The 57671-nt window shown below is 47.2% G+C and carries 51 protein-coding genes and 2 pseudogenes (1 of these 53 running past the window's edge); 18 read left to right on the plus strand and 35 right to left on the minus strand.

All coding sequences use genetic code 11. The features are described 5' to 3' along the window. Window positions 1-245: pseudogene (locus AC6R0L_RS02605) on the plus strand (DUF2987 domain-containing protein); the annotation flags it as partial. Window positions 246-320: 75 nt separating this feature from the next. Here the strand turns inward: AC6R0L_RS02605 and ttcA are convergent. From ttcA to ccoN, 11 genes are all read right to left on the minus strand, one after another. Continuing rightward, window positions 321-1253: a tRNA 2-thiocytidine(32) synthetase TtcA gene (ttcA, locus tag AC6R0L_RS02610; RefSeq protein WP_500628126.1), complete on the minus strand. Its 933-nt coding sequence runs from the start codon at window positions 1251-1253 to the stop codon at window positions 321-323. A gap of 191 nt (window positions 1254-1444) precedes the next feature. Continuing rightward, window positions 1445-2392 carry a universal stress protein UspE gene (gene uspE / locus AC6R0L_RS02615; RefSeq protein ID WP_334555353.1) on the minus strand — a complete coding sequence of 316 codons (948 nt, stop codon included), beginning with the start codon at window positions 2390-2392 and terminating at the stop codon, window positions 1445-1447. Window positions 2393-2522: 130 nt separating this feature from the next. Then, complete coding sequence (fnr, locus tag AC6R0L_RS02620; RefSeq protein ID WP_334555354.1) at window positions 2523-3272, minus strand: fumarate/nitrate reduction transcriptional regulator Fnr; 750 nt, start codon at window positions 3270-3272, stop codon at window positions 2523-2525. A gap of 88 nt (window positions 3273-3360) precedes the next feature. Beyond that, entirely contained in the window at window positions 3361-4035 is a 675-nt protein-coding gene (locus AC6R0L_RS02625) for a sulfite exporter TauE/SafE family protein (RefSeq protein WP_500628127.1), read from the minus strand. Beyond that, the gene (gene ccoS / locus AC6R0L_RS02630) at window positions 4032-4199 is read right to left on the minus strand and encodes a cbb3-type cytochrome oxidase assembly protein CcoS (protein ID WP_500628128.1); all 168 of its coding nucleotides are present in this window, start codon (window positions 4197-4199) and stop codon (window positions 4032-4034) included. Before ccoS ends, AC6R0L_RS02625 begins: the two co-directional genes overlap by 4 nt. After that, a complete protein-coding gene (locus AC6R0L_RS02635; RefSeq protein ID WP_500628129.1) occupies window positions 4200-6572 on the minus strand; it encodes a heavy metal translocating P-type ATPase in 2373 nt (790 codons plus the stop codon). 17 nt (window positions 6573-6589) lie between these two features. Then, window positions 6590-7069, minus strand: a complete 480-nt coding sequence (locus AC6R0L_RS02640) for a FixH family protein (protein ID WP_500628130.1) — start codon at window positions 7067-7069, stop codon at window positions 6590-6592. A 104-nt stretch (window positions 7070-7173) separates the two neighbouring features. After that, complete coding sequence (ccoP, locus tag AC6R0L_RS02645; protein ID WP_334555359.1) at window positions 7174-8151, minus strand: cytochrome-c oxidase, cbb3-type subunit III; 978 nt, start codon at window positions 8149-8151, stop codon at window positions 7174-7176. Beyond that, entirely contained in the window at window positions 8148-8324 is a 177-nt protein-coding gene (locus AC6R0L_RS02650) for a cbb3-type cytochrome oxidase subunit 3 (RefSeq protein WP_334555360.1), read from the minus strand. The genes ccoP and AC6R0L_RS02650 overlap by 4 nt, the downstream gene beginning before the upstream one ends. Window positions 8325-8339: 15 nt before the next feature. Beyond that, window positions 8340-8960, minus strand: coding sequence for a cytochrome-c oxidase, cbb3-type subunit II (ccoO, locus tag AC6R0L_RS02655; protein WP_334555361.1), 621 nt, complete (start codon window positions 8958-8960; stop codon window positions 8340-8342). Window positions 8961-8972: 12 nt separating this feature from the next. Further along, entirely contained in the window at window positions 8973-10400 is a 1428-nt protein-coding gene (gene ccoN, locus AC6R0L_RS02660) for a cytochrome-c oxidase, cbb3-type subunit I (RefSeq protein WP_334555362.1), read from the minus strand. Window positions 10401-10706: 306 nt separating this feature from the next. Between ccoN and AC6R0L_RS02665 the strand changes: the two genes are divergently transcribed. Next, window positions 10707-11021 carry a hypothetical protein gene (locus tag AC6R0L_RS02665; RefSeq protein WP_500628131.1) on the plus strand — a complete coding sequence of 105 codons (315 nt, stop codon included), beginning with the start codon at window positions 10707-10709 and terminating at the stop codon, window positions 11019-11021. Window positions 11022-11352: 331 nt separating this feature from the next. Here the strand turns inward: AC6R0L_RS02665 and AC6R0L_RS02670 are convergent. From AC6R0L_RS02670 to matP, 5 genes and pseudogenes are all read right to left on the minus strand, one after another. Further along, a pseudogene (locus AC6R0L_RS02670) lies at window positions 11353-11648 on the minus strand (single-stranded DNA-binding protein). A gap of 11 nt (window positions 11649-11659) precedes the next feature. Further along, window positions 11660-11887: a phage/plasmid replication domain-containing protein gene (locus tag AC6R0L_RS02675; protein ID WP_500628132.1), complete on the minus strand. Its 228-nt coding sequence runs from the start codon at window positions 11885-11887 to the stop codon at window positions 11660-11662. 290 nt (window positions 11888-12177) lie between these two features. Then, the gene (locus AC6R0L_RS02680) at window positions 12178-12492 is read right to left on the minus strand and encodes a hypothetical protein (protein WP_500628133.1); all 315 of its coding nucleotides are present in this window, start codon (window positions 12490-12492) and stop codon (window positions 12178-12180) included. A 102-nt stretch (window positions 12493-12594) separates the two neighbouring features. Next, window positions 12595-12906, minus strand: coding sequence for a DUF3634 family protein (locus tag AC6R0L_RS02685; protein ID WP_487901990.1), 312 nt, complete (start codon window positions 12904-12906; stop codon window positions 12595-12597). Between the two features lie 9 nt (window positions 12907-12915). After that, entirely contained in the window at window positions 12916-13362 is a 447-nt protein-coding gene (gene matP / locus AC6R0L_RS02690) for a macrodomain Ter protein MatP (RefSeq protein ID WP_334555372.1), read from the minus strand. A gap of 228 nt (window positions 13363-13590) precedes the next feature. Between matP and AC6R0L_RS02695 the strand changes: the two genes are divergently transcribed. Both AC6R0L_RS02695 and fabA read left to right on the plus strand, forming a co-directional pair. Then, window positions 13591-15237: a S16 family serine protease gene (locus AC6R0L_RS02695; protein WP_500628134.1), complete on the plus strand. Its 1647-nt coding sequence runs from the start codon at window positions 13591-13593 to the stop codon at window positions 15235-15237. Window positions 15238-15329: 92 nt separating this feature from the next. Further along, the gene (gene fabA / locus AC6R0L_RS02700; RefSeq protein WP_004743352.1) at window positions 15330-15848 is read left to right on the plus strand and encodes a bifunctional 3-hydroxydecanoyl-ACP dehydratase/trans-2-decenoyl-ACP isomerase; all 519 of its coding nucleotides are present in this window, start codon (window positions 15330-15332) and stop codon (window positions 15846-15848) included. A 132-nt stretch (window positions 15849-15980) separates the two neighbouring features. On the opposite strand, the gene rmf is transcribed toward fabA, so the two are convergent. From rmf to AC6R0L_RS02770, 14 genes are all read right to left on the minus strand, one after another. Continuing rightward, complete coding sequence (gene rmf, locus AC6R0L_RS02705) at window positions 15981-16154, minus strand: ribosome modulation factor (protein ID WP_334555374.1); 174 nt, start codon at window positions 16152-16154, stop codon at window positions 15981-15983. Between the two features lie 164 nt (window positions 16155-16318). Next, window positions 16319-17899, minus strand: a complete 1581-nt coding sequence (locus AC6R0L_RS02710; protein ID WP_500628135.1) for a DUF3466 family protein — start codon at window positions 17897-17899, stop codon at window positions 16319-16321. A gap of 8 nt (window positions 17900-17907) precedes the next feature. Further along, on the minus strand, window positions 17908-19824 hold the full coding sequence (locus tag AC6R0L_RS02715) for an ABC transporter ATP-binding protein (RefSeq protein WP_500628136.1): 1917 nt from the start codon (window positions 19822-19824) through the stop codon (window positions 17908-17910). Next, the gene (locus tag AC6R0L_RS02720; protein ID WP_334555377.1) at window positions 19802-20044 is read right to left on the minus strand and encodes a glutaredoxin family protein; all 243 of its coding nucleotides are present in this window, start codon (window positions 20042-20044) and stop codon (window positions 19802-19804) included. The genes AC6R0L_RS02715 and AC6R0L_RS02720 overlap by 23 nt, the downstream gene beginning before the upstream one ends. Window positions 20045-20076: 32 nt before the next feature. Further along, window positions 20077-22212, minus strand: a complete 2136-nt coding sequence (gene rlmKL / locus AC6R0L_RS02725; RefSeq protein WP_500628137.1) for a bifunctional 23S rRNA (guanine(2069)-N(7))-methyltransferase RlmK/23S rRNA (guanine(2445)-N(2))-methyltransferase RlmL — start codon at window positions 22210-22212, stop codon at window positions 20077-20079. 515 nt (window positions 22213-22727) lie between these two features. Further along, window positions 22728-23273 carry a cell division protein ZapC gene (locus tag AC6R0L_RS02730; protein WP_500626311.1) on the minus strand — a complete coding sequence of 182 codons (546 nt, stop codon included), beginning with the start codon at window positions 23271-23273 and terminating at the stop codon, window positions 22728-22730. 190 nt (window positions 23274-23463) lie between these two features. After that, entirely contained in the window at window positions 23464-24474 is a 1011-nt protein-coding gene (pyrD, locus tag AC6R0L_RS02735) for a quinone-dependent dihydroorotate dehydrogenase (protein WP_500626312.1), read from the minus strand. 86 nt (window positions 24475-24560) lie between these two features. Next, entirely contained in the window at window positions 24561-29402 is a 4842-nt protein-coding gene (locus AC6R0L_RS02740) for an NAD-glutamate dehydrogenase (RefSeq protein WP_500628138.1), read from the minus strand. A 206-nt stretch (window positions 29403-29608) separates the two neighbouring features. Then, window positions 29609-29827 (minus strand): DUF2835 domain-containing protein, encoded by a 219-nt coding sequence (locus AC6R0L_RS02745; protein ID WP_500628139.1) that lies wholly within the window; start codon window positions 29825-29827, stop codon window positions 29609-29611. A 69-nt stretch (window positions 29828-29896) separates the two neighbouring features. Next, on the minus strand, window positions 29897-32506 hold the full coding sequence (pepN, locus tag AC6R0L_RS02750) for an aminopeptidase N (protein WP_500628140.1): 2610 nt from the start codon (window positions 32504-32506) through the stop codon (window positions 29897-29899). 180 nt (window positions 32507-32686) lie between these two features. Continuing rightward, on the minus strand, window positions 32687-33361 hold the full coding sequence (locus AC6R0L_RS02755; RefSeq protein WP_487902002.1) for a hypothetical protein: 675 nt from the start codon (window positions 33359-33361) through the stop codon (window positions 32687-32689). Window positions 33362-33522: 161 nt separating this feature from the next. After that, entirely contained in the window at window positions 33523-35523 is a 2001-nt protein-coding gene (gene prc, locus AC6R0L_RS02760; protein ID WP_500628141.1) for a carboxy terminal-processing peptidase, read from the minus strand. A 17-nt stretch (window positions 35524-35540) separates the two neighbouring features. Beyond that, the gene (gene proQ / locus AC6R0L_RS02765; protein WP_334555385.1) at window positions 35541-36170 is read right to left on the minus strand and encodes an RNA chaperone ProQ; all 630 of its coding nucleotides are present in this window, start codon (window positions 36168-36170) and stop codon (window positions 35541-35543) included. Between the two features lie 98 nt (window positions 36171-36268). Continuing rightward, window positions 36269-36742: a free L-methionine (R)-S-oxide reductase MsrC gene (locus AC6R0L_RS02770; protein WP_334555386.1), complete on the minus strand. Its 474-nt coding sequence runs from the start codon at window positions 36740-36742 to the stop codon at window positions 36269-36271. 88 nt (window positions 36743-36830) lie between these two features. On the opposite strand from AC6R0L_RS02770, the gene AC6R0L_RS02775 reads away from it, so the two are divergent. The 4 genes from AC6R0L_RS02775 to rsmF all read left to right on the plus strand — a co-directional run bounded on the left by AC6R0L_RS02775 (window position 36831) and on the right by rsmF (window position 44108). Next, window positions 36831-38627, plus strand: a complete 1797-nt coding sequence (locus AC6R0L_RS02775; RefSeq protein WP_500628142.1) for an ABC transporter ATP-binding protein — start codon at window positions 36831-36833, stop codon at window positions 38625-38627. Between the two features lie 42 nt (window positions 38628-38669). After that, window positions 38670-39929, plus strand: a complete 1260-nt coding sequence (locus AC6R0L_RS02780; protein WP_500628143.1) for a PqiA/YebS family transporter subunit — start codon at window positions 38670-38672, stop codon at window positions 39927-39929. Then, window positions 39922-42570 (plus strand): MlaD family protein, encoded by a 2649-nt coding sequence (locus tag AC6R0L_RS02785; RefSeq protein WP_500628144.1) that lies wholly within the window; start codon window positions 39922-39924, stop codon window positions 42568-42570. Before AC6R0L_RS02780 ends, AC6R0L_RS02785 begins: the two co-directional genes overlap by 8 nt. 119 nt (window positions 42571-42689) lie before the next feature. Further along, window positions 42690-44108, plus strand: coding sequence for a 16S rRNA (cytosine(1407)-C(5))-methyltransferase RsmF (gene rsmF / locus AC6R0L_RS02790; RefSeq protein WP_500628145.1), 1419 nt, complete (start codon window positions 42690-42692; stop codon window positions 44106-44108). A 174-nt stretch (window positions 44109-44282) separates the two neighbouring features. Here the strand turns inward: rsmF and AC6R0L_RS02795 are convergent, their stop codons facing one another. After that, window positions 44283-45119, minus strand: coding sequence for a CvfB family protein (locus AC6R0L_RS02795; protein WP_500628146.1), 837 nt, complete (start codon window positions 45117-45119; stop codon window positions 44283-44285). Window positions 45120-45206: 87 nt separating this feature from the next. Between AC6R0L_RS02795 and AC6R0L_RS02800 the strand changes: the two genes are divergently transcribed. Further along, window positions 45207-46592: a hypothetical protein gene (locus AC6R0L_RS02800; protein WP_500628156.1), complete on the plus strand. Its 1386-nt coding sequence runs from the start codon at window positions 45207-45209 to the stop codon at window positions 46590-46592. On the opposite strand, the gene AC6R0L_RS02805 is transcribed toward AC6R0L_RS02800, so the two are convergent. After that, window positions 46561-47040, minus strand: a complete 480-nt coding sequence (locus tag AC6R0L_RS02805; protein WP_500628147.1) for a PaaI family thioesterase — start codon at window positions 47038-47040, stop codon at window positions 46561-46563. The two genes, AC6R0L_RS02800 and AC6R0L_RS02805, sit on opposite strands and share 32 nt — an antisense overlap. A 113-nt stretch (window positions 47041-47153) precedes the next feature. After that, window positions 47154-48041, minus strand: a complete 888-nt coding sequence (locus AC6R0L_RS02810; protein ID WP_500628148.1) for a putative PEP-binding protein — start codon at window positions 48039-48041, stop codon at window positions 47154-47156. Between the two features lie 211 nt (window positions 48042-48252). Between AC6R0L_RS02810 and AC6R0L_RS02815 the strand changes: the two genes are divergently transcribed. Next, window positions 48253-49305: a 3-deoxy-7-phosphoheptulonate synthase gene (locus AC6R0L_RS02815; RefSeq protein ID WP_500628149.1), complete on the plus strand. Its 1053-nt coding sequence runs from the start codon at window positions 48253-48255 to the stop codon at window positions 49303-49305. Between the two features lie 24 nt (window positions 49306-49329). Continuing rightward, window positions 49330-49815 carry a YajQ family cyclic di-GMP-binding protein gene (locus tag AC6R0L_RS02820; protein WP_500628150.1) on the plus strand — a complete coding sequence of 162 codons (486 nt, stop codon included), beginning with the start codon at window positions 49330-49332 and terminating at the stop codon, window positions 49813-49815. A 96-nt stretch (window positions 49816-49911) separates the two neighbouring features. Here the strand turns inward: AC6R0L_RS02820 and AC6R0L_RS02825 are convergent, their stop codons facing one another. Further along, complete coding sequence (locus AC6R0L_RS02825; RefSeq protein WP_500628151.1) at window positions 49912-50859, minus strand: precorrin-2 dehydrogenase/sirohydrochlorin ferrochelatase family protein; 948 nt, start codon at window positions 50857-50859, stop codon at window positions 49912-49914. A 455-nt stretch (window positions 50860-51314) separates the two neighbouring features. Here AC6R0L_RS02825 and AC6R0L_RS02830 point away from each other — a divergent pair, with 455 nt between their 5' ends. The 6 genes from AC6R0L_RS02830 to AC6R0L_RS02855 all read left to right on the plus strand — a co-directional run bounded on the left by AC6R0L_RS02830 (window position 51315) and on the right by AC6R0L_RS02855 (window position 56821). Next, a complete protein-coding gene (locus AC6R0L_RS02830; protein WP_334555398.1) occupies window positions 51315-52343 on the plus strand; it encodes an amino acid ABC transporter substrate-binding protein in 1029 nt (342 codons plus the stop codon). 78 nt (window positions 52344-52421) lie between these two features. Next, window positions 52422-53627, plus strand: coding sequence for an amino acid ABC transporter permease (locus tag AC6R0L_RS02835; protein WP_500628152.1), 1206 nt, complete (start codon window positions 52422-52424; stop codon window positions 53625-53627). A gap of 1 nt (window position 53628) precedes the next feature. Further along, a complete protein-coding gene (locus AC6R0L_RS02840) occupies window positions 53629-54726 on the plus strand; it encodes an amino acid ABC transporter permease (protein WP_334555400.1) in 1098 nt (365 codons plus the stop codon). A 22-nt stretch (window positions 54727-54748) separates the two neighbouring features. After that, entirely contained in the window at window positions 54749-55498 is a 750-nt protein-coding gene (locus tag AC6R0L_RS02845) for an amino acid ABC transporter ATP-binding protein (RefSeq protein WP_500626443.1), read from the plus strand. Between the two features lie 188 nt (window positions 55499-55686). Then, the gene (locus tag AC6R0L_RS02850; protein ID WP_334555402.1) at window positions 55687-56349 is read left to right on the plus strand and encodes a Bax inhibitor-1/YccA family protein; all 663 of its coding nucleotides are present in this window, start codon (window positions 55687-55689) and stop codon (window positions 56347-56349) included. A 142-nt stretch (window positions 56350-56491) separates the two neighbouring features. Continuing rightward, entirely contained in the window at window positions 56492-56821 is a 330-nt protein-coding gene (locus tag AC6R0L_RS02855) for a TusE/DsrC/DsvC family sulfur relay protein (RefSeq protein WP_500628153.1), read from the plus strand. A 31-nt stretch (window positions 56822-56852) separates the two neighbouring features. On the opposite strand, the gene yccX is transcribed toward AC6R0L_RS02855, so the two are convergent. Then, window positions 56853-57125, minus strand: coding sequence for an acylphosphatase (gene yccX / locus AC6R0L_RS02860; protein WP_500628154.1), 273 nt, complete (start codon window positions 57123-57125; stop codon window positions 56853-56855). A gap of 168 nt (window positions 57126-57293) precedes the next feature. Here yccX and AC6R0L_RS02865 point away from each other — a divergent pair, with 168 nt between their 5' ends. Next, window positions 57294-57671, plus strand: the beginning of a protein-coding gene (locus AC6R0L_RS02865) for a class I SAM-dependent methyltransferase (RefSeq protein WP_500628155.1). Its footprint extends 816 nt past the window's final position; the window shows 378 of its 1194 coding nt (coding positions 1-378); the start codon lies at window positions 57294-57296; its stop codon lies beyond the right edge, outside the window.

Below are 57671 nucleotides of genomic sequence, written 5' to 3' on the forward strand. Positions count from 1 at the left end.
AAATGCATGCCATGCTTGTCGATCTCGGAGGGATGTTCGCTAGCTGGTTCACGCCAGATGTCGAAGGTGTCACGTTGGAGTTTCCCAACGATCTCAATGGTGTGATTCAGTTCTCCAACGGCTCAGAGAAAGCGATTGTGGATGGCAAAGTGCAAGTGGCGTTAAGTGAGATTGGTGAGGGTGGCAAGATGACTCTCCCAACCCAAACTGCGCGAGTGTTGCCATACTTACCCAAGGCAAAATAGCCATCTACTTGTCTTTACCTAAACGTAATAAGGGCCGCAGATGCGGCCCTTATTCTTTATGACGACTAAACCTGACTACAAGTTGGTCACATTGAGCTGAAGGCTAGGATCGAACTCTTGTACACGATCGTCTTCATCAAGCTCTGGAGTCGGGATCTCTTCTTTATCGAAGCCAATATCTCCACCGTTGATGACACCAGAGTCTTTATCAACGGATTTAAAATCGAACAGTTCAAAGTCAGCCAAGTGGCTAGGTACCACATTTTGCATAGCGCGGAACATGCTTTCGATTCGACCAGGGAAGCGTTTGTCCCACTCATTAAGCATCTGTTTGATGTTCTGGCGCTGCAAGTTTGGCTGTGAACCGCACAAGTTACACGGGATAATTGGATAGCCGCGCAAATCTGCATACTTGATGATGTCTTTTTCACGGCAGTACGCCAGCGGACGAATCACCACGTGCTCACCGTTATCCGACACCAATTTAGGTGGCATGCCTTTCATTTTTCCGCCGTGGAACATATTCAAAAAGAGTGTTTCGAGAATGTCATCACGGTGGTGGCCAAGGGCAATCTTGGTTGCGCCCAACTCTTTTGCAGTGCGATACAAGATACCACGACGCAAACGTGAACAGAGTGAACAGGTCGTCTTGCCTTCAGGGATCTTATCTTGAACGATAGAGTATGTATCCTCTTCGACAATTTTGTATTCGACACCAAGTGACTCTAAATACTCTGGCAGGATGTGTGCAGGGAAGCCAGGCTGTTTTTGATCAAGGTTGACCGCAATCAATTGGAAATTGATTGGCGCACTCTTTTGTAAACTCATCAAAATATCAAGCATAGTAAAGCTGTCTTTGCCGCCGGATAAGCAAACCATAATGCGATCACCGTCTTCAATCATATTGAAGTCTTGGATGGCTTGGCCGGTGTTGCGGCGGATACGCTTTTGCAGCTTATTAAAGTTGTATTGTTGAGCTTTAGTTAGCTCTTGAGTTTGCTCAGTCATCAGCTTGCAGTCTTAATCAATCATGAATCCAAATGAAGTGCGTATGATACGGATAAATCACTCAGATGCCAGCGTTAGCGCAGAAAATAATTTATCGGCTTGAGGTCCAAACCGCGCGGATGTGAGAGTCTTTTGAGAGGATAGAAAATAGCCCCACCAAAGGGTGAGGCTATTGAAGGAGAGTATGTCGATCAGATTGCTGTTTTAGGATCGAGTGGGCTGATATAGCCAGCGGGTTTCAGGGCGAGTACATCGCAATTGATCTTATCAATCACATGTTCAGCGGTATTACCGATAAACACGGCGGAAAGTCCGGTGCGTCCAGTGGTACCGATAATCACCATAGCGGCATTCTCTTTGATAGCGGCATCTGGGATAACGTCCTCTGGCAAACCTTGCTCCACAATGGTTTGCTCTTCATCAAAACCATGTTTTTGTCTCAGTGCTTTCATCGCTGTTAAGTGGTGACCACGAACGGCATCGGTATAGGTGGTCGGGTCAAACTCTGGCAGTTCAATAGTAATGTTCGCGGGTGTGACAGGATAGGCATTAACAAGCAGCGGACGTGCGCCTAATCGCTCAGACAAACTTTTTAGCTGCTCAACCATTTCATCGTTTAACCCAATGTGTGTGTCATTTTCTGAACCCACGTGCACGGAGGCGAGAATACTTGCGTCCTCTGGCCACGTTTCGTTTTTAACCAGCAACACAGGAGAAGGGCATTTACGCAGCAAATGCCAATCGGTTGGGGTGAAAATCACAGACTCTAAGACATCATGTTTGCGTGTGCCTTTAATTACGATGTCGTGCTCACCGGAAAAGACTTCGGCGATAATCGCTTCATAAGGACGGTTGTGCCACACCACTTTGACTTCAAACTCCACGTTGTCATTCAAATAGGGCTGCGCGACTTTTTGCATCCATTGCTCGCGTTGACCAATCACCCCTCGGCGCATTGCATCTCTTTCATCGGAAGAGAGCATTGAGGTCATGTCATAAGAGAAGTCATAGATTGAGAGAAAGAACGTCACACGACTCGGTGAACGGCTCTGCGCGGCAAGCTGCATCGCTCTGGAAAGGGCGGGTTGTTCTTCTTTATTGATATCGGCAACCACTAAAATCTTATTGTAAATGCTCATAATTACTCCTTGGAGTAGAGTTGGGCTATAAGATTAATGTAGCTTACTTTTGAGGAGAGTATTAGGAAAACAATGCGGAAAGTAAAAGAAGTATGATGTAGCTCAGAATAGAGCTACATCATTGAACTGATTACGATTCTTTTGAAACGCCCGCCAGATCCATCAGAGCATCGTGGTCGATGATGGTGATGTATTTCCCTTTCACGCTGAGAATTTCAGACTTTTGGAAACGGCCTAGCAAACGCGAGATTGTCTCTACCGTCAAGCCCAGGTAGTTACCAATATCACCACGAGTCATGGTTAAACGGAACTCACGAGGGCTAAAGCCGCGCTGCGAAAAACGAGTTGAAAGGTTGTATAGGAAAGCAGCGAGACGCTCTTCTGCGTTCTTCTTTGAGAGCAGGAGAATCATGTCTTGGTCGCCTTTGATTTCATTACTCATCAGGCGCATGATTTGCTGACGCAACTTAGGCATTTTACCTGAAAGGTCGTCCAAGATTTCGTAAGGGATCTCACACACCATCGACGTCTCAAGCGCTTGAGCGAAACTTGGGTGACAATCACCAGTAATCGCATCAAAGCCTACAAGGTCACCGGCGAGGTGAAAGGCTGTAATTTGTTCATCGCCTTGCTCGGTAATGGTGTAGCTCTTAATGGTTCCTGAACGAATTGCGTAAAGAGATTTAAGCTCATCACCCGCTTTAAATAGCTCTTGGCCTTTCTGGATAGGCTTCTTTCGTTCGATAATTTGGTCAAGCTGGTCAAGTTCGGACTCGTTCAAAGTGAACGGAATACAAAGCTGACTGATACTACAGTCCTGACAGTGAATCGCACAACCACCGGACTGAATTCGCTTTGTTGCAGGCTTTTCAGAAATCATAACAACCTTTCACTATTTGATATACATCAATATTTTAGCACCCATTAGCGGCAAAAGGTAGCGGAAAAAAATGTATAAAAACAGGTATCTATAAACTAATTAATAAAATTGATATTGCATCATATCCGGTAAAAATGCCGTAGATTAACAGCATAAACGCAACAATTTGACGAAATACTGAAGAATTTTGAATCCGCTTAAGCGCCTCAGCCCCCATGCCAACCGCCAGCATCGCGGGTAGGGTTCCCAGCCCAAACATCAACATAACTAAGGCGCCGTTTAGCGCGCTGCCAGACACCGCAGACCAAGTCAATGTGGAGTAGACAAGTCCGCAGGGTAGCCATCCCCAGACCATGCCAAACGGAAGGGCGTGCAGGGGGGATTGTAAAGGCAGTAGGGATTTACCCGCTGGAGAGATAAAACGCCAAAGCTGCTGACCCAGCTTTTCAAAATGCAGCAGTCCGTGCCACCATTTTCCGATGTAACACGCGAGCAAAATCATGAAAAGTGCCGCCAGCAAACGAAGCCATATCAAGACACTGTTTATTTGGCTCAGTTTGCTCAACGACGCCACGGCGCCGCCGACGATGGCACCAAGCAGTGCGTAACTGATTAATCGACCAAGATTGTAATAAACGGACGTCCAACGTGAAGGCGAGGTTTGCCCGATGGTGAGCATTGAGGCGATACCACCACACATCCCCATACAATGCCCAGCTCCGACAAGACCGATGACAAACGCGCCGAACCAATCAATCATCATGGCTCACGTTTCTTTTGCTCAGACTCATCTTCGTCAAACAGAATGTTGTGACCTTGACGCTCGAGATCTTCAAACTGCTCGTTTTTCACTGCCCACAAAAACACCGCTACGGCAACACAAACCAGTACGATGGCAATAGGGATTAAGATATACAAGCTTTCCATTTACTTACCCTGTTCTTTGAGCAAACGCAGAGAGTTTGATACTACAATAATTGAGCTTGCAGACATACCAACCACAGCAAAATAAGGCGCGACCAAGCCGGCAACAGCGAGTGGCAAAATCAGTACATTATAGCCCAGTGACCAAGCGAGGTTTTCTCGGATGATTTTTCGAGTTTGCAGCGCAAGTTTGCGCGCATCGAGGATTCGCTCCAAGTGATCACCAAGCAACACCATGTCCGCTGAGGCTTTGGCAACATCGGCACCACCACCCATGGCGACAGACAGATGCGCGCCGGCGAGAGTAGGGGCATCGTTAATGCCATCCCCAATCATCATGGTGACGTCATTCGCATCAACGTGGTTTAAGAATTCGAGCTTGTCTTGAGGCTTGGCTCCTGCGACTACATCCTCAATCCCAATTTGCTCGGCGACCAATGTCGCGTTGGTGTGGGAATCACCCGTTAGCAGCGTCACTTTGATGCCCGCTTGCTGAAACTGCTCAATAAACGGCTTGGCGTCCTTACGAATCGGGTCGTGATATTCAAAGGTGGCCACTAGCTCGTTATTCAGTGATAAGTAAATGCAGTTAGGTGAGGGACTCGCCCCTTCACCAATCACAAACGAGGCACTGCCTATTTTCGCAATCGCACCATCAATCGAACCTGTTACACCAGAACCAATTACGTTCTCGATGTCTTGAATCTCCAGGCTCTGAACCGCATAAGGCTTAAACGCACGGGCCAGAGGATGATTGGCGTGGGACTCCAATGCTGCGGCCATAGAGAGCGCTTCTTCACGAGTGATATCTCCATGGAGCGTCACGTGACGAATTTCAATGTCACCATGCGTTAAGGTCCCGGTTTTATCGATGATCAAATGGTTCACTTTACACAGCGTTTCGAACACGTGGCTTTTGCGCAGAAGTATGCCGAAATTGCCCATGCGAGATGTCGCGCAGGTCAACGCCGTTGGTGTCGCGAGAGAGAGGGCGCAAGGACAGGTCGCGACCAATACTGACAACATGATCCAGAATGCATCGTCTGGGTTTGCTTGGTGCCAAAAGAACCAGGTAACCGCAGCAATCACCAAAATAATCGCGACAAAATAGCGCGCAACGACGTCGGCTATCTCGGCGATTTTGGGTTTCGCAAGCTGTGCTTCATCTTGCAGGCGTACAATTTTCGAGATCATCGAGTCCGCTTTGCTGGATGTCACCTCAAGTTCAAACGCTTCCTCGCCGTTGAGGGTACCGGCGTACACATAGTCCTCGACATTTTTCACGACAGGAACGGATTCGCCCGTTAACATCGACTCATCGATGTGGACTCGGCCTTTGATGATCTTGCCATCGGCAGGAATGTGCTCACCGGGTAACACGCGGATTTGATCGCCAAGTTTTAGGCTTCTGACGGCAATTTGGTCACCTTGAACCGTGGTGGCCATTGCAGGTATTAATTTAAGCAAGTTTCCACTTGCAGCGGCGGCTTTGCGTCTTGCGCGCATTTCAAGAAAGCGGCCAACCAAAAGGAAAAACGCAAACATCGAAATGGATTCAAAGAAAACTTCACCTTGCTCTGTAATGGTCGCCACCAAACTGGCAAAGTAGGCAAAAATCATCGCCAAAGAGACGGGGACATCCATGCCGAGAGTTTTACTGCGTAAGCTACGCCATGCATTTAGGTAAAAGGGCAGCGCCGAGTAGAGCATAACCGGTGTGGCAAAAATAAGGCTTACCCAGCGAAAGTAGTGTTTAAACTCTGGTTCTAGATCGCCAAACACTTCAAGGTAGAGCGCCACTGCCAACATCATGACTTGCATGGTCGCAAGGCCAGCTATACCTAACCGATAGAGGTACTGCTTCATTTGCTGATGGTAAGCCGCTTCTTGCTGGTCAGCTTCAAATGGCGCAGCTTTGTAACCCAATTGGTGAATCGACGAGAGAAGATCGCTGAGTCGAGTTTTGCTTTTATCCCACGCGAGTATCGCACGATTGGTCGTGGTGTTGACACGAATAGACAAAACGCCAGATTGGGTAGAAACTTGTTTCTCAATCAGCCAAGCACAAGCAGCACAAGAGACACCATCTAGTGACAATGTCACTTCTGCATGATCTTCATTGGTTCTGACAAACTCCGATTGAACCTCTTCGTTGTCATAGTGAATGAGTGCCTTGAGCTGCTCGGGAACCAGTTCGACTTTTTCTGCAGGCGCTGTTCGGTATTGATAGTAGGACACAAGCCCGCTATCAATAATCGTTTGGGCGACGGTTTCACACCCTGGGCAACACATATCGCGAGATTCGCCGAGGATCTCCACCTTATAATCCGTGTTGTCTGGTACTTCTTCACCACAGTGGTAACACGATTTACACATAGCTACGCTTACATCAATTAGTTGGAAAGAGGGATGGCCATCTCAGAAGGGAATGTCACGCGGCCTTGAATTAACCATTGTGCATCATGAGGGGTCAGTTCGATAAACCAGGGGCCTTGCAGCACCTCGTCGAGCTCAAAGCGATATTGACCTTTGGCGTCAGACGTCAGTAATCGGCTAAAATCGCGATCAGCCAGTGTGCGATGGGCAAACATCGCGGTGATTGCGGGGAAGTGTTCGAGAGTGCCTTTATCAAGCGAGATGACGATAGCGTTTTCGTCAGAGACGACTTGAGCGCTGAGTCCTAACTCTTTTGCAACGTTAATCTTTGAAATATCAACGTTGATCCCTTTTCCTTTTTTATAGTAATCCTCAGTAACCAGGTCGACCGAGTTCTGAGTGAAAATAACGACCGTTATAATAGTCCACACCACCACGATCGATGGAAGGATGATTAGAAACCACGGCCAAAACTGCTTATACCAAGGCTTTTCCATAAAAAAGTTCTCAATTTATAAAATGAAATCAGGGCTTTAACTGTAAAGGAAAGACAGCCCCATTACCATCTGTTGACAGCATGGGGCTGGAATTGAAATGTAACTTATTGTTCTGAGTTGCTTAGGCTCCATACATAGGCAGCGACAAGTTGCACTTTGTCTTCACCTAGTATGTCTTTCCAAGCTGGCATTACGCCTGAGCGGCCGTTCATGACCGTCTCTGTCACTTCAGCACGCGAGCCACCGAACAACCAATCTTGGTCAGTCAGATCCGGTGCACCCACAGCTGGGTTACCTTTACCGTCCGTACCATGACAAGCCGCACAAACCGCAAAACGTACTTTACCCGCTTCTGCTTCGCGCGCGTTCACGCTACGACCTGACAAGCTCAGCGTATAGCTCACGACTTCTTTCACGCCTTCTTCGCCAAGCGCATCTTTCCACGCAGGCATTTGACCGATTCGGCCTTGCATGATGGTGGTCACGATAGCTTCTGGCTCGCCACCGTATAGCCATGCGTCGTCAGTCAAATTAGGGAATCCTTTTTGACCGCGAGCGTCAGAGCCGTGACACTGCGAACAGTTTTGTAAGAACAGGCGCTGCCCCACTTTTACTGCTTCATCATCCGCTGCAATCGCAGGGATAGGGCGCAGATCAGAGGAGCCATCAACATACGCAAGTCGCTTGAATGCTTCACCAAAGTAGGCATCTGCATCATCAAGCTCTTTGGCGTATTGTACTAGCTGCTTGTTCTCTTGAGAGGCGGCAATCGACGCTTTTGACTCTTCAACCGAACGAACGGTTTGATCCGAGCTCTGCCAACCCAAGACACCTTTAAAGCTGCCAAGACCTGGATAAAGCGTTAAATAGATCGCTGCAAACACGAACGTACCTATGAAAAGGTAGGTCCACCATTTAGGTAGAGGATTGTTAAGCTCACGAATACCATCGTATTCATGGCCCATATCAGCGCCTTCCTCTACGCCCATTTTGTCTTTAAGACACCAGATAAGTAGTGCAGCACAGCCGACCAGTGTTCCGACCGTGATGATTATTATCCAAAGACTCCAAAACGTCGTCATTGCTTAGTCACTCCCTGTTCTTTTTTGGGCTGTTCAATCTCGTCAGCAAAGACAAGGTTGGCATCTTCTTCGAAGCGAGCTTTACGGTTTTTGCCGTAAGCCCACCACACAACGCCAATAAAGCTCACGAACAGAACGATGGTCCAAATACTGTGAATAGTACCGATATCCATTACGTCACCCCTTATTTACTTCATTGCGTGACCAAGAGACTGAAGATAAGCAATGATGGCATCCATCTCTGTTTTACCTTCTACATCTTTAGACGCGTTTGCGATTTGTTCATCTGTGTATGGCACACCGAATAGGTCGCGGAAAATACGCAATTTCTTCTCAGTGTCCTTACCATCCAGTTCATTGTCAGCCAGCCATGGGAAACCAGGCATGTTTGACTCAGGAACCAACTCGCGTGGGTCAATCAAGTGAACGCGGTGCCACTCGTCAGAGTAACGGCCACCAACGCGCGCAAGATCTGGACCTGTACGCTTAGATCCCCATAAGAACGGATGCTCCCAAACGCTTTCGCCCGCGACGGAGTAGTGACCGTAGCGCTCTGTCTCCGAACGGAAAGGACGAATCATCTGGCTGTGGCACACGTTACAACCTTCGCGAATGTAAATATCACGACCTTCGAGTTCCAACGCAGAATAGGGACGCAAGTTTTCAACCGGCTCCGTTGTCTGTTTTTGGAAAATCAGTGGCGTGATTTCTACCAGCGCACCCAAACTGATGGCAAACACAATCAGGATCGCAAGCAAACCGACATTACGTTCTACTAGTTCGTGGCGATTGTTAGAATTTGAACTCATTCTTTAATCTCCTTAAGCCGGTTGCGGGATAGCTTTTAGGCTATCTTTTGGCGCGGTAACGGTTTTGTACGTGTTGTATGCCATGAGGAACATACCTGCTAGGAAGATAAAGCCACCTAGGAAACGAACAAAATAGAACGGGTAAGACGCTTGTACAGACTCTACAAAACTATACGTTAATGTGCCGTCTGAGTTCACTGCACGCCACATTAGGCCCTGCATAACGCCCGAAATCCACATCGCGACGATGTAAAGAACAGTACCGATAGTGGCTAGCCAGAAGTGGGCGTTGATCATGCCAACAGAGTACATACGCTGCTGACCGAATAGACGCGGAACCAAGTGGTAAACCGAACCAATCGAAACCATAGCAACCCAACCTAACGCCCCTGAGTGCACGTGACCGATTGTCCAGTCAGTGTAGTGGGAAAGGGCGTTGACGGTCTTAATCGACATCATCGGACCTTCAAACGTTGACATGCCATAGAACGACAGGGAGACGATGAGGAAACGCAAAATTGGGTCATAACGAAGTTTGTGCCATGCGCCAGATAGCGTCATGATACCGTTGATCATGCCACCCCAAGAAGGTGCGAACAGTACAAGAGACATCACCATACCGAGAGACTGAGTCCAGTCAGGCAGAGCCGTGTAGTGAAGGTGGTGTGGGCCTGCCCAGATGTATAGCGAGACCAATGCCCAGAAGTGAACAATCGACAAACGGTATGAATAAACGGGACGTTCAGCTTGCTTAGGAACAAAGTAGTACATCATGCCAAGGAAGCCAGCGGTCAGTAGGAAACCTACCGCGTTGTGTCCGTACCACCATTGTACCATTGCATCAACGGCACCGGAGTAGACAGAGTAAGACTTACCCATAGAGACCGGAATCGCCATGCTGTTAACAATATGCAATACAGCGACAGTGATGATGAACGCACCAAAGAACCAGTTTGCCACGTAGATGTGTGATGTTTTACGCGTAATCAGTGTGCCGAAGAACACCACTGCGTAAGCCACCCAGACAACAGCGATCGCAATATCGATCGGCCATTCTAGTTCCGCGTACTCTTTACCCGAGGTAAAACCGAGTGGGAGAGTGATCGCGGCTGCGAGGATAATTGCCTGCCAACCCCAGAAGGTGAAGGCGACGAGAGGGCCACCAAATAGACGTGTTTGACAAGTTCTCTGTACAACGTAATAAGACGTTGCGAATAGGGCACTTGTACCAAACGCAAAAATAACCGCATTAGTATGCAGAGGACGTAAGCGACTGTACGTCAACCACGGCGTATCAAAGTTTAGCTGTGGCCAAACTAATTGAGCGGCAATCAAAACACCAACAGCCATGCCGACGATACCCCAGAGAATAGTCACTAAGGTAAACTGACGGACGACTGTATAGTTGTAGTTTTGTTCTAGCTGCTTTTCTTGGCTCATTTGCATGCTTCCAATTTCTAATTAACTACACTTTACTTCCAACACGACACATGTCGTAATGCCACCCAAAACCTCAAGAAAATGTCGCCAATCTCAGTTGGTTAAATAATCTTGCCAGTTTTTAAAAAAAGTGGCACTTTCAGCCGCCAACTATACTTCATTTAACAATTCAATGACAGCATAGTAACCTTACACTTGGTCAGGTTTTGGCCTTTTATTTTAAAAGTTTGAAGTTTGTTACACGGAGAACCCAACAGAATGGCAGCCCAAAAACTAACAAGAGGTCGTTTTGCTCAAATAATCATCATGTTAACCCTGCTTCTGACGGCGTTTTTCTGGCGTACTATCACGCACAAAGATGCGATAGAAGTGGTGTGCGAACTCAAACCCGCGTGCACATTTGTTGTCGAAAACGACCGCTTCACCGCAAAATTTGAGGCAAACAAGATTATCATCACCAAGCCCAATACAAACTGGCTGCTAAAACCGTTAGAATCACCGCAAACAATTACGGAAAGTGACACCGACTGGAGACTCGAGGCTCCCGTCAATGAAGCGTTAAGCCTAAGCTTGCAAGACCTCAACAAGACCAAAGAAGCGACAATCAAGTTTCGAATGTAACTGCGCACAAATTTGGGATAATTGACGTCTTACAATCCATTTTGATAGCGAATAGCTCGACCAATGAGATGTTAAATTTGACGCGAACGAACGAGAAAACTTGCGACTTCTTTGTCGAAATCACAAATTATGAGCATGGCTCAGCACTAATAATCAGCTTTGGAAATCTTTGATTAACAAACTGATTATTAGGTATTTTATGGTAAATTCAGTTATGTTTAATGGAACAGATCGTTGGATGGGTAGATTGGATAGGGAGTGGTACTCCCTGTGTTTGCTTATCGATTATTTAACATAATATACATAATACGCACTAATGTTATGTGGTCGATTAGGCTGTCATTTCACGTTTAACGTCTTTCTGGTTAACGTCGATTGCGTCTAATATCATCCCAAAGCGCTTCAACTCTAAGCCTCCGAAGTTATTTACAACGTAGCTTGTATTGCGTGGCGTGTAGATTCCTCTTGGTCTTTCTCTAGCGTCAGCTTCATTTCTACTGGGAACTTACCGCCTAAATGTGCGTAAGCGATTTGCTCGTAAATAGTTCGACCTGGGCGACCTTCTTTGCCTGCTGTGCTGCGAGTTTCTACGGGAACGTTTTCTGAGAAGATTTCTATTTTAATCATGGTTAATTTCCTTAAGCGATTGCCTTGAACGGCATGATGTTAGATTTCTCGACTATTTGTAATTGATACCAGTCTGGGATACTAAGTGATTGAACTTCTATGACTTCTGAACGTTTAAGCGTTGGACAGATTCTCGTTACATCGAACGGCAAAGCGATATCGATACCGATGCTTTTTAATCGCGGTCTGTGTACGTAATACTGACTGTTTCTCTCGATTTTTTGTCCAAGTTGCCACACTGACGCTAATTCCCATGAGTGACCAAGACATTAATCGCTTTTAAGTACGATACCGCCTTCATCAAATCCATGGCAGACAACCTTAAAAAATTCGACGTTTATCGAGTCAGCTAAGTCAATATAGCACCTTTTCTTTGGCACATTTCTCCCGGGGCGATCCTAGTAACCGACGTTATCCCGCTCCTTTTGTTGGTTCAACTGCGAAGATTTGAGTTTAGATTTTTCGCGCAAGTCTGCTTATTAGGCTAATTGGTGGTTTGTATTTACCTCAAGCGAATTAGTTATAGTGCCTAATATCTACTGACATGGATATGAATGATGGCGTGTGGTATTGAGGATTTGTAACGCTTTCCTTTGGGGATCACATTCTTTGACTGGTCACATACCTGATGATCACCAGATGAGTTAACTCGGATAACTTTCAGATACTTATCGTCAAATTTAGTGTGTACGTACACGTCACAAAAACCTTGAACACCAGATTTATTTAACTGCTTAAGAACGTGTTTCTTGATCTTTTTTGCTACAGGGTAACGCTCTGCGTCGTCAGCAAAAGCTGAGAATGCGTGAAAGAAACAAAAGAGAAAGATTAGTAAAGATTTCATGTGGTCACCTCCTCTACCACCTTACTTATTGCAAGGTGGCGTGGTGAGACTAGATGACCGTTTTACGACGAGGCACTTTAATTATCATGCGAAAGCAATACGTTAATGGGCTTTCTTTCCGGATTTCGATTTAAACCCTTGGTGTGGAAATACATTTCTAATGCGTTGCTGGACCTTTTTAGGGACTTGCTTAGAGAACACAAGTTTAGTCCCGGTACGCTGTTGATACACTTTCAACTCACCATCAAAAGGCGTTCTTTCCGCAATCTCTAAGACATTGTGGCGAAAGCTTGGTGGGAAATGGCCTTTCTCGCTTTCTAATTTACCGTTTACGAACTTCGCTTTTAAAATCGGTCTATCGACGGCGACCAACCAAAAGATAACGACCGCCGCAATGACAATCACATACAACATACAAACCCCTTAATCTAACAGCTTACTTAAATCTTCTTTCAAGCTACTCACCGTCTTACTCGCTTTTTCGCTGCGTGATGCTTCGGTGAGTAAGTATTCGATAGCATCTGACAAAGTACACCCCAACTCATTGGCGCGATAAGACAGTTTCTCCCACACACGATAATCAAGATCGATGGACTTCTTCTTGGTGTGGATTTGTTCTGCATTGAAGTGACGCTTTCTTTTGGCTCGGATTGCTTGCTTTAACTTGATGTCCAACTCGGGCGACATGTGCTTGTCTATCCATTCGAGAACTTTTACTGGCTCGTGCTGGATTTGCTGAAGAGACTTAACAGCGGTCTCGGCTTCACTTCGATCAACATAGCGTGTAATCGACGCACCGGCCTTCCACTTGTTGATGAGATAAGTCCACTTCCATCCGCATTCTAAGTTTTCCAATTGTTGATATTTCATGTCAGCCGTTCCCTAGTCGTTCTTCCCCTAACCGTTTGAGTGACAGCGTAACTCACGACGCGCTGAGTTGAAAGTGATTTGTGAGCAAATTAAGAGCAAGATCAATGACACAATACGTTATTGCCCGTTATGCCCCCCGATATGTAACTTATACATGATCCCCCTATATAAGCCAGGCAGTTTTCTATATAATTCCACTCCATTTTTTAATAAAACAATTGGATTTCAATGAAGCAAGAAAGCTGGCGCACCGTGACCCCACACTATGATCATTTTGACGCAGTGTTGGCTCAATTCTCGACTCTACCGCAAGTGAGTTTTCTCGATATTCAAACGCGCCTTAAGCAGACATTGAACACGTTTTGCAAACTGGAACACTATCGTTGCCTAGTGCTTAATGCACCGGATAATGCACACTACCGAAGCCTGCTGAAGCAATCCCTTCACAAGATTGATGAGTCCAAACAGGTTCTATGCTCTGAGTCCATTGACGCATCCTCACTTTTGGGTCACTACAGTTGCAATGAATCTGGTGACGTTGTCACCAAAATAACGGGTCAACTTCAACAAGCGACTGACGACGGAATCGTCATTATCTCTGCCAACTTGCTACTTGCTCACCCTGTTCATTGGCCAGCAATCAAGTCCGCGATAATGGGAGAGTCCTACCCGCTGATCAATAGCAACCCCGCGCGCCCTGCAAATCAAGCCCCTACGGCAGTAACCCAAGCGAAACTCATCGTATTGGGCGATCAACACCAACTCGCTGAGCTCGAATACCTAGAACCTGATCTTTTTAGCCGTCTGTCGATGTACAGCGAGGTGGAACTAGATGTTGCTCTCAACGAAGCGTCGATTGAACGTTACTTGGGTTATCTCTCTTGGTTATCGACACAGTATCAACTTCCAAGCTTGGAGGTTGATGCGGTTAAGCGCGTCATGGTTGCCGGTGCAAGGCACACCGAAGACCAAAGCTTTATGCCACTTGATGTGAGTTGGTATCAATCGATTATTAAAGAGGCACTGCTATTTTCTAACAGCGATGTCATCACTGCCAACGACATAGAAAGTGCGATTGATGCTAAGTACCAGCGTGAGTCATATCTTTGCGAGCGCGCCCTGTCGGACATCACCGAAGGACAAGTCGTGATTGAAACGCAAGGTGAGTGTGTTGGCCAAGTGAACGGACTCACTGTGATTGATGTCCCAGGACACCCGCTCTCATATGGTGAGCCGGCGCGTATCTCTTGCGTGATTCATTTTGGTGATGGCGACATCTCTGATGTAGAGCGAAAGGCCGAGCTAGGCGGCAATTTACACGCGAAAGGCATGATGATCATGCAAGCGTTCGTCAGCAGCGCACTCAATCTCGATGAACCACTGCCCTATTCCGCGTCTGTCGTGTTTGAGCAGTCGTACAGCGAAGTGGATGGTGACAGTGCGACTCTCGCTGAGCTCTGCTCTTTTGTCAGTGCCCTTTCCGAGTACCCTATTAATCAGCAAATTGCCGTAACGGGTGCGGTCGATCAGTTTGGCCGTGTGCAGGCTGTCGGTGGATTAAACGAGAAAATCGAAGGTTTTTATCACGTCTGTAAGCACCAGGGATTCACCGGGCATCAAGGCGTCATTTTACCTAAGACGAACTTAAAACACTTAGCGCTTCACAAAGACGTCATAGAAAGTATCAAAAATAACGAGTTCCATATTTGGTCGGTGTCTACAGTTGATGAGGCCATCCCGTTGATCATGGGTAAGCCCTTCCGAGGAGACGACGAATCGAGCGTTATTAGCAAAATCGCTGAGCGTATAGAGAGCTTTGAGCGTCATGACCAACCCTTAAGCTTAATGGACAAGATCAAGAGTTGGCTTAGCTAAAGCTTTCTTTTCGTCACATTTTTACTGATCGGAGTTGTTTAGCGTACACGTGTTCACTAACATGCTGCTATCAAAATTTGGAGTAATTGATAATGCAAAACAAACGAGATTCTTATAACCGCGAAGATTTACTGGCATCAAGTCAAGGTGAGCTGTTCGGACCAGGCTACCCTCAGCTTCCTGCACCGAACATGCTAATGATGGATCGCGTCACTAAGATGTCTGAAACAGAAGGTGATTTTGGTAAAGGTTTGATTCTGGCAGAGCTTGATATTACTCCTGACCTTTGGTTCTTTGATTGCCACTTCCCTGGTGACCCAGTGATGCCAGGCTGTCTTGGTCTTGATGCGATGTGGCAATTGGTTGGTTTCTTCCTCGGCTGGGTTGGCGGTAAAGGCAAAGGCCGTGCACTTGGCGTGGGTGAAGTGAAATTCACCGGTCAAATTCTCCCAACAGCGAAGAAAGTGACGTACGAAATTCACATGAAGCGCGTTGTTAACCGTAAGCTTGTTATGGGTCTAGCGGATGGTCGCGTACTTGTCGACGGTAAAGAAATTTACGTAGCGAAAGATCTTAAAGTGGGTCTTTTCCAAGATACGTCTGCTTTCTAAGATTATAAATCTTTTCTCTAGCGACTCACTCGAGTCGCTTTTTTGCACTCAAGCTGGCTAGTTATAGTGCATTACATATTTAAGATAAAGCCCCTTTCGGGGCTTAGTTCCTTGCAGTATGTGGGTTAAGAGTTATTTGTAGAGACCTGACTGCTTGTCGTCCCTGGCATCACGCCAACCACCGAGCCAATACGACCGAGCATCCATCTGCTGATACGGGCAGGCTTCCATAGAGCGGCCATTCAGCCCCGCTTTGTACCCTTGAGATTGAGCTCGCTCTAAGCGGTCACGCTTTTGTCTCTTCATAGTGTCGTCCTCATACATACGGTGTTTCTTAACGTACTACTATTAACTTTTCATGGAGTTTTTGTGACTCCACAATTAAGAATCGTCGATCATCGACACTTTCACAAGATATAAAAAAGCACAGCGTCAAAATTGTGAGGCTGTGCTCTAGTTTAAAATTTAACCTACTTTCTACGGAACCCTAGGAATGAAAGTAGCATCAAAGCAAAGAAACCTAGTGAACCGCCCTGTCTGTCAACGGTGTCAGTAGTCGCGGCGGGACGTGACTCAATCGTTTGACTAGACGAGTTTGGAATAAGTTTAACTGCGACGACTTCACTACCGCTGTCGCAAGATGATTCAATTGAATACGTAGAGAATCCACCAGCACAATAATAAGCCGTGCCGGAAATGACACCTGCATCATTGATGTCGGTCGCATCAATAATACGATACTCATTATTTGTATCTGGTGAACTAGCAGAATAGGTGAGGTCATCTAGATAATGACTCGTTTTAATAGGTGTACTATTGCTGCTATCCAGCGTAGTAATGAACGCTCTCTGAGCTCGCGGTTTACCGTTGTACTCGCGGTGCGTTTCAAAATCAACAGCACCAACAACTAAATCATCATTGTTGATACCACCAGCTTTACCGTTGGCACCGTAGAAAAGCACGTCATCGTTAAACAAAGTTGCAGTGGGAGAAGTGACATCACTGACGTAAAACAGGCCATTTGAATATGAACCATTTACGACAATGTCACGCAGTTTATAGGTTCCTATCGCCTTACCGTTGTCATTGACAGCGGATACAACAGAATTCAGGTAGTTACTAATACTCCTATCGCCAGAGTCGAAACCGGAGACGAAGGTACTTGACCAACTATTTGCTCCCGTTCTGGTAAATACAGCAGCCCTTAGGTATTCATCACTGTCGCTATTATACCCGACTGCGTACATCGTACCATCTATAGAAGCAATATCTCTAGCTGCACCTTGAGGTTGAATACGATCGTTGGACGCTGCTCCAATCCACCCGATTTGCGTTGCTGTACCATCTTCCCAAATGGTTGCTTTGGATGTGTAGTCAGAAGAATTATTAGTGGCTGATATTGACACACTTCCCGCAACATATTTAATACCATCAGATTGAACATACTTCCATGCACGAGAAGTTTCTCCAGATTCTAACGTTGAATTACCAACGAAAGCGGTGTTTCTTCGAGTGGACGTTTGGTAGTTACCTACCGCTTCGCTACTTGATGAAATACTATTAACAACGACATTGCCAAAACTACTTTGAACAGGTTCTGTTACAGTCTCCACAAACGAAGCAGTACCATCAAAATTGTTACTCTCTTCGTTCAAGTAGCCATAAGTATACTGGTTGGTAGCCCAGTTCTCGCACAAAGTATCCGCATATCCAAGATAGTTGTAGCAGTAATTTCTGAAATTCGACCAAACATCATCATCTGAGTCAATATAATCGAAACCAAAACGCGTCAAGAATGGGGACTCATGGCGGTATTCAAAGCCTTCATTATAGTTCTTGCCTTCAAATGCAATCTTATGATCTGTTGCATGATTAGAACTACAATCTGTGTTCCAGCAATTTACTGAAGACGGCTGAATCGCGACACCATAATGTTTGTCGTATCCAGAGTTGTCATACCTCTCTACAACTTTATACAACGCCGCATTAGCACTAAATGCCGCCGATACCGTGGCGGCAATCATGGATATTTTGAAGATCTTACTACTCATCGTATTGTTTAACTTTCCTGTTGCATTGCCTCGAGCTCTTCCCAACGCTCGAAAGCAACGTCTAACTCTTGCTCTGTCTGAGCGAGCTTATCTAAAATCGTTTGTGTTTGCTCAGTCGGTTTGGCGAAGAAATCTGGGTCATTCACCTGCCCTTGTAGCGCTTCAATTTGCGCCTCGAGCTCTTCCAACTTAGCGGGTAAGGCTTCTAATTCTCGCTGCAGTTTATAAGATAACTTCTTCGGCTTTGCCTTAGTGACTGCAGATTTGGGAGTTTCCTCAACTTGTTTGACTGTTTTTGCTGAATTTTCCACCACGCGGGCTTGATGCGCTTGTGCTCTTTGTTGCTGAGCATCGTGGTAGCCACCAACAAACTCTTCAATCACACCATTACCTTCAAAGATCCAACTGGTCGTCACTGTGTTATCCACAAACTGACGATCGTGGCTCACTAAAAGCAACGTACCCTGATAGTTGGCAAGCAAATCTTCTAAAAGTTCCAGAGTTTCGATATCCAAATCGTTGGTGGGTTCATCCAGCACCAATAAATTGTTCGGTCTGAGGAAGATACGCGCTAGAAGTAGTCGGTTTTTTTCACCGCCAGAGAGCGCTTTTACCGGTGTACGCGCGCGTTTTGGTGCAAACAAGAAATCTTGTAGGTAGCTCAGTGCATGCCTTGGCTTTCCGCCGACCATCACCTCTTGTTTACCATCAGCAAGGTTGTCGATCACCGTCTTTTCCGGATCTAGTATTTCTCGATACTGGTCAAAGTAAGCGACTTCCAGTTTAGTTCCGCAGTGGAGTTTACCGCTATCAGGCTGTAAAGAACCAAGTAACAGCTTGAGAAGCGTACTCTTACCGCATCCGTTCGGCCCAACCAATGCAATCCGATCGCCGCGCATGATATTGAAAGAGAAATCGCGCACAATTGCGTTACCCTCAATCGAGTAATTGATGTTCTGCGCTTCGAAAACAATTTTTCCTGAACGCGCGGCGTCATCAATCTGGATATTCGCTTTACCCTGCACTTCTCGCCTGTCGAGACGTTCCTCGCGTAACTTTTTCAGCGCACGAACACGTCCTTCGTTACGCGTGCGGCGGGCTTTGATGCCCTGACGAATCCAAACCTCTTCTTGCGCCAGTTTCTTATCAAACTCTGCGTTTTGCATCTCCTCAACGCGCAACATCTCTTCTTTTTCGACGAGATAGTTGTCGTAGTCACCGGGAAACGAGGCAAGCTGACCGCGATCGAGATCGACGATGCGTGTCGCCATAGATTTGATAAAAGCGCGGTCGTGAGAGATAAAGATGATGGAACCACGAAAATCTTTCAGGAAGGTTTCTAGCCACTCAATCGTGGTCACATCGAGATGGTTGGTCGGCTCATCAAGCAGCAATACATCGGGATCACGCACTAAAGCGCGCGCCAACGCGGCTTTGCGCTGCCATCCTCCCGACAAGTCGGTCAATTTAGTGTGGCCATCAAGTTTAAGCGCAGCCAAAACGTTTTTAATCCTGTCTTCGAAGCGCCACGCACCTGTGTGTTCAAGTTGCTCCTGAATACGGGCCAACTTATTGATGTTTTGCTCAGATGGATCAACCGCTAGTAGATCGAGCTGATCTTGGTAGATCTTAATTTGCTCACCAATTTCAGCCAGTCCACCCGCGACATAATCAAACACGGTGCCTTCTTGATTTCGTGGCGGATCTTGCTCAAGACGCGATACCACCACATCTTGCGTGACGGTCAGTTTACCGTCGTCAAGCAGCACTTCGCCCGCGAGCACTTTCATGAGAGTCGATTTACCAGCGCCATTTCGCCCAACCAAACAGACACGCTCATTGTCTTGTAATGCGAAGTCTGCGTGGTCAAGTAAAGGGTGATCACCGTAAGCGAGTAATCCGTTATTGATGGTAAGTAATGCCATTATTCTCTAACCATTGAATCAGTTGTTGTTTGTCAAAGGGCCAATTGAGCTCACTCTCGTTTGCGCGAAGCACTGGAATAGTGACACCGTAACGAGAGAAGAGCTCATCGTCGAACGCGATATCGACGTGCTCAACGAGACGGTCAATGCCGACACTTTGACAGAGCGAAAACGCCATCTCACAGAGATGGCATCCTTCAGTGCTGTATAAGGTAATCATCGATGCTATCTATCCTTGTTCATACACCGAGTTTACTGGCGATGCGTGATCAACCAGCAGTTATGAATCTGTTTATTACGTGCGAAGTCCATCGGCAAGGTTTGGTGTGAGATATTCTTTGCCTCTAAACCAAGCTCGGACAACGCATCATTGTCCATCTTAAAGTGACGCTTGTTATTGGAGAACACAATCGTACCGTCAGTGCGCAATAGGCGTTTCAGCTGGCTCATCAGTTGAATGTGATCTCTTTGCACATCGAACGACTGCTCCATCCGCTTTGAGTTCGAAAACGTCGGGGGATCAATGAAGATGAGATCAAACTGAGCCGTCGATTTCTCAAGCCATTGCAAACAATCGGCTTGCTCGAAACGGTGTTGACGCCCCACTTGACCATTCAACGCCATGTTCTCTTTCGCCCAATCTAAATAGGTTTTGGACATGTCGACGGTGGTGGTCGACTTTGCACCACCACACGCGGCATGGACGGTCGCAGAACCTGTGTACGCAAACAAGTTCAGGAAGTCCTTACCCTTTGCCATCTCACCCAGTCTGCGACGTGTGATTTTATGATCTAAAAACAGGCCGGTATCGAGATAATCATGCAGGTTCACAAACAGCTTCACGCCGTACTCGGAAACCTCCATTTTTCGCGACTCTTGCGACAACTTCTGATATTGAGCGCGCCCTTTCTGCTTCTCACGGACTTTGAGCACGACTTTATTCGCATCGGTCCCCGTCACTTCAATCGTCGCTCGAATAATGTCGGTTAGACGTCTCTTTGCCGTCTCCTCTGGAATGCTTTTAGGCGCAGCATACTCTTGAATCACCAGGTGATCACAGTACACGTCAATCGCCACGTTGTAATCGGGCAGATCTGCATCGTAGACGCGATAGCAATCAAGCTCTTCTTTACGCGCCCACTTACCAATTTTCGCGAGATTCTTTTTGAGTCGATTTGAAAAGTCAGGTGCAATACTGCTTTGACGTGTCTCACCCGACTCTGCATCTTTACGTGACTCTGCTGAGCGAGCTGAAATCGAGTAGTTCTTTTGGTGACAGGGTAACGCACCATTACTTAACTTAAACTGTTTCTCTGCACGCATGCGTAAACAGCTAAGCAACTCATCAGAGCTTGAGAATATTGACGCGTGACAGCCACCAAATTCCGCCTTCAACTGGGCGCCGAACGCCGTATAAAGCGCAATTAAGCCAGGATGCGTACCTAGACGTTCACCGTAAGGTGGGTTACAGATAACGACTCCAGAATCGAAATCCGCTGGGCGTGTCACTTTTGCTGCGTCACCCACCTCAAAGTGGATCAATCCATCAACACCCGCGCGACGGGCATTATCTTTGGCAATCTGAATCACGCGGCTATCGTTATCAAATCCGTAAAACTTAGAGTCAACTTTCTTGACACCACGACGAGCTTGAACCGCCGCTTCAGATTTAATTTCCGCCCACACCTCAGGTTCGAAATCTTCTAAGGATTCAAAGCCCCACTTTGCGCGTTTGACGCCTGGCGCCATGTTGGCTGCCATCATCGCAGCTTCTATCAGCAAGGTGCCAGAGCCACACATAGGATCTAGCAAGTTACTACCTGTTTGCCAACCACTGCGTCCGATAATGGCGGCAGCGAGTGTCTCACGCAATGGCGCTCGGCCAGATTCGCTACGGTAACCCCGTTGGTGTAAGCCGCCACCGACCATATCAATACCTAACAAGGCTTTATCTTTGTGTAAGCGGACATGGATACGAAGATCACTATGATCTTTACTGATCGACGGTCTCGGTAAGTTTTTCTTTTCAAAGCAATCGACAACCGCATCTTTGACCTTCATCGCACCATACTGGCTGTTACGAATCTCGCGGTTTGTGCCGTTAAAATCCACGACAAACTTCTTTGAGCTGTGGAAATGGTTGACCCAGTTGACCGAAGAGGCAGCAAGGTAAAGATCCATATCATCATTACAGGTGAACTCTGAAAGCACGCGAACAAAACGTGAGGCCAAACGGCTCCATAGACACACACGATACACTTGCTCATTCGTGGCTTTAAAGCGAACCCCTGCCTGAACAGGTTTCGCGTTCTCTATTCCCAAGTTCGTCAGCTCTTCAACTAACAGGTTCTCCATACCATTGGATGTAACCGCAAGATATTGATGCATAGTGATGTTTATTTCTTTAAAAAATGACCCGGCATTATAACCGACATTCGTTCATTGCGTTACTCCCTGCGCACTTTATCTCACTCAATTACTACGTTAATCGATGATTCATTCACCACTCATCCTGTTTATGGTGCTCCGAACGGCATACCCATGATTTGTCGTACCTAATCCAACTTCACTTTTTGTAAGCAACGACGCTACGTACCTTTAAAGCGAAGTGAATACTTATTTACACTCAGATTGGTATATACCAGATGGTATTTTCAATGTAAATTTATTTCAGAAATGCCTCAATAGAGGAATTTTTCGTTGAATTTGATGATTGTAAGGGTTCAGAGCGCGTGGTTTAACTGGTCGTTTGTTGAGCAAAACTGGCAACCAACTCACACTTGTGAGACAGATAAACGCTCAAAATTAAGACAAAAAAAAATCGGCGCTTGGCCGATGGAAATGAAAAATGAATCAAAGGAATGAATACAACAAGGAAGTTCTTATCGTTAATTCGCTAACAGCTACCCCACCAGCGCCATAGGCTGCGTTTGAAACTGTTGGTTGGCCACACGCATGCGATCATGCATCACCTTAATGGCTTGGCCAAACTGGAGTGATTTAGAAGGGTTGAGGTGAAATGCTTCGAGACTAACCTGGGCACACAGGCTGGCGCTATCCCCAACTTCCAAAACAATAAAATAACCTTGGCTAAGCTGATTCGACAGATAAACAAAATCGCCCTCTTCAAGGGGTTGTTCACCGTCAGAAATATTGTCGAAAAACCAGCTTTTCGGTTGAACCGGCTTGTGAAAACGCTTAGCCGCTACACAGTAGAGTGCGAGCTCAGCTTGACGCGGTTCACTAAGACCAAGGAGAGAGATTTGCTCTTTGTACGTTTGAAATGCAGACGCATCATCAACGCTAAATTCGTTAACGCCAACGGCACAGTCTACGATAAGTTTGCGGGAAAGGTTGGTTTTGAAGACCATGTTGTCACCGAGATCGAGCATAAGGTGCCCTTCGGTGTCATCATAGTACCAAGTCCATTTGTCACTGGGTTTAAGCATCGTTCCGTCTCTTCGCCTGATGGGTTTAGGTAAAACGCTTAATTACCTTTCCAAGTCTTAAGGCTGATTTTATGCACTCATTGGCAAAAAAAAAGAGGAAATGAATTCTCATTTCCTCTTAGATTGCTCGATTTATAGTGACATATTTATCAGGTGACGGTGTCACTCTATCCAGAAATACAGGGACAGATTATAGATTTTTGACAATATCTTTCACTAAGCCAGGGCCGTGGTAGATAAAACCAGAATAAACTTGTACTAGCTTTGCCCCTGCCATCAGTTTTTCTTTGGCGGCGACATATGAGTCGATACCACCCACACCAATCACAGGGATCGCATCCCCCAACTCTTCATGTAAACGTCGAACGACTTCGGTGCTGCGAGATTGCACTGGACGACCACTTAGGCCCCCTGCTTCGTTGGCGTGTTTCATTCCTTCCACAATCGATCGGTCTAGAGTCGTGTTAGTCGCAATAACACCATCGATGTTGTTCTTAAGGAGCGACTGACAGATCTGGCTGATCTCATCATCGCTCAGATCAGGAGCGATCTTAAGTGCTAGTGGCACGTACTTACTGTATTTTTCAGCAAGCTCCGCTTGTTTGGCTTTGAGTTCACTCAATAATTCATCGAGCGCTTCACCATATTGCAACGAACGTAGTCCCGGAGTGTTTGGTGAGGAGATGTTGACGGCAATATAACCCGCATATTGGTAAACCTTCTCCATACAGATTAGGTAGTCATCGGCACCTTTTTCTATCGGTGTGTCTTTGTTCTTACCGATATTGATACCAAGTACGCAGTCATACTTGGCTTTTTTAACATTCTCGACAAGATTATCGACGCCGAGGTTGTTGAAACCCATGCGGTTGATGATCCCTTGTGCTTCAACAAGACGGAACAAACGCGGCTTGTCGTTACCCGGTTGCGGACGTGGTGTGACCGTCCCTACTTCGACAAAACCAAAACCCATGGCATCAAAGGCTTCAATACATTCGCCATTTTTGTCCAGACCCGCCGCAAGGCCTACTGGGTTGCGGAAAGTCAGCCCCATGCACTCGACTGGGCGATGCGGGAGTTGCTGTCTGTAGAAAAGATCCAATGGTGTGCCGGTAAAACGTTTGAAGTTTTCAATGGCGAGATCGTGTGCCTTCTCGGCATCAAGTTGGAAAAAGCCAGCTCTGGCAAGACGGTAAAGCATTGTGCCTCCGAAAGAAAAAAGCCCCGTATAAACGGGGCAGTATTATTCAACGTTTTACCGAATAATTCAACGATTAACGCAAACGGTTACTCATTGGCAGAGCAGTTTAGGTTGAGGAGCATCAATTCACGCAATGCGACTGAGAACTTAGCGAATTCATGCACTGCCCCCACTTTAAACTCGTTGAGAATATTTTCCCACCGATGGAGCGACACTTCGTTTTTCTCAATCCAGTCATCGAGTGCTTTCATTACATCAAGATCTTTAGGATCGCAGTTGCAACTCAACACTTGCCCAGTTAACTGACGTTGCTGCCAATCAAGATCTTCTCTAAATGCTGCGCGAGCCAAGGCTTGCCAATGGTTGTCCACGGCTTGTGTATTGATTTGTTTCAAGAACCAGTGGAGAGACAAACGATCGCCTAAGTTGTAGTAGAGTTTTGCACTTTGCTCAACCGATTTGCCTTTTTCACGAGCCACTGTGGATATATCCAGTACTGAGTATAGACTCGACAAACGCGAAACATAACTCGCCAACGCTTCGGATACGCCCTGCTCAATCCAACGGTTTGCCATCTGGTTGTGCTCTTCCACTTCCGCCGGAACCAACATGGTATCAAGTTGCTGTTTGATGGTTGCTACATCTGCTTTATAGAGATCAATCATGGCTTTGACACATTGGCGACCAGTACGATTACGGATCAACCAACGTGACAGACGGCGCAGCGTACGTCGGACATAAAACATCATGTCATACTGAGCGTCGGTCGAAGCATGGTTATCAAGAGCACGAAGTTGAGTGAACACCTCACCCAAACCGAAGATCTCACGCGCGGCGACATACGCATTGGTAATATCGACGACATGCGCCCCCGTCTCCTCACGGAGTCGAGTCACAAAGTTGCACCCCATCTCATTCACCATTTGATTGGCGAGCATGGTTGCTATGATTTCGGCTTTCAGTGGATGGTTGTCCATCTGCTGAGCATAGTTACGGCGTAACTCTGTTGGGAAGTATTGGATCAGTTGCTGCGCATGCACCTGGTCATTGGCAATGTCGTCATGCACCAATTCTTCTTTCAGAACCATCTTGCCATAAGCCACCAGCACAGAGAGCTCAGGACGAGTCAGCGCTTTACCCTGCTTTTCTCGCTCTAATAAGGTTTCATCGTCAGGAATGTACTCTAACGCACGATCCAGTTGACCCGCTTTTTCCAACGTGTGGATGAAGCGAATTTGTTCCTTAACTAGTGATGTGCCTTGGTGTTCGGTGACAGAGATCGATTCAGATTGGCAATACGCATCTTCAAGAACAATCTCACCGACCTCATCTTCCATCGACTCTAGGATTTGATTGCGCTGTTTAACCGTTAAGTCACCATTCGCCACCAATCCGTTGAGGAAGATCTTAATGTTGACCTCATTGTCCGAGCAATCAACACCGCCGACGTTATCAACAAAGTCAGTATTGACGCGGCCACCTTTCAATGCGTACTCCACTCGACCGAGTTGAGTCATGCCCAAGTTGCCACCTTCACCGACCACTTTAGCGCGTAGATCGCGTCCATCAATACGCAATACATCGTTCGCACGGTCACCAACATCCGAATGCGTCTCCTTAGACGATTTCACGTAAGTACCGATACCGCCGTTCCACAACAAATCGACTTTCATTTGCAGGATCAGTTTGATCAGTTCATTCGGTGCAGCGGACGCTTTCTTCACCCCTAGCATTTTTTGGATCTCAGGGGAAAGTGGAATAGACTTCGACTTGCGAGAGAACACACCGCCGCCTTTGGAGATCAATTCCGGATTGTAATCTTCCCAACTTGAACGCGGTAGATTAAACAAACGTTGGCGCTCTTCCCAACTGCTCGCAGAATCAGGAGCAGGGTCGATGAAAATATGCAAATGGTTAAAGGCAGCCTGCAAGCGGATATGCTTCGATAGCAGCATGCCATTACCAAAGACATCCCCCGCCATATCACCCACACCAATCGCGGTAAAATCGGTCGTTTGACAGTTGATGCCCATTTCACGGAAATGTCGTTTGACCGACTCCCAACCACCCTTGGCCGTAATGCCCATTGCTTTGTGGTCGTAACCGTTCGAGCCCCCAGAGGCAAACGCATCTCCTAACCAGAAATTGTATTCTGCGGAGACTGAGTTCGCCAAATCCGAGAACGTCGCGGTGCCTTTATCCGCTGCAACAACAAGATACGGGTCATCCTCATCATGACGCACGACATGACTTGGCGCGATGACTTCCCCTTCAATGATGTTGTCAGACACATCAAGCAGTGCACGAATAAAACGTTTGTAACAGCGCTGACCTTCAGCAAAAATTTCGTCACGACCGCTCAATGTGTGCTGACGTTTACAAACAAAACCGCCTTTCGCGCCCACCGGCACAATCACGGTGTTTTTCACTTGCTGCGCTTTCACCAGACCTAAAATCTCGGTACGGAAATCTTCTTGACGATCAGACCAACGTAACCCACCTCGCGCGACTTTTCCGCCACGCAAGTGAACACCTTCAATGTCCGGCGCATAAACGAAAATTTCAAAAGCCGGAACCGGCTGAGGAATATCCGGGATCTTGCGTGGCTGAAGTTTTAACGAGAGCCAAGGTTTAGGCTGGTTTTGGTCGTCCACTTGATAGTAGTTGGTGCGAACCGTCGCGGTGATCATTTCCATGTAACGACGAATGATGCGGTCATCATCCAAGCTTTCAACGTGATCAAGCTGCTCAGTCATTTTCTCGACTAAGTCCGCTTGTCCTTTTTTGCTGCCTTTGAATTTAGGATCAAAGCGCTTAGCGAACAGCGTGACTAGGCCTTTGGCAAGATCAGGGTAATGGCTCAGTGTTTCTTCAATGTACTGTTGGCTAAATGGGAAGCCGACTTGACGCATGTATCGAGCGTAAGCACGGAGAATCGAGACTTCCCGGCCAGTTAGCGAAGCGCCAAGGACCAATCGGTTAAAGCCGTCGCTCTCTAAGTCTCCGGCCCAGATTGACGCAAAGGCTTGTTGGAAACGATCGCGTGCGACGCGAAGATCAACGGTTTTCTCACTCTTATGCAGCATCGAGAAATCGAGGATCCAATAAACTTGTCCGTTAGCTTTGTGTACTTCGTACGGAGATTCACCAATGACGCGCAGCCCCAAGTTTTCCAACATCGGCATCACATCCGAAAGATGAATCGGCTCATCACGGTGGTAAAGTTTGAGTCTCACCGATTTCGAATCTTTGGCCAGCTCTTGCGGGCGATAGAACAACATACCCAGTTTGTTGTCGTCACTGAGCGCTTCGAGGCGCTCAATATCGGCGACGGCCGAGCCTGGCATCACATCTTCTTTATAGGATCGTGGGAAAGCGCGGTTGTACTCTTTCGACAACGGCAACCCTTTACTCTCACCAAAGTTCGCAACGATCGCATCAGAGAGACGATCATCCCAAGTCGACGATGCTTCCATTAAATTTTGCTCTATTGTTTTCACATCAATGTCCATGTTGTTATTGTCAACACGAACGATGTAGTGGGTTCTTGCCAGTGGGCTTTCAGAGAAGTAAGTGGTGAACTCCACTTCTTGCTCACAACCAAAATACTGTTTCAAGATGCGTTGAGTTTGACGACGCAACTCGGTGTTGTAACGATCTTTTGTCACGTAGACCATGCAGCTAAAGAAACGACCGAACGGGTCTTTGCGCACAAACAGACGCAGCAAGTCACGGTCTTGCATCTGCACCACGCCCATACCGACTTCAAGCAACTCTTCTTCCTTTGCTTGCAGCAGTTCATCACGCGGATAGTTTTCTAGGATATTGTGTAGCGCTTTGTATGAGTAGGAACCTTCGCGATACCCGCTGGCTTTGAGGATTCGTTCAACCTTTTCACGAATCAGTGGAATGCTCGCCACACTTTGGTTGTACACCGCAGAAGTGTAAAGCCCAGTGAAACGATGCTCACCAATCACTTTGCCATTCTCATCAAATTTTTTGATCCCAATGTAATCGGTATACGCAGGACGATGAATACGAGAAGCGACGTTTCCTTTGGTCACAATCAATAAAAAGGGTTTCTTCGCTTCGAGGCGCGCAGAATCAGGGAAGTCAGACAGTTTCACGCTGCGTACACGATCGGGATTAGCAAACAAACCCAGACCTTGTTCTTTGGTCGGGCGCAGTTCTGTATCGCCGTCTGTAGAGACGAGGTCATACTCTTTATAACCCATGAAGGTGAAGTTGTGATCGCCAAGCCAACGCAAAAAGTTCAGTGTATCTTCATAGCGATCCCCTTCGACGGGAATACGCTCTTTTTGTGCTTCCAGCTGGTTGGTCACTAATTCAAGTTTCTCAACCATTTGACGCCAATCTTTGACCACCATACCGGTATCGGTGAGAATTTTGATCAGCTCATCTTTGAGTGACGTCATCGCCGATTTGTCACTGAGTCTATCCACTTCGATATGAAACAGCGATTGCAACGCGCCCTCACCCTCATTAATCGATTTAATCACCCCTTTGGCACCGCGTTCGATTTGCGTTGGACCATGCAACATCAGATGTGACGCCATGTCTAAACGGCTCAGCGCCATTTTGATTGAGTCGACAAGAAATGGACTGTCCGGGACAACAATTTCAACGATAGTGTGCGTCGATTGCCAACCTTGACGGCTTACCGTCGGGTTAAAGACGCGAACCGATATCTCATCGGGTTTCTTTTCATTGATGTGATGCCACAAACTGACGACCGCACCGTAGAGATCCGATTCGTTTCGTTCAATCAGGTCGTCTTGAGCAATATTACTGAACAGGTGTTGAGCAAGTTGAGTGACTAAAGGTTGATGAGCAAGCTCGAGTTTGTCTTGAATCAGCTTGTAGACTTTTTCAAGCAGAACCGGCATTAGGGTTTCACGCGCGGTCATATTCACACTCCACTATTAGAATTTTTTTAAGTAGGGGGATGTCGTAAGCATCGTTCTTTAGTTGTAAGAATAGTGCTTTACACGGGTAATGCCGCTTTATTGTAAAAGCTTTATTGATAAATGGTTAATTCTTTTAGGAGTGGTAGGAGGTGAAATGTTTGAGAATGTGATTAAGGTTCTATTTAAACTTCTATGAAATCAATCTCTCACAGAACTTCTAACTTAATAAACTTGTTATTTTGGTCAGTTGTTAATCTGAATCGTCCTTTCAAGCCGATTTGACTGACAAATGGTCGAAAACGCATCGCTGGCAGTTGCAAAAGAAGTCCATTGTCCGTGGTCACCAATATCTGGCTCGCCGCACCATTGTAGTGGTTGAGAAACGATTGATAAGAGATATTGAGCGAGAAATAGTAGTGGTTCATGAGTTATTAATGCATTACTGTATAAATAAACAGTAGCACGAATCCGTGCTACTGTTGGCTAGTGGATGCTTAGGCTTCTAGCGCCTTGCTGACTTTTTCGAACAAGTCTTTGGCCAAGTTATCCATAGATTTCAGCGCTTCTAACTCTTTGCGAATCAGGGCTTGTCTCTGCTCATCGTATTTACCTAGCTTGAGCAGAGGATCAATCAAACGCGACGCCACCTGAGGGTTCGAGCTGTTGAGCTCTCTTAAGATTTCGCCCGCGAACTCATAACCTTTACCAGATTTGTCATGGAAAGCGACAGGGTTCATGTTCAAGAAAGAACCAATCAAACTGCGCGTACGGTTAGGGTTTTTCAAGCTAAACGCACTGTGATTCATGGTCGACCTGATCACATCAAGTGCGTTGCCCGCTGGGTTGGTCCCTTGCAATATGAACCACTTGTCCATCACCAATCCATCATGTTTCCATTGCTCGCTGTAGTCACTCATTAAACGCTCGCGACACGGTAACTGCGCGCTATTTGCTGCGGTCATGGCCGCCATGGTGTCCGTCATGTTGTTGGCCTGATCATATTGCGCTTCAACGAGACGATTTCCCTGCTCTGTATACGCTAAATACGCCAGCGCCGTGTTTCTAAGTGTACGTTGGCCAATCGCTTGATGGTCAACTCGATAGTCACTTTGCACTAGAGCATGGTACAGCGCACTGAACTCATCCTCTAACTGCTGTGCAAGTTGAACTTTAATACCTTTAAGTACCGCAGCTATGGCATCCACATCAACCTGTTTGTACCAACCTGACACTTCATTGTGACTTGGCAGCGCTAACATCTCTGCAATAAACGCAGGTTCAAGAACATCAGACAAGAGCACGCCGCGGAACGCATCAATCAGCGCATCCGGTAGCGTGACATCGAGATTACCTTGCTGAATACGTTCAACATTACTGCGAATGTATTTTGCTAATAACATTTGGCCTGCATCCCAACGCGCGAAGTCATTGCGAGCATGAACCATAAGGAAGGTTAATTCATCGTCACTGTAATCGTACTCCAACTTCACTGGCGCGGAGAACTCTCTCAATAACGATGGGATCGGACGCTCAGTGACGTCTTCGAATACAAAACTCTGCTCACTTTGAGTGACATCGAGAACGTGATGAATCGGCTTTCCGTTACAGCGTAACTCAATAGCTTCTCCCGTTGGGGCGTACAACTCGACATCAAATGGAATGTGCAACGCTTGTTTGTCTTGCTGATCCTGCGTCGGCTCAGTCGATTGCTTGACATGCAAGGTAAACGTCTTGGCATCACTGTCGTAATCACTGGTCACACTGACCGTCGGCGTTCCTGACTGGCTGTACCAGAGACGGAATTGCTTGAGATCGACACCCGATGCATCTTCCATGGCGGAAACAAAATCTTCGCAAGTCGCCGCCGTGCCGTCGTGGCGTTCAAAGTAGAGCTTCATCCCTTTTTGGAAGCCCTCTTCACCCAATAACGTGTGCATCATTCGAATAACTTCGCTGCCTTTTTCGTACACGGTTAAAGTGTAGAAGTTATTCATCTCGATCACTTTGTCAGGACGAATTGGGTGAGACATCGGGCTGGCATCTTCGGCAAACTGCGGTCCACGAATAATGCGCACGTTGTTGATACGATTGACAGCGCGCGAACCAAGATCAGAAGAAAACTCTTGATCGCGGAACACGGTCAACCCTTCTTTGAGACTGAGTTGGAACCAGTCACGACAGGTCACGCGGTTACCCGTCCAGTTGTGGAAGTACTCATGGCCAATGACCGCTTCAATACCAAGATAATCGCTATCTGTAGCGGTGTTCTCATTGGCCAACACATACTTGGAATTAAAGATGTTGAGTCCTTTATTCTCCATCGCGCCCATATTGAAGAAGTCGACTGCGACAATCATGTAAATATCAAGGTCATACTCAAGGCCGAAACGCTCTTCGTCCCACTTCATTGAGTTGATTAAGGATGTCATCGCGTGAGGCGCTCTGTCCAAGTTGCCTTTGTCGACAAAAATCTCTAAATCTACAGGGCGGCCAGAGCGAGTCACGAAGGTATCGCGCAGAACATCAAAATCCCCAGCGACCAAAGCAAACAGGTACGCCGGCTTAGGGTGTGGGTCTTGCCACTGAACCCAATGACGGCCATGATCTAAATCGCCAGCGGCCACTCGGTTCCCGTTACTCAATAAATACGGGTATTGCGCCTTGTCTGCAATCACTTTAGTGGTGTACTTGGCCAACACATCAGGTCTGTCCAAGTAATAGGTGATTCGACGAAAACCTTCCGCTTCACATTGGGTGCAAAACGCACCGCCTGATTTATACAAGCCTTCAAGCGCGGTATTGGCTTCAGGATCAATGTGCGTCACTATGGTCAGTGTAAACTCGCGCGGCAACTGGTTGATGGTCAGCGTGCTCTCCGTTTGCTGATAATCGCTCCAAACCTCACCATTCACTTGCAGCGAAACCAAAGTTAAGTTCTCACCATCGAGCTGTAAGGTACTGCTCTCTTTGCATTGCTGAACCTGAGAGATAGCCGTAACCACCGTTTGGTTATCATGCAAATCAAAGGTGAGGTCTATAGTAGAAATCGTATGAGAAGGCGATTGATAATCTTTGCGATATTTGGCTTTTGGAGTCTGAGCCATGTCTGAATCCTTTTGACTGAATATGGGATGAGCCAACACGGGCATCAAGCACTCGTGGGCAAACGTAATTAGCTTACCTCTAGCCAATCAAAAAAACGAGGTATTGACGACAATAACCTCGCTTTTTATTCATCTAGACCACGTTTTGTCTATATATCACCCATCGATTCGCCGATATCACTAGCGAACGCGATCGAGCACCGCATAAAGTGCCCCTTCTTCCATTTCTAGTGTCAAGGTATCACTGTCGAGTACGTAACGTGTTTCGTGCTCGCCATTTTCGTAGAGAAGTACAAGGTGTTCACCTTCTGTGTAATAGACACCGCGGTGCACCGCTTCATCCCCTTCATCGTTGCTGACACGGAACATAAACACAAAGTCGGGTTGCAGCACTAAATCCATCTTATCGACATCACTGGCTGAGACATCGTGTCCACCTAAACTCTGACTCGACCAAATGCCAGCCAGTGAATTGGAGAGCGCCTTAGTAAATGTCACACCGTTGAGATTAAGCAAATGGTGATTACCCGAATAGCGGTACGCTTGTGGCTCAGAAGAGTTGAGTCCGAGTATTAGGGTATCATCGTTGGCTGTGTAGAGACCTTGCCAATGATCCACCGAGTAGTCTCGCTTCTGAATGTCGATTTGAAACTGATAGTTGGAGCTTAACGAAAGCTTGATGGCGAGAAAGTTTTCTGCTGATTCATCAGGACTCGGATTAACGAGATACCAGTCCCCCAACAAGAAAGGGTGATCAAATTGAGTAAGATCACTGTTGTCGTGTACTTCGGGCGAGAGCCTTTCTGCACTGACCCACGCGCTACCCATCAAAAGAATTAGTCCGATCCATTTCATCACGCATCCCTCACTCTTTTCTTAAAGCTTAGGCATGGTTTTACGAATACGCGAAAAATTAGATCCAAATCACATTAATTGTCTACACAAAAAAAGCGAGCACATAGGCTCGCTCGGTGTTATTTGTGGATTACAAGACAGGTAACAGGAAAGATGCCGACTTACTGCAACTTCAACATGTCCACCATGATCGCCACCGACTCATCCAAATAAGCGTCAGGCGCTTCGTAGTCTTTGGGTAAGTCGTCAAGATCGGTGTACGGCTCCTCACCCAATGCTTTTTGACGTAAATTGATGCGAGCCAGGCGTTCTTTATCTGCCTGTTCACTCTCCGCTTTACGCACTTTTTCATTGAGAGACAAAGCGTTGTCATCTTTTTCAGCACGATACTTTTCAATATCTTGCGCGATAAAACCGAACTCTAAATCGTTGGCAATACGCGCTTTGTGCTTGTTGTCTAATGCAGAAATCAAGGTATCGTTACGTGCTAACACGGTGTAATTGGCGCGATCAATACTATCCCAAGGTAGAGCGTTATCTTCGACACTCTCCCCGGTTTCATCCGCGTCTACAGCGGTTGGGAAAGGAATGTCAGGTGCTACACCTTTGTTTTGCGTACTGCCACCATCGATTCGATAGAATTTTTGAATCGTGTACTGCACGTAGCCCAACTCTTTATCAAACAAATCGTAGATATGGTTGAGAGAGCGGTGCTGCTGCACAGTGCCTTTACCAAATGAGTTCTCACCGAGAATGATCGCTCGCCCGTAATCTTGCATCGCAGCGGCAAAAATTTCTGACGCGGACGCACTATAACGGTTAATCAATACCGTCATCGGGCCGTCGTAGCTGATTTTGTCGTCTGTGTCTGCATTCACGTTCACACGGCCATAACTGTCGCGAACTTGCACCACCGGACCGCTAGTAATAAAGAGACCAGACAGCGCAGTGGCTTCGGTTAACGCACCGCCGCCGTTATTACGGAGATCGACAATGATGCCATCGACACCTTTCGCTTTGAGTTGGGAGATTTGCTCGTCGGTATCTTTAGATAGTCCGACATAAAAACTCGGCACTTCGAGCACACCAATCTTCTTGCCATCACGCTCAATCACTTCTGATTTGACCGCACGATCTTCTAAACGAATTTTGTCGCGCACGATAGTAATGACTTGCGATTTCGCCTCTTTACCCTCAGGCAAGATTTGCAAATTCACCTTGGTGCCTTTCGGCCCTTTGATCAATTGAACCACATCATCAAGGCGCCAACCGATAACATCAACGATCGCTTCACCATCTTGGCCGACACCGATAATACGATCCCCTTCGGACAACTGCTTGCTATTCGATGCCGGTCCACCAGCCACTAATGAACGAATGACAGTATAGTCATCGGTCATCTGCAACACTGCACCAATTCCTTCGAGCGATAAATTCATCTCAGTTTGAAATTGATCCGCACTGCGCGGAGAGAGGTAACTGGTGTGCGGGTCAACTTCACGCGCAAAGGCATTCATATACAACTGGAAGGCATCTTCATTGTGCGTTTGGCTGAGACGCTTAAGCGCATTGTTGTAACGTTTCTCAAGCACCTCTTTGATCTCTTTCCACTCTTTACCTGTGAGTTTGAGATTCAATGCATCATACTTAACACGTTTACGCCACAACTCATCCAACTCAGCTTTATCTTTTGGCCAAGCGGCTTTGCTGCGGTCAAGCTCAATGCTTTCATCGACATCAAACGTCATTTCGTCATCAAGCAGCGCCAGAGCAGTTTGAAAACGTTCATAACGACGCTTCATCGACAAGTTATAGACATCAAACGCAATTTGGTTGTTGCCGGATTTGAGCTGATCGTCAATCCCTACCGCCCACTCTTTGAACGAGTCAATATCCGCTTGAGTAAAGATATTTTTGTTGTAGTCGAGCATTTCGATGTAGCGATCGAAAATGGCTTGAGAGAAGGTATCGTCGAGAGTGAAATGTTTATAGTGAGAGCGTGTGAATCGAGAAGTCACGCGCTTACTGGCAGTTTCGTGTTGAGTCTCGGGAGCGAGTACGGGTAAGTCTTTTAGACTCAGTTTAGCTTCAAGAGCATGGGCTGAAGACGCTGCCAGCCAGAGGCCGGCAGCAATCAGCGAGAATTTTGAACGGCATTTCATGCGTAGGAGATTCTCCTTTATGCGCGCAAGTGCTCCGCTTTCACAACCATTTGTAGGCCGTTAGACAGTTGGACGCGCACATCTTCCTTATTGATTTCAACGATAGTCGCAGCCATATTTCCTTTGCCCATGTTCACGTTCACTTGGTTGCCGACGGTCATTTCGTCTGCATTCAATGCGCGCGTTTCTACAGGCTGTTTGGCTTTCTGTTCTTTACTTTGTTGTGGGCGGCGGCTCTGCGGCTTCTTCGCTGCCGGTTTCGCTTTGGCCTTCCCTTCTTCGCGCGCTTTTTGAGCTTGTTCTTTACGACGAGCCTGAACTTTTGCTTTGCTCTCTGCTAGTGCAGTTTTCGCATGTTCAACGTGCTCTTCTTCTAGTTCACCCGCTGGGTTACCGTCTAAATCTACACGTACTGCACCTGGCTTAACACCATGTAGGTAACGCCATGATGAAGTGTACTGTCTTAACGCTGCACGAAGCTGGGTCTTACTCACTTTTGGGTCGTCATTGAGACGGTCCGCAAGATCTTGAAAAATACCGATTTTAAGCGGCTTTGCTTCACCTTCTAAAGTAAAGCACTTAGGGAAACATTCAGCAATATATGCAATCACTTCTTTGCTGTTTTTTAACTTTTCAGTGTTTTCCATGAGGATTCCTGGTTATTGCGGCTTGTCCGCGAGCATTAAGAGTTTTAATTGAGGTATTATAGTGACCTGCAAATGAAAAACCACAGCCAATAGGCAAATTATGCCGCGATAGCGTGCGAATTAAGCAGCTTTTCCACTTCAGTCATCAAAAATGTTAGCCCCTGCTCGTCAATTTCGCTGAAACGCCCCACACTTGGGCTATCAATATCAAGCACGCCTTGGATTTCACCATTGATTGAAAAAGGAATCACTATCTCTGAATTACTCTCGGCGTCACACGCAATGTGTCCCTCGAACTCGTGTACGTCATGGATACGTTGAACGCTGTTGGTGGCGACTGCAGTACCACACACCCCTTTACCGACGGGGATACGCACACACGCAGGCTTTCCTTGGAATGGACCCAATACCAATTCACCGTCTTTCATCAGATAAAAGCCCACCCAGTTAAGATTCTCCAGCTCCATATTCAATAACGCACTGACATTGGAGAGATTGGCGATAAGGTCTGTTTCTGATTCGATTAGTGCAACCGCTTGCTTGGTTAAACGTTGGTATTGTTCTATGTTCATTGTATATACATCCGATTGAAAACTAGAGACTTCCACACGGTTTGTGCGTACAATCCGCACAAACTAAATAGTAAGCATTCTCATTATAATGATTGATAATCCCAACACTATTAGCCGTTCTTGGTTGATAACTCAAGTAAAACTTCATAAGACCAAGTTAATCGCTGCGAATTTGGTGGCGATTGCTGCGACTTTAATCAGTGTCCCTATCCCACTCTTGATGCCATTGATGGTCGATGAAGTGCTATTAGACCAACCCGGTGCCGGGCTGCGTGCCATGCAATGGCTCTTGCCGAGCAACTTTCATACCCCTACCGGCTATATAGTGTTGACCTTACTACTGGTCATTGTGATGCGCACGGCAAGCCAGGCGCTGAACATCGTTCAGAGCCGTCAGTTCACTCTGGTCTCCAAAACCATTACTTTTGAAATGCGACGTAAGATGATCGACAAATTGGGTCGCATCAGCATGAAGGAATACGAGACAAGAGGCAGTGGCGGCATCAATGCCCACTTGATTACCGATGTTGAAACCATTGACCAGTTTATTGGCTCTACGTTAAGCAAGTTCCTGATAAGCCTACTGACCGTTCTCGGCACCGCTGTTGTTTTGCTCTGGTTAGATTGGCGCTTGGGGCTGTTCATCTTACTGGTTAATCCGGTGGTCATTTACTTCTCCCGCTTGCTGGGCGGCAAAGTGAAACATCTTAAAAAGCGCGAAAACCAATCGTTCGAGCGCTTTCAAAATCGGTTGATTGAGACACTCGATGGCATCTATCAATTGCGCGCCGCAAATAAAGAAAAAGCGTACCTCAAACAGTTAACCGAACAGGCCGATCAAATCCGATCCGATGCTGACAAGTACGCCTGGCAATCTGAAGCGGCTGGGCGTGTCTCCTTCTTACTGTTCCTACTTGGCTTTGAGCTGTTTCGCGCTGTCGCTATGTTAATGGTGCTGTTTAGCGACCTGACGATTGGTCAAATTTTCGCGGTGTTTGGCTATCTGTGGTTTATGCTCAGCCCTGTGCAAGAATTGTTGGGCATTCAGTTTTCGTGGTACAGCGCTAAAGCGGCATTGACTCGCATCAATAGCCTATTGAGTATTGGCGAAGAGCAGCGCCCAGTGTCAACCGTCAATCCATTCACGCCAGACCGAGAAGTCGACGTCTCTATAGAAAAGGTCAACTTTGCTTATAATGAGGAAAACAAGGTGTTGCGCGATTTATCGCTCAACATCCCGGCAGGCAAAAAAGTCGCATTGGTTGGAGCAAGTGGCGGAGGCAAATCTACCTTAATTCAATTGTTAATCGGTGTTTATCAGCCGGACTCTGGCATCATTCGTTTCAATGGTGAGCCATGTCAGGATATCAGTTTCGATATCATTAGAGATCAAATTGCTGTTGTATTACAACAACCTATACTATTTAACGATAGCCTGAGGCATAATCTGACCCTTGGCTCAGACTACCCGGATGAGCGGCTGTGGCAAGCCCTTGAGATTGCTCAAATGCACGATGTCATTCGTCAACTCAGTGAGGGGCTCGAGACGCAAGTGGGCCGCAACGGGATTCGTTTGTCCGGTGGACAGCGCCAACGGTTGGCCATTGCGCGCATGGTGCTGAGCAATCCAAAATTTGTTATTTTAGACGAAGCAACGTCAGCATTGGATACCGCAACGGAAGCTGCCCTCCACCGTGCTTTGACGGAATTTTTGAAGGGACGCACAACTCTGATCGTTGCTCATCGCTTATCTGCCGTAAAACAGGCGGATCTGATTTACGTTTTAGAAGATGGACAAGTCACTCAGGCAGGGACACATGGCGAACTGGTCGAACAGCAAGGTTTATATCAAACGCTATACGGCGCGGTACAAACTCACGCCTAAACCGCGCCTTTACAGTGACAACGTCACACAAAGAGGCGCTCAATGAAACGCGCCTCGCCGCTCCACTCTCACACTAGCGAGATTCGCCAAGTTCGTCTTTGTCATGGCTGCGAGCTCGCAGTGGACACCTGTGAGGTAGAACAAGGAAAGAGCGCATTTTGTCCGCGTTGTGGAACGCAACTCTATCGGGGTGGCACCCCTTCTCTCTCAGGCAACTTAGCCATCGCCATCACCTGTTTGATGCTGTTTATTCCCTCGCACTTTTTTGACTTCATCAGTATCCGGTTGTTTGGTGTCATGATCCCAGCGACACTCCCAGCCGGTATTATTGCGCTCGTCGATGAAGGCTTTACATGGTTAGCACTGCTGGTCTTTTTTTGCAGTTCGATTGCGCCGTTTTTGGTGTGCTCAAGCGTTCTGCTTGCCCACATTGCCCTCGCCAAGCGCCACTTCTCTTTACTTAAGTGGTCATTGCAAACCATCGCGGCACTCAAGCATTGGGTGATGATTGATGTCTTTCTGGTTAGCGTTGCGATCTCTTGCTTCAAGTTGCAAGACTATTCAGACATCTTCGTCGGTGTCGGGCTTTATGGCCTAGTGCTATTGCAGTTAGCGACTGTACTGCTCTTAACCCGCATTAGCATCCGACGCTATTGGGAAGCCTACCTGCCTGAAGAGACATTAACTCTGGGCGAAAAATCGCTCCACTGCCACCATTGCCACTTGTCACAGCCAGAAGGTACGCACTGTCGCCGCTGCGAAAAACCTATCCATCATCGTAAACCGCGCTCAGTCCAAACAACCTGGGCTTACTTGGTGGCGGCAACGATAGCGATTTTTCCCGCCAACCTGATCCCGATCTCGATATTAATCACCAACGGACAACGTTTAGAAGACACCATCTTCTCGGGTGTTGCTTCATTGGTGAACAATGATATGGCGGGCATTGCGGCCATCATTTTCATCGCAAGTATTGTCGTTCCGGTCGCGAAGGTTCTCGGCTTAGCGTACATCTTGCTCGCCATCCATTTTCAACGTTCGATCAATCATATTTATCGAATGAAAATCTACTTTATCGTCAAGTGGATTGGCCGCTGGTCAATGATGGATCTGTTTGTTATCTCCATCATGATGACCTTGGTTGACCGTGGCCAAATTTTGAATTTTACCCCAGGGTACGGCGCCGTCTTTTTTGGTATTGTGGTCATCTTAACCATGCTAGCCGCAGACAGTATCGACCCGAGACTCATTTGGGATAACCACCCTAAAACCTCCTACAAGGACACCTCTTCGCATGAGTAATGCTTCGCCCAATCAAAATGCCTACACGCCAGATATTAAGCGCAATAAAGGCTTATCCCCGCTATGGATATTGCCCATTTTGACCATGGCACTGGCAGGTTGGCTGGTGTTTAAAGCTATTCAGGATGCAGGCCAACGCGTGCAGATCTATTTTTCTGATGCGCAAGGTTTGGTCGCCGGGCGCACCACCATTCGCTACCAAGGGCTCGAAGTGGGCATGGTGCGCGACATCAACCTGTCGAGCAATCTGGACAACATTTACGTGGATGTCGACATCTACCCCGAAGCGATTCAGTTACTTGGTCAAGATACACGTTTTTGGATGGTCAAACCGACCGCCAGCCTTTCCGGCATTTCCGGTTTGGATGCTCTGGTCTCAGGGAACTACATTGCGATTCAACCTGGTGATGAAGCGTCTGAACCTAAGAGTGTTTATACCGCGCTGGATCGTGCCCCGTCCGATCTTCTCGCGCGTCAAGGGTTAAACATCACCTTGAAATCGCGCGATCTGGGTGGGATCTCCATCGGATCACAGATCGTCTATCGAAAAATCCCAATTGGCGAAGTCTACAGCTACAAATTGGATGACGACGCGAAGAACGTCCTCATCAAAGCGTCAATCCGCGAGCAATATCGCCACATCATTACCGACCAGAGCCGCTTTTGGAACGTCAGTGGCATTGGCGCCAATATTGGTTTTGAAGGGGTCGATGTTCGACTGGAAAGTTTGAGCGCCCTGCTCAGCGGCTCTATTGCGGTTGACTCCCCCGATGGCGGAGAGCCCGTCGAAGACAACGAAGAGTTTCGTTTGTATCGCGACCTAAAGACGGCAGGACGTGGTATCGCCATCCAAATTGCGCTACCTGACGACAACCATATCAAGGCCTCAGGTGCCCCCATAATGTACCGTGGTATTGAGGTCGGGCAGATTACCGGATTGCAGCTCAGTGAAGGGCGTGAAAAAATCATCGCTTCCGCCGCTATTCAGCCGGCGTTCAGCGATATGCTCACCACCGGCAGTCGTTTTGTTCTCGAAGAGGCGAAAGTTTCGCTATCGGGTGTGGAAAACTTGGCTAACTTAGTCCAAGGCAATTACCTCACCTTGATCCCCGGAGATGGTCAGCGCGCAAGGCAGTTCAACGCCGTGCGTAAATTTGAATTTAACAAGCAGCAAGCACGTTCAATTGCGCTGCAACTGACGTCCAACAACTCGTTTGGATTAGATGCCGGGGCGAACATCCTCTATAAAGGCATCACGGTTGGCTCCATCACGCAGGTATCTCTCATTAATGATCAGGTCGTGTTCGATCTGCTGATTGACGCGGAATATTCCGAATTAATCCGTTCTCAAAACCGATTTTTTGTCACCGGCAGTGCCAGCGCTGAGCTCACCGAATCTGGGCTCAACATCTCTGTGCCGCCTGCTAAACAGCTGTTGACCGGCTCGGTGAGTTTTGTCAGTGAAGGCAGTGGTGAAGCCAAAGAGCGCTATCCGCTGTATGCGAGTCAGTCTTTGGCTGAGCTTGCCAAATACAATGTCTCTGGCTGGCAAACCCTTACACTGTTTGCCCCCGAATTACCCTCAATCAGCAAAGGTAGCCCACTGCTTTATCGCAACTTGCAAGTCGGCAGCGTCTCGGATTTTCGCTTGGTTGACGGTGGTGTAATCATCGATGCGAATATTGAAAATCAATACAAACACCTTTTGAGTGAGCAAACCGTGTTCTGGAATCGCTCTGGCGTTGAGGTGGACGCCTCTTTAACGGGAGTCAACATTACCGCTGCGCCACTGAAAACCATCATCCAGGGTGGGATTGCTTTTGATTCCTTGCCGGGGGTCGACAACCGCCAAAAAGACAAGTGGTTGCTATACAAAGATTTCAAAACCGCACGTAAATACGGCCAACGTGTCACCTTACACTTTGACGGCAGCACAACGATCACAGCAGGCACGCCTATCCACTACAACGGTGTCCATGTCGGCGAAGTCACGCTTGTTACCCCCATATTTTCCAACGGAGAGTTCTCCAAAGGCGGCGTTGAAATTCAAGCTCGCATCTTGCCGGAATACGCCCAAACCATTGCGGTTTCAGGGTCGCACTTTTGGCAATCACAGGCAGAGATTGGCCTGTCGGGAGTAAAAAACATCCACAATCTAATCACGCCAAGTATTAATGTTGATCCTGGTAATGGCCAGCCCCAACATCAGTTCGCACTTAACACTGCGCCTCAAATTCATAAAGGGGTGCAATTTAGATTGCAAACCGAAAGCCGAGGCTCAGTCACCAGTGGCACCCCGATTTTGTATCGTGAGATCGAGGTGGGCCAAGTGCGAGCAGTATCGTTAGGTGAATTTGCCGATCGCGTCGACATCGACATTGATATTCTGCCGGAATACGCCTATCTAGTGCGCCGTAATAGCGTATTTTGGAACACCTCCGGTGTGGATGTGTCGATTGGACTAACCGGTGCCAATATCAAAGCAGGTACGGTTGAAAGCATAGTGCGAGGCGGGATCACCTTTGCCACGCCGCAACAAACACAGCTCGAGCCGATAGCTCAAGATGGCCATACCTTCTACCTGCACCCGAAAGCAGAAGAGAGCTGGCGCAGCTGGCGAACGGTGATACCAAAACCTTAGCCAAGACCTATCACCTATCACCTATCACCTATCACCTATCACCTATCATCAGTAAAAGCGCAGCCAAGTGGCTGCGTTTTTGCTACACTCTCGGCAAATTTTCTACTTAGAGATGCAGAGTGCACCAAAACGTTTATCTCCCTGACGACTTTCTCGCTGAAATGCAAACCATCCTTCCGTCTCATTTGACGATGGATGACTTCATCGCCGCTTGCCAACGACCACTTAGAAAAAGTGTCCGCGTCAACACTCTCAAGACCACAGTGGACGATTTTAAAGCGCTGGCTGAGCAGCAAGGATGGGTGTTGACCCCAGTGCCTTGGTGTGAAGAAGGATTTTGGATTGATGCTGATGAAACCCGCGTGCCACTGGGGAATCGTGCTCAACACATGTCGGGGCTGTTTTACATCCAAGAAGCCAGTTCCATGATGCCTGTCTCTGCGCTCTTTTCTGGTGATGACACCTTTCAGGCGGTGCTCGATATGGCGGCTGCACCAGGGTCAAAAACGACACAAATCGCTGCGCTGATGGACAATGAAGGCGTATTGGTGGCGAACGAGTTTTCCGCTAGCCGCGTGAAAGTACTCCATGCGAATATTGAGCGCTGCGGTATTCGTAACGCCGCCCTGACTAACTTCGATGGCCGTGTGTTTGGTGGTTGGCTGCCAGAGCAGTTCGATGCCGTTCTCATCGACGCACCCTGCTCTGGGGAAGGCACGGTTCGCAAAGATGCCGATGCGATGAAAAACTGGAGTAAAGCGTCAGTGCTATCGATCGCTGAGACGCAAAAAGATCTGATCGAAAGTGCTTTTCACGCCCTAAAACCGGGCGGTGTCATGGTCTACTCGACCTGTACGCTCAGCGTGGAAGAGAACCAGCAAGTGTGCCAGCACTTAAAATCAACCTTTGGCGAGTTGGTGGAATTTGAAAGCCTTGAATCCTTATTCCCGGGTGCTGACGAAGCGCTAACCGCCGAAGGCTTTTTGCACATCTTCCCTCAAGTCTATGACTGTGAAGGGTTCTTTGTGGCAAAAATACGTAAAACTGGCGCTGCGACACCACCTAATGTAAAAAAACGCCTCGGTAAATTTCCGTTTCAGAAAGCATCGGCAAAAGAGCAGCAAGCGATCGCTAGCGCACTACAAGACGCGCTGTCTGTTTCTCTGCCTCAACACACCACGATTTGGCTGCGTGACAACGATGTCTGGCTGTTCCCCGATGCGCTCGAGCCGATGCTCGGCGAGTTGCGCTTTTCACGGATGGGAATAAAAATCGCCGAAGCGCATAAGAAAGGCTATCGCTGGCAACACCAAGTCGCCACCGCACTGGCAACGGGGAATGAAGCGAACAGTGTCGAACTTTCTATTGATGATGCCAGAGAGTGGTACATGGGAAGAGATGTGAGACCGGCGCAAACAGGCAAAGGTGAAGTGCTGGTCAAATACGGTAACGATGTGATTGGACTCGGGAAATGGGTCGGAAATCGAATCAAAAATGGCCTACCTAGAGAGCTGGTAAGAGACAAAAATCTGTTTTAATCCCTAAACCAAGGTATGAAATTTCGTCATTGCCTGGCGCCATACTGATCTTGAACTACAATTGAAGTATTGATTGGTGATGAATATCAGACAGTTAGCGCAGGCTCTGTAGGAGCCCTTCCCCTAGGCCCAAAGCATGATCCGCTTCGGGCCTTTTTTTTTGTCTCAAGTCGATTAATCGGCGAGATAAATCCCATCTTGCTCGATACGAATACGACCTTGCTTGTAAAGACCGCCAATGGTTTTCTTGTACGTCCCTTTACTGGTTCGAAACGTTGAAAAAATGGCTTCTGGCGATGACTTATCATTAAGAGGGAGGAAGCCGCCCTTTTTCTCCAATAACTCAAGGACTTTCTCACTCAAGTCATCCATCTTAGCTACACCGACTTTTTGCAGCGAGAGATCGATTTTACCATCTTCACGGATCGCTTTGATGTAGCCTTTAAGACGCTTACCAATAAAGAGTTTTCCAAACACGTCAGACTTAAAGATCATGCCCCAATGTTGGCCTTCAACGATCGCTTTAAAGCCTAAGTCACTGCGCTCTGCAATCAACAGCTCGACTTGCTGGTTTTTGCTATAAGGCGCCGGGGTTTTATCCAGCAGTTTGTTGAATTTGGTGGTCCCGACAATACGTCCAGATGCTTTGTCGGTATAAACGTATACCAACACAGTTTGACCTTCTTTAAAGCGGGCGCGCTGCTCACTGAACGGGATCAACAGATCCTTGCCTTTAATTCCCCAATTGGCGAAAGCACCGGTGCTGTTGACCCCTTGGATTTCCATCAGCCCCCACTGGCCCACTTCGGCAATCGGAGTTTCAGTCGTCGCCACCAACTGGTTGTCGGAATCAAAGTAGAGAAACGCATCAATAAATTGGCCCACTTCCGCGTCTTTTGGCGCAAAGCGATTTGGCAGCAAAGAGGTGCCGTACTCTCCAGCATCCAAAAATAGTCCAAAGTCGGCTTTTTTTACAATTTCTAAGTGGTTTACCTTACCAACGTTAATCATTTCAACGGTCTCTTGCTAAATTTGCGGCGATTATACCCAATCTCTGATATGCTTTCGCCAGCTAATTTGAACTTTATGGAGATTTTCTTGGTCACGGTAGACAAACAAGATGGCAGCACTCTCAAAATTTCTCACGCAATGGCTTCAACCAAGAAGTCGGATCTCGACCTCTACTTTTTCATTCCCGGTGAGCTTGGCTTAAACGCTGACATCGTCAAAGAGAGTGAATTCTATTACGAGTCTCTGGCGCAAAAACGCGCTTATTTCAGTGACAAAACGCTACTTCCGCTCGTTCACAGTCGCCTTGCCAAACGAGGACGACTCTCTTCAACTCAGTACCGCGTCAGTTTAAGTTTGTTCGCCTACCAATATGTGATTGCGTTAGATAAAGCGGTCAGCGAATTGAACAAACACAACTCCGAGTCCGTCACCACCGATGAAGTAGACGAAGTCATCGAACTCTCTCTCGATATTTTGAAAAAGCTGCGTCGGAGTATTCCTTATGAAGAGGGGCTGAAACGCTACTACGCCAACATCGATAACTACCTCTCTTGGTACACCGGGCAAAGGCTGATGTCATTGGTTGCCCACATGCCACGTGACAGTGAATACAAGACGCTCAAAGAGCGATTGCTCACCATTGTTGAGAAAGAAGCCGCGCATCGAAAGCTCAATAACTACAACTCAGAAAGCGTGATAGGCGATGTGACCCGCCTGAGTAATAAAATGCGCTTATTGAGGCGCTTGATAGAGCACCCCATCGTTCTACAAGAGAAAACGCAATCATTGGGCAACAATCTAAAGCGAATTGTGAAAGGCAGTGCAACGGGGTTTGTGATGGTGTTTGTCACCATTACCGCGATTCTGGCTCGTGATTATTGGGGTGAGATCACCGCATCGTTCATCATTTTGATGTCATTTGTCTACGCGCTACGCGAGATATTTAAAGACGATCTGCGGGACGTCATGTGGCGCTGGATTCGACGCGGCCGACCTAAGTGGCGTAAAACCTACCTGGATCCGACAACCAAAAAGACCGTCGGGCAAAAACTCGAATGGCTTGATTATCTTGGGCTCGACAAACTTCCCGACCGCATCAAGTCGATTCGCAAAAAGCGCGTCGTCCAACGGGAAGAACAAATTTTACACTATCGTTCAGAGACGGAGATGACTACATCGAAGTTTATGAGCGGTTATGAAGAAACGCGCGAAACCTTGTTACTCAGCATGCGACCGTTTACCCGTTTGATGGATAAGGGCTCAAACAAAATTTATACTCTGAACAACAGTCAGGTGAGCCGCGAATCCGTTGAAAAGCGTCACCTGCTCAACTTGATTGTCAAAGAAGACAATCACGACGGAAACACAAACTATTACCGTTGGAAAATCGTGCTCAACCGCAGCAAAATCGTTGCGATTGAGCAAATTGAGGTGGATGACTTCACTCACCCCTTCGCTTTAGTGACAGAGTAAGTAAAAATTCCGCCATCGGCTCATCGCCATGTAGGCTTGGGCAGAGGGCGGTAATTTTCACTGCTTGGTTAACGCGCTCACCGGTCGCGAACGTCTCATCAAGCATCTTGTCAATCAGCTCCCCATCATCACAGACAAAGTGGACATCCGCCTCAGGTCGCTTTAAGAATTGCCCTTCCACCGCTTTAAAAGCCAGAGACACCTGCTTGCCTCGCGCCTGAGCTTTACTCATCGCCATGAAACCGCCTGCGACGTCTGCACCAACAGCCAAGACACCAAAATACATACTGCCGAGATGATTTTTAGTCCGTCTTTTTAGTGGAATTTTTACCTCTACACGCTGCTCATCCAGTTGGAGAATTTTAGGTCGACAGAGCCAAATTAGGGGGACTTTGAGAAAGCCAAAGTAATTGAGGTAAAAGTTCGCTTTAGTAAGAGGGGTTAACATAGACTGGTCCGACTAGTGGATTTAGAACCAGTTGAATATGGAAGACGTGCAATGTCAACATTTTGTTAACATTGCACTTTCAGATAGTGAGATAACTCAGATTACTTAGTCAGTTACACCGTCACAACAAGTTCAACGTGTTCACGTTCGACCAAATACTCTTGGATTTTTGCGTAGTTCAAGAGGCCACTGCTGGTTAGGATTACCGGCTTACTGACGCTCTCTGCCGCTTTGGTCGTCATGTCAATCAGTTGTAGCACCGCTTCACTTTGTGGTTCAAACAAATAGTGTAGTGTCTCGTCTAGACGATCGATACCCAGCGTATATTGGGTTAGGTTTTCCAAATTAATCACGACGCCATCAAAATAGTGCAATAGACGCTCGGCCATCAGCGCAGAAGACGGTACATCGACGGTATAAAGCACCTTGAGCCCGTCAAGGCCGCGCGGCAGTCCTTGCTCGGCAAGCAAATCGATGATCTTCGCGGCATCAGATAAAGCACGAACAAACGGCACCACAATCTCAACCTGATGGCCTTGCACTCTTAATGCTTTGATCACATCGCACTCTAGGACAAAACTGGCGCTAAACTCTGGCTGGGCATAGCGAGACACGCCACGCATACCGAGTGCTGGATTCACCACCTCAGGCTCCACATCACCACCCAATAGCGAACGCATTGCATGGCTGTCCGCATTACTTAGCGATACACGCACAACTTTGTGCTCAGGGGAGATGGCGTCAGAGATGATTGAGACCAAGGTAGAAACAAAGTGCGTCTTGAGATCTTGTTCACCCAACATCGCATCGATAGAACTACGTTGTAGTGGATCGAGCGGCGATGTGGCTGACTCAAAGCTAGGATGGTAAAAAATGTGCTCTAGGATGAGCTCAGATAAGGAAACAAAGAGGTGTTGTCCACCTTGTTGACCGTCGACATTAGGTAGGGCGTCGCCACTACTCAATGCAGAATGCAAATTGCTTGAACCGGATAAACTCATTACTGCTCCGTACTTAGATTATTATTGTGATATTTGAAACATACCGACTCGCGCCAGTGAAGACAAGGGCAAAACAGAATTTAAAACTAACATTTTTGAATAGTTTTTCAGATTTACGCTTCGCACTGGAAGAGTTTCAGGATAAGTAGTTTATTACTTGATTCGTTTCCGTTATCTTTAGCGCTTCGCAATAAAAAGAACAGGCTCTGGTATGCCATTAAAAACCGATGAATTAAGAACGCAGCCTTTAGGCCCGATGCCAACTCCGGCAGAACTTGGAAGCGCCCACCCGATTACTGATGATGTCGCCGAGCGTATTGCTGTTTCGCGCCGTCAAATTGAGCAAATTCTCACTGGCGAAGACTCTCGCCTACTCGTGATTGTTGGCCCGTGCTCGGTACACGACACAGAGGCGGCGATCGACTACGCACAGCGTCTCTCTGCGATTCAAGCGCAATATAAAGACGAGCTTTTTATCGTTATGCGCACCTATTTTGAGAAACCACGCACGGTCGTAGGCTGGAAAGGCTTAATTACAGACCCCAACCTAGACGGTTCGTACGCGCTGGAAACTGGTCTTAACAAAGCACGTAAACTCCTGCTCGATATCAATAAGCTTGGCTTGGCAACCGCCACTGAGTTCTTAGATATGATCACCGGCCAGTACATCGCTGACTTAATCACTTGGGGTGCGATTGGCGCGCGCACGACAGAGTCACAAATTCACCGTGAAATGGCGTCAGCCCTCTCTTGCCCTGTCGGTTTCAAAAACGGCACCAACGGCAATGTTAAAATCGCCATCGACGCGATCCGTGCCTCTATGGCATCGCACTACTTTTACTCGCCAGACAAAAATGGACGCATGACGGTCTATCGCACGAGCGGTAACCCATACGGCCATATCATTCTTCGCGGTGGTGACACAGGACCGAACTTTGATGCGGCATCGGTCTCGGCAGCTTGTGAGCAACTCGCTCAATTTGATTTACCGCAGCGTCTTGTGGTCGACTTCAGCCATGCCAACTGTGAAAAGCAGCATCGCAAACAGCTGGATGTGGCAGCGGACATCAGTGAGCAAATCCGTTCAGGAAAGCATCAGATTGCCGGTATTATGGCCGAAAGTTTTATTGTCGAAGGCAACCAATCCATGTGTGACCTCAACAATCTCACTTATGGTCAATCCATTACTGATCCATGCTTAGGTTGGGATGACACTGTGCAGATGCTGGACATGCTTGCTGACGCTGTGAAAGCGCGACCTTAATCAACGACTATTTCGGAGTACATTATGCCCTCTTTTGACATTATCTCAGAAATCGACACGGTTGAATTGCGCAACGCCGTCGACAACGCATCACGTGAACTATCGACTCGCTTCGACTTTCGTGGCGTTGAGGCGACGTTTGAACTGCAAAAAGACGAATCCGTGAAACTGAATGCCGAAGGTGAATTCCAGCTCAAGCAAATGCGTGACATTTTACGCTCTAACCTCACTAAGCGTGGCGTAGACGTCAATGCAATGGAAGCGAAGACCGAGGAGGCCTCCGGTCGCAACTGGCACCAAGTCGTCATTTTTAAGCAAGGCATTGAAACGCCAGTCGCGAAGAAAATTGTCAAGCACATCAAGGACTCTAAGATCAAAGTCCAAGCCTCTATTCAAGGTGAAAAAGTGCGCGTGACTGGTAAAAAACGTGATGATTTACAAGCGACGATGGCACTCATCCGCGAAGCAGAACTCGGCCAACCTTTCCAGTTTGAAAACTTTCGTGACTAACGATTAACGAAGCCATGCTCACATAGCAGTGAGTAATTAGCACAAACCCGCTGAACAGCGGGTTTGTTTTTTTCTAATACAGACAAAACGCAAAGGTTAGCGCTTTGCTGCGATCGTGGCTTGTCTAATCGTTAAATCACTACCCTGTAACAACTTGGTTTCACTTGCCCCCGCCTCAAGCAAGACAACCACTTTCAGCCCTTCCTGTTTGGCAGACATCAAGTACTGAGCCAGGTCGGCGCTACTTTCAAAAGGCGTGCGCTCAGCATCGCGGCGAACCAAATCGACAAACGCGAAAGGACAGTTCTCACTATGAAGTACGAGTTCCGCTTCTTGCATGATTTTCAGCGCTTTTAGCGACAACAACTCGACATCTTCACCACATTCAATCCAGACAGTCGAAGCGGGTTTGGTGATGCCTTCACTGAGTAAGGCTTGATAGTGCGTTTCGAGCTCATCAAGACTGGTCATCTCTTGCACATTTGAGTTGGCAAAGAACGCTTCCCAAAAAGTTCGCCTTTCATCAACGCTGGCGAGATGTTGCTTAATATCATTGCGCTTTGAGGCTGCAAAGTCAGCTTGCAGTGATAAGTTGTGAGGTAATATCGACTCGAGTTTTTCGCGGATATTTCTCACCAAAACTGGGGAAGCGCCACCACTAGAGATGGCGATCTGAATTCGACCACGATTCACAATCGAGGGGGTAATGAAATCGCAATAAGGTTGGTCATCCACGACATTGACGAGCAGGCGTTTCTTTTTCGCATCGAAGTGAACCTGGTGATTTAACTCAGGATTGTCTGTGGTTGCCCATACTTGAACGTAATGTTGGTCTAACAGCTCACTCGAATAGAAACTTTGTATCCAGCGACAACGTTCCTGCTCCACCAAGCGTGCTAAATAGGGCTCAATCTTGGGTGACACAATGGTCACATCGGCGCCAGCTCTCACTAAGCTGTCCACTTTTCGACTGGCGACCTCGCCCCCTCCCACCACAAGAACTGGCTGGTGATTGAGGTTTATAAACAGCGGAAAATACTGCATTTCAATCCTTGGTAAACCATTTGTACTAGCTCACGATACTACCAAAAATGGGGCATCGTGTTCACCCCACCCTAACAATTAAAATAATATTACTCTGAATTTAACTTCGATCGCAGTCATTCATACCAATTTAGCATCTTGGCAACAATTGATAGTCTGATCATTTAGAATTATTAACTATCACATTCTGACGCACCAATCTGATCCCCAGTTGCACTATTTACATTCAGATAACATTTCGCCATTCTAATCATTGTTGAGGTTTGTGATTTCATTCAAAAATTCTTTTAAATTATGAAGTTGAGAATTTCGAGATCCTTACCTACGCTTATAAACGATTGATTTGGTTACCAGTGGTGCAATCAGCTCAGTCAATAAATACTAAGACACAACATATTTCACTCGTTTTTTCAGGTTCCACCTGACTTAACATGGATCATACAGGAAGGATACAAATGGCACATAAACTAACAGTTCTTGCTTCTGTCGTAGCTGCATCTACTGCTTTGATGTCTACAAGCGCATCTGCAGCTGATAGCACGTTGGATAAAGTGACTAAACAAGATTTTATTACTTGTGGTGTAAGTACTGGTCTACCGGGCTTCTCAAACCCTAACTCGAAGGGCGAATGGGAAGGTATCGACGTGGAATACTGTCAAGCACTTGCTGCAGCTGTACTGGGTGACAAAACAAAAGTTAAATACGTTCCGCTTACTGCTAAAGAGCGTTTCACTGCACTTCAATCCGGTGAAATCGATGTACTGTCACGTAATACAACGTGGACATTGCACCGTGATACCGCACTTGGTCTTAACTTTGTTGGCGTAAACTACTACGACGGCCAAGGCTTTATGGTCAAAAAAGACCTAGGTCTTACGAGTGCTAAAGAGCTTGACGGCGCATCAGTATGTGTTCAGTCAGGAACAACTACCGAACTTAACCTAGCGGACTACTTCCGCAACAATGGCATGTCATACAAGCCAGTGGTATTTGATACCGCAGCTCAGACCTCAAAAGGTTTCGATGCAGGCCGTTGTGACGTGCTAACAACTGACCAATCTGGTCTGTACGCACTTCGTCTAAACCTACAAGACCCAAGCTCAGCGCAGGTTCTACCAGAAATCATTTCTAAAGAGCCTCTAGGTCCTGTGGTTCGTCAAGGTGATGATCAGTGGTTTAACATTGCGAAATGGACACTGTCTGCAATGGTCAACGCAGAAGAGTACGGCATTACATCTAAGAATGCAGATGAAATGCTGAAGTCTGAAGATCCAAACATCAAACGTATTCTTGGTGTTGACGGTCCTAAAGGTAAAGGCCTAGGTATCCGTGATGATTGGGGTTACCAAGTCATCAAGCAAGTGGGTAACTACGGTGAGAGTTTTGAACGTACCGTAGGTACAGGCTCTCCACTACAGATCTCTCGTGGTGTCAACGCTCTGTGGAATGCAGGCGGCTTTATGTACGCTCCACCAATCCGTTAATCGCAGTACATAACAACAAACAAAGAAAGGGCGGTCTCCCCGCCCTTTTATTAAAAATGGATTTGAGGTTATAGCTGTATGAAACCTACTAATACTGTTGCCGGTAATGCAGGTAGTGCGCCTGCTTCCAACGCAAACCTTCTCTACAATCCCACTTTTCGATCGGTCGTCTTCCAAATCATTGCGATAGCCGCTCTGGTCTTTTTCTTTTACACAATAGTCAATAATGCCTTAACGAACCTCGAAGCTAGGGGCATTGCCACTGGTTTTGACTTCCTCGGACAAGAAGCGGGCTTTGGGATTGGCCTCACCCTTGTTGAATATGATGAAACCTTCTCTTATGGAAGGACCTTTTTGGTCGGCTTACTGAACACGGCATTGGTCTCTTTCTTAGGGATCATTCTTGCGACTGTGATTGGCTTTGTCATGGGTGTTGCGCGTCTTTCCAACAACTGGTTGGTCAGTCGTCTTGCCGCGGTCTATATCGAAATCTTCCGTAACGTTCCCCTGTTACTGCAAATTTTCTTTTGGTATTTCGCCGTTCTGCAAGCACTGCCTTCAGCGCGCCAGAGTCTCAGTTTAGGGGAAGCCATTTTCCTCAACGTTCGCGGCCTGTATTTCCCTGCACCTATTTTTGGTGAAGGGTCATCTGTCGTGGTCGCTGCCTTTGTGTTCGGCGTAGTCGCGACGCTACTTGTTGCCATCTGGGCAAAAAACAAACAAAAGCTCACCGGACAGCAAACCCCAGTTGGGCGAATCGCGTTAGGGTTAATCGTTGCGTTACCCGTTGTGACCTACTTTGTGATGGGTTCTCCTATTCACGCGGAATACCCTGAACTGAAGGGCTTTAACTTCCGTGGTGGCATCAGCATCATCCCTGAACTTGCAGCACTTCTGCTTGCGTTAAGTATTTATACCGCGTCCTTTATTGCAGAAATCGTACGTTCCGGTATCAACGCGGTGAACCACGGTCAGACGGAAGCGGCCATGTCGCTAGGTTTACCTCGCTCACGTACATTGAAGCTCGTCGTCATTCCACAGGCGCTGCGTATCATTATTCCTCCGCTCACAAGCCAATACTTGAACCTGACTAAAAACTCATCGCTCGCAATGGCGATTGGTTACCCTGATTTGGTTTCGGTATTTGCAGGCACAACACTTAACCAGACTGGTCAGGCGATTGAGATTATTGCGATGACCATGGGCGTATACCTGACTCTCAGCTTGCTCACGTCAGCACTGATGAACTTGTACAACAAAAAAGTCGCTTTGGTGGAGAGATAGAATGAAAGTACATCAATTTCAACCTAGCCTACCGCCACCGGCAAATACTGTGGGTGTGATGGGATGGCTGCGTAAGAACTTATTTAACGGCCCGGTCAACTCCGTGGTTACCGTCATACTTGCCTATGTCGCCTTCAGTTTGATCTGGAACATCGTCGATTGGGCACTGATTAACGCTGATTGGGTTGGCACAACTCGTGACGCTTGTAGTCGAGACGGTGCGTGTTGGGTATTTATCAGCGTACGCTGGGAACAGTTTATGTATGGATTCTACCCGCAAGAAGAGCTTTGGCGTCCTCGCCTGTTCTACTTCACGCTAGCGGTGTTTACGGCATTGCTTGCCTACGAGAAGACACCTAAACGTACTTGGCTGTGGCTGTTCTTTGTTAACGTCTACCCGTTTTTAATCGCAGGTCTACTGTATGGTGGATTCTTCGGCCTAGAAGTCGTTGAGACACACAAATGGGGCGGACTACTGGTCACATTGATCATCGCTTTGGTCGGTATTGTCGTTTCGCTGCCGATTGGTGTTGCTCTTGCGCTCGGAAGACGCTCAGAGATGCCGATTATTCGCAGCATCTGTACCGTTTACATCGAAGTATGGCGTGGTGTGCCGCTCATCACTGTTCTATTTATGGCGTCGGTAATGCTGCCACTGTTCCTTTCGGAAGGCTCAGAGACAGACAAGCTGCTTCGCGCTTTGATTGGTGTAGTGATGTTTAGTGCTGCTTACATGGCTGAAGTTATCCGCGGTGGTTTGCAAGCGATTCCAAAAGGCCAGTATGAAGCGGCCGATGCACTTGGCTTAAGCTACTGGAAGAAAATGGGACTGATCATTTTGCCTCAGGCATTGAAGATCACCATTCCTTCTATCGTGAACACCTTTATTGGCCTCTTCAAAGACACCAGTCTTGTTTTGATTATCGGTATGTTTGACGTACTCGGTATTGGCCAAGCCGCAAACACCGACCCTGAGTGGTTAGGTTTTGCTACGGAAAGTTATGTTTTTGTCGCGTTAGTGTTCTGGGTATTTTGTTTCGGCATGTCGAGATATTCGATTTGGCTAGAGAACAAACTCCATACCGGTCACAAACGATAATTTATAAGCTCAAGGACGTATTATGACGCAACAACAAGATTACATGATCCAACTTAAGGATATGAACAAGTGGTATGGTGAGTTTCATGTACTGAAAAACATCAACCTCAATGTCAAAAAAGGCGAGAAAATCGTTATTTGTGGCCCGTCAGGTTCTGGCAAGTCCACAATGATTCGCTGCATTAACCGCTTAGAAGAGCACCAGAAAGGGCAAATCATTGTTTCTGGTAACGAGCTGACAGAAGACCTCAAGAACATTGAGGCAGTTAGACGCGAAGTCGGCATGTGTTTTCAACACTTCAATCTCTTCCCTCACCTCACTGTGCTAGAAAACTGTACGCTCGCACCGATTTGGGTTAAGAAGATGCCAAAAGAAGAAGCGGAAGCCGTCGCGATGAAGTACCTTGAACGCGTGAAGATCCCTGATCAAGCAGATAAATACCCAGGTCAGCTCTCTGGTGGTCAGCAGCAGCGCGTTGCGATTGCTCGCTCGTTGTGTATGAGCCCGCAAGTGATGCTGTTTGACGAACCGACGTCTGCACTCGACCCAGAAATGGTACGAGAAGTGTTGGATGTTATGGTTGAACTGGCCGGTGAAGGGATGACCATGCTTTGTGTTACCCACGAAATGGGGTTTGCGAAAGAGGTCGCCGATCGGGTCATCTTTATGGATGCAGGTGAAATCATCGAAGAAAACAATCCTGTAGACTTCTTCGAAAATCCGCAGTCTGATCGCACACAAAACTTCCTAGCACAAATTCTCCATCATTGATTGATGGGTAAGCAAAGGGCGACTTCGGTCGCCCTTTTTTGATTGTTATATTGTGTTACATCTTTCAAAATGCTTAAGTTTCTATTTCTATTATTATTTTACTAACGACTAGACTCGTTGGGGCTTGATCTTTTTACTGATAAGCCTCATATATGTCGGTATAAACATAAAACTTCACGAGGAAGATTATGAACAGTCCTATGTTTACCCGCACTTCTACACAAGAAAGTGCTCTACAAACCAATAAGGTGTTGCGCAATACCTACGCACTCCTTTCTATGACCCTGCTTTGGTCTGCGGTCGTGGCTGGTGTGTCTATGGCGATGAATCTACCTCGCCCTGGCCTTATCATCATGCTGGTCGGCTTCTACGGTCTACTATTCCTAACGGAGAAAAACCGCAACAACAGCATGGGCTTGGTATTTACGTTCCTATTCACTGGCTTCCTAGGTTACACGCTTGGTCCGATTCTTAACGCGTATGTCGGCGCAGGCATGGGTGATGTCATCGTCACCGCGTTAGGTGGTACTGCGTTAGCGTTTCTTGGCGCATCCGCTTACGCACTGACCACTAAACGTGACCTTTCTTTCCTAGGTGGCGTGCTTATGGCAGGGTTTGTTGTCTTGCTTATCGGCATGGTGGCGAACATCTTCCTGCAAATGCCGATGTTGTACCTGGCAATGAGCGGTATGTTTGTCCTCTTCTCTACCGGTGTAATTTTGCTAACCACTCAGCAAATCGTTCGTGGCGGTGAGACAAACTACATCTCAGCGACAGTGAGCTTGTACGTTTCTATCTACAACCTCTTCATCAGCCTTTTGAGCATTCTAGGTGTGATGAACGACGATTAATCGTATCGCAATAGAACAACTGTTTAGAGCCCCGACATTATGTTGGGGCTTTTTGTTATGACCGCCCGGCGAAGTGTTAGGATTGTGTCATTTGCAAAGCTACGCTAACCTATAGCCGTTTTGAATCCAGCAAGGTAATAAGATGTTCGAATACAAGGGCAAAACGATTGAGACAGACGCACAAGGTTACCTAAAAGATCATACGGAGTGGGAGGAAGCGATGATCCCCACCTTGGCTGAAATGGAAGGAATAGAACTGACCGATGCTCACCTTGAAGTGATCTTATTTGTACGTCACTTCTATGAAGAGTTTAATACGTCGCCTGCGGTCAGAATGCTCGTCAAAGCGATGGAAAAAGCACATGGCCCAGAAAAAGGAAACAGTAAGTACCTGTTTAAGTTGTTTAAACAAGGCCCAGCCAAACAAGCGACAAAACTAGCCGGATTACCTAAGCCTGCGAAATGCCTGTAGCCACCTGCTTAGTACTTAGTCATGGATGGCATCAGAGAATTTCAAATCCTTTAAAGTCTCGATAGGTTAATGGTTCCGAAATCATTGACTCCACATGTGACGTTTTGGGACCGTGCGTTAGCCAAGAGGCCATCTGTTCAATGGCCTCTTCCTCACCACACACGACCACTTCAACATCACCGTTGTTCAAATTCTTCGCATAGCCGGCTAGCCCTAGAGTCATTCCTTGATAAGAGGTGTGATAGCGAAAACCTACCCCTTGAACTGTCCCCGATACGATAAACCGCTTGCATTGCTGCGTCATAATATCATCCTCTTAATGCCTCTTACTCGTCAGTATGAACCAAAGTCAACCATTTGGGATTGAGCTCGCTCCCAACAGCAAACATCCAATAGACGGGGTTTTATTTGATTTTCCCGGTGACATCCTCGAAAATACCCGACCTTTGTTTCCAAACTAATGAGCACAGTAATGACAGCAGCGATTTACCTTGTGAAAGGCCGTGATAAATCACTAAAACGTAAGCACCCTTGGATTTTCTCGCGCGGTATTGAGAGAGTCGAAGGCAAACCCCAGCTCGGTGAAACGGTGGATGTCTATGCCCAAAATGGCCAATGGTTGGCGAAAGCCGCCTATTCTCCAAATTCTCAAATTCGTGCTCGAGTATGGTCTTTTGAACAACAGCCCATTGACCACGCCTTTTTTGTCAAGCGTATTCAAGATGCACAATTGCTCCGCCAAGATATCATCGAACGTGACGGGTTAACGGGTTACCGTCTGATCGCGGCTGAATCTGATGGCTTACCCGGGGTTACTATCGATAAATACCAGAACTATTTGGTCTGTCAG

The sequence above is a fragment of the Vibrio sp. R15-SG3-ISO1A genome, from assembly GCF_059833955.1.

Excerpts from the sequence above, each read along its gene's own strand:
- ttcA (WP_500628126.1), bottom strand. The coding sequence starts at position 1,253 with ATGACTGAGCAAACTCAAGAGCTAACTAAAGCTCAACAATACAACTTT.
- uspE (WP_334555353.1), bottom strand. The coding sequence starts at position 2,392 with ATGAGCATTTACAATAAGATTTTAGTGGTTGCCGATATCAATAAAGAA.
- fnr (WP_334555354.1), bottom strand. The coding sequence starts at position 3,272 with ATGATTTCTGAAAAGCCTGCAACAAAGCGAATTCAGTCCGGTGGTTGT.
- AC6R0L_RS02625 (WP_500628127.1), bottom strand. The coding sequence starts at position 4,035 with ATGATGATTGATTGGTTCGGCGCGTTTGTCATCGGTCTTGTCGGAGCT.
- ccoS (WP_500628128.1), bottom strand. The coding sequence starts at position 4,199 with ATGGAAAGCTTGTATATCTTAATCCCTATTGCCATCGTACTGGTTTGT.
- AC6R0L_RS02635 (WP_500628129.1), bottom strand. The coding sequence starts at position 6,572 with ATGTGTAAATCGTGTTACCACTGTGGTGAAGAAGTACCAGACAACACG.
- AC6R0L_RS02640 (WP_500628130.1), bottom strand. The coding sequence starts at position 7,069 with ATGGAAAAGCCTTGGTATAAGCAGTTTTGGCCGTGGTTTCTAATCATC.
- ccoP (WP_334555359.1), bottom strand. The coding sequence starts at position 8,151 with ATGACGACGTTTTGGAGTCTTTGGATAATAATCATCACGGTCGGAACA.
- AC6R0L_RS02650 (WP_334555360.1), bottom strand. The coding sequence starts at position 8,324 with ATGGATATCGGTACTATTCACAGTATTTGGACCATCGTTCTGTTCGTG.
- ccoO (WP_334555361.1), bottom strand. The coding sequence starts at position 8,960 with ATGAGTTCAAATTCTAACAATCGCCACGAACTAGTAGAACGTAATGTC.
- ccoN (WP_334555362.1), bottom strand. The coding sequence starts at position 10,400 with ATGAGCCAAGAAAAGCAGCTAGAACAAAACTACAACTATACAGTCGTC.
- AC6R0L_RS02665 (WP_500628131.1), top strand. The coding sequence starts at position 10,707 with ATGTTAACCCTGCTTCTGACGGCGTTTTTCTGGCGTACTATCACGCAC.
- AC6R0L_RS02680 (WP_500628133.1), bottom strand. The coding sequence starts at position 12,492 with ATGAAATCTTTACTAATCTTTCTCTTTTGTTTCTTTCACGCATTCTCA.
- AC6R0L_RS02685 (WP_487901990.1), bottom strand. The coding sequence starts at position 12,906 with ATGTTGTATGTGATTGTCATTGCGGCGGTCGTTATCTTTTGGTTGGTC.
- matP (WP_334555372.1), bottom strand. The coding sequence starts at position 13,362 with ATGAAATATCAACAATTGGAAAACTTAGAATGCGGATGGAAGTGGACT.
- AC6R0L_RS02695 (WP_500628134.1), top strand. The coding sequence starts at position 13,591 with ATGAAGCAAGAAAGCTGGCGCACCGTGACCCCACACTATGATCATTTT.
- fabA (WP_004743352.1), top strand. The coding sequence starts at position 15,330 with ATGCAAAACAAACGAGATTCTTATAACCGCGAAGATTTACTGGCATCA.
- rmf (WP_334555374.1), bottom strand. The coding sequence starts at position 16,154 with ATGAAGAGACAAAAGCGTGACCGCTTAGAGCGAGCTCAATCTCAAGGG.
- AC6R0L_RS02710 (WP_500628135.1), bottom strand. The coding sequence starts at position 17,899 with ATGAGTAGTAAGATCTTCAAAATATCCATGATTGCCGCCACGGTATCG.
- AC6R0L_RS02715 (WP_500628136.1), bottom strand. The coding sequence starts at position 19,824 with ATGGCATTACTTACCATCAATAACGGATTACTCGCTTACGGTGATCAC.
- AC6R0L_RS02720 (WP_334555377.1), bottom strand. The coding sequence starts at position 20,044 with ATGATTACCTTATACAGCACTGAAGGATGCCATCTCTGTGAGATGGCG.
- rlmKL (WP_500628137.1), bottom strand. The coding sequence starts at position 22,212 with ATGCATCAATATCTTGCGGTTACATCCAATGGTATGGAGAACCTGTTA.
- AC6R0L_RS02730 (WP_500626311.1), bottom strand. The coding sequence starts at position 23,273 with ATGCTTAAACCCAGTGACAAATGGACTTGGTACTATGATGACACCGAA.
- pyrD (WP_500626312.1), bottom strand. The coding sequence starts at position 24,474 with ATGCTTTACCGTCTTGCCAGAGCTGGCTTTTTCCAACTTGATGCCGAG.
- AC6R0L_RS02740 (WP_500628138.1), bottom strand. The coding sequence starts at position 29,402 with ATGACCGCGCGTGAAACCCTAATGCCGGTTCTGCTTGAAAAAGTCTAC.
- AC6R0L_RS02745 (WP_500628139.1), bottom strand. The coding sequence starts at position 29,827 with ATGAACCACTACTATTTCTCGCTCAATATCTCTTATCAATCGTTTCTC.
- pepN (WP_500628140.1), bottom strand. The coding sequence starts at position 32,506 with ATGGCTCAGACTCCAAAAGCCAAATATCGCAAAGATTATCAATCGCCT.
- AC6R0L_RS02755 (WP_487902002.1), bottom strand. The coding sequence starts at position 33,361 with ATGAAATGGATCGGACTAATTCTTTTGATGGGTAGCGCGTGGGTCAGT.
- prc (WP_500628141.1), bottom strand. The coding sequence starts at position 35,523 with ATGAAATGCCGTTCAAAATTCTCGCTGATTGCTGCCGGCCTCTGGCTG.
- proQ (WP_334555385.1), bottom strand. The coding sequence starts at position 36,170 with ATGGAAAACACTGAAAAGTTAAAAAACAGCAAAGAAGTGATTGCATAT.
- AC6R0L_RS02770 (WP_334555386.1), bottom strand. The coding sequence starts at position 36,742 with ATGAACATAGAACAATACCAACGTTTAACCAAGCAAGCGGTTGCACTA.
- AC6R0L_RS02775 (WP_500628142.1), top strand. The coding sequence starts at position 36,831 with ATGATTGATAATCCCAACACTATTAGCCGTTCTTGGTTGATAACTCAA.
- AC6R0L_RS02780 (WP_500628143.1), top strand. The coding sequence starts at position 38,670 with ATGAAACGCGCCTCGCCGCTCCACTCTCACACTAGCGAGATTCGCCAA.
- AC6R0L_RS02785 (WP_500628144.1), top strand. The coding sequence starts at position 39,922 with ATGAGTAATGCTTCGCCCAATCAAAATGCCTACACGCCAGATATTAAG.
- AC6R0L_RS02795 (WP_500628146.1), bottom strand. The coding sequence starts at position 45,119 with ATGATTAACGTTGGTAAGGTAAACCACTTAGAAATTGTAAAAAAAGCC.
- AC6R0L_RS02805 (WP_500628147.1), bottom strand. The coding sequence starts at position 47,040 with ATGTTAACCCCTCTTACTAAAGCGAACTTTTACCTCAATTACTTTGGC.
- AC6R0L_RS02810 (WP_500628148.1), bottom strand. The coding sequence starts at position 48,041 with ATGAGTTTATCCGGTTCAAGCAATTTGCATTCTGCATTGAGTAGTGGC.
- AC6R0L_RS02815 (WP_500628149.1), top strand. The coding sequence starts at position 48,253 with ATGCCATTAAAAACCGATGAATTAAGAACGCAGCCTTTAGGCCCGATG.
- AC6R0L_RS02820 (WP_500628150.1), top strand. The coding sequence starts at position 49,330 with ATGCCCTCTTTTGACATTATCTCAGAAATCGACACGGTTGAATTGCGC.
- AC6R0L_RS02825 (WP_500628151.1), bottom strand. The coding sequence starts at position 50,859 with ATGCAGTATTTTCCGCTGTTTATAAACCTCAATCACCAGCCAGTTCTT.
- AC6R0L_RS02830 (WP_334555398.1), top strand. The coding sequence starts at position 51,315 with ATGGCACATAAACTAACAGTTCTTGCTTCTGTCGTAGCTGCATCTACT.
- AC6R0L_RS02835 (WP_500628152.1), top strand. The coding sequence starts at position 52,422 with ATGAAACCTACTAATACTGTTGCCGGTAATGCAGGTAGTGCGCCTGCT.
- AC6R0L_RS02840 (WP_334555400.1), top strand. The coding sequence starts at position 53,629 with ATGAAAGTACATCAATTTCAACCTAGCCTACCGCCACCGGCAAATACT.
- AC6R0L_RS02845 (WP_500626443.1), top strand. The coding sequence starts at position 54,749 with ATGACGCAACAACAAGATTACATGATCCAACTTAAGGATATGAACAAG.
- AC6R0L_RS02850 (WP_334555402.1), top strand. The coding sequence starts at position 55,687 with ATGAACAGTCCTATGTTTACCCGCACTTCTACACAAGAAAGTGCTCTA.
- AC6R0L_RS02855 (WP_500628153.1), top strand. The coding sequence starts at position 56,492 with ATGTTCGAATACAAGGGCAAAACGATTGAGACAGACGCACAAGGTTAC.
- yccX (WP_500628154.1), bottom strand. The coding sequence starts at position 57,125 with ATGACGCAGCAATGCAAGCGGTTTATCGTATCGGGGACAGTTCAAGGG.